Source organism: Mesorhizobium sp. M0808 (assembly GCF_040320025.1).
In the GTDB taxonomy this organism is placed as follows: domain Bacteria; phylum Pseudomonadota; class Alphaproteobacteria; order Rhizobiales; family Rhizobiaceae; genus Mesorhizobium.
Genome location: NZ_JAMYOX010000006.1, coordinates 57,672 through 114,421, shown reverse-complemented (window position 1 = coordinate 114,421; position 56,750 = coordinate 57,672). Strand labels below are relative to the sequence as shown.

The window sequence follows — 56,750 nt, the reverse complement described above, 5'->3', positions numbered from 1 at the left end:
GACGGGAACGGCCGCATGGCTTTGGTTCGAGGCGCAGGGCGTATCGCCCGGTTTTCTACAGCCTCAAGACAGATGCGCCACGCATCACTAATTGAATGCGCCGCATTTTAATATATGCTGCAAGACGTAGAGATAATATCTCAAAGCTGATCAAAAAGGGGGATGCGACCGTGATAACTGCTCCACAGTTGCGTGCCGCGAGGGCGCTCCTTGGCATCGACCAGCGCAGGCTTGCCGAATTGTCCGGTCTTTCCGTGCCGACAATTCAACGCATGGAAGCCAGCGAGTCGATTATTCGGGGTAACGTCGATTCTCTCATGAAGCTGATCGGGGCACTTGACCTCGCCGGCGTGGAATTGATCGCTGAAGGCGCCTCCAGCCAAATCGGCGGGCGCGGCGTGCGACTGAAAGCGGATTTTGACCCCGCCAAAATCCTTGGCGGGGTCGATACGGATGCCAAACTCCCCGTGAGGAGCGTGGCGTGATTTCGGGGGCCGCGGTCCTCCTGTGGGGCGTCGCTGCGCTCCTGGGGACTGCGGTGCTTGCGATTGCGGAAAGCCGCAGATCCGACTCGGGAACACGCCTGATCTACGGCTTGACGCTAGGTATATCGGCGGCCGTGCTCATGGTTCTCGCGAGCCGCATCGCCGACAATCCCGTCACCCCGTCGACTGTGGTGTTGCCTCTTGGATTGCCATGGATTGGCGCTCATTTCCGTTTGGATGCGCTCTCGACTTTCTTCCTCATCGTCGTCAACTTCGGCGGCTCCATGGCCAGCCTTTATGGCCTCGGCTACGGCAGGCATGAGTCTGCGCCGCATCGGGTGCTGCCGTTCTTCCCGGCTTTCCTAGCCGGAATGAACCTTGTCGTGGTGGCCGACGACGCCTTCACTTTCCTGCTTTCTTGGGAATTCATGTCGCTCGCCTCCTGGGCGCTCGTCATGGCGCACCATCGCGAGCAGGACAATGCGCGGGCGGGCTACATCTATCTCGTGATGGCGAGCTTCGGCACACTCGCGCTGCTGCTTGCGTTCGGCCTGCTCGCCGGATCCGATGGAACCTACACATTCGACGCGATGCGAGCCGCCGACCCGACCCCGTTCGCCGCTGCTTTCGTCCTGGTTCTCATGCTGCTGGGCGCCGGCTCCAAGGCTGGACTCGTCCCGCTTCACGTTTGGCTGCCACTCGCTCATCCGGCCGCGCCAAGCCACGTCTCGGCTCTCATGAGCGGCGTGATGACCAAGGTCGCAGTCTATGGCTTCATACGCGTTATTTTCGATCTGCTCGGTGAGCCGGCATGGTGGTCGGGCGTTGCCGTGCTTTTCCTTGGCGGCCTGACGGCGGTTCTCGGCATCCTCTACGCGCTGATGGAAAAGGACCTGAAGCGACTGCTTGCCTATAGCACCATTGAAAACATCGGCGTCATCTTCGTAAGCCTTGGTCTCGCGCTCGCTTTCAAGGCGAACGCCATGCCATCGGCTGCAGCGCTGGCCCTCACCGCCGCGCTGTTCCACGTCCTCAACCATTCCTTTTTCAAGAGCCTGCTGTTTTTCGGCGCGGGCGCCGTTCTGACGGCAACCGGAGAGCGGGATATGGAGAAGCTGGGCGGTCTCATCCACCGCATGCCCTTTACAAGTTTTGCCTTTCTCGTCGGTTGCGTCGCGATCTCGGCACTTCCACCCTTCAACGGCTTCGTCTCCGAATGGCTGGCCTTTCAGGCCATATTGCAGAGCCCCGATCTGCCACAATGGGGACTGAAGGTCATGGTGCCCGCCGTTGGCGGTCTGCTGGCGCTGTCAGCGGCACTGGCCGCGGCCTGCTTTGTAAAGGCGTTCGGGATTACATTCCTCGGCCGGCCACGCTCGGCCGCGGTGGAACTGGCGCATGAGGTCGACCGCTACTCGCTGGCGGCATTGTTCATTCTCGCTGCCCTTTGTCTCCTGGCCGGCATTCTGCCCGGTCTTGTGATAGACGGCCTCTCATCGGTGACACTGCCACTGATCGGCAGTCGGATGCCTGTGCAGATGGCCCAGCCCTGGCTGTCTATCGTGCCGATTGCAGCGAGCCGCAGTTCCTACAACGGCCTGTTGGTGTTCCTGTTCATCGCCTTTTCCGCATCCGCTGCGGCATATGTGATCCATCGCTTTGCATCACATGCACTCCGTCGGGGTCCCGCCTGGGGTTGTGGCTTCCCGGATGTGGTCCCGAGCTCGCAGTACACGGCCGTCAGCTTCGCGCAGCCTATCCGCCGCGTCTTCGGCACGTTCGTATTCCGTGCAAGGGAAACCGTCGAAATGCCGGCACCTGGCGAGACCGGTCCGGCTCGTCTGAATGTCGAAATGCATGATGTGATCTGGGAGACGCTGTACCTGCCTATCGGCCGGGCCCTCGACTTTGCGACCGACCACCTCAACCATCTGCAGTTCCTGACGATCAGGCGCTACCTGACCCTCGTCTTTCTCTTTCTCATTGTCCTGCTCCTGGTGCTCGCACTATGGCCGTGATTCTCGAGTTGGCCGTTCAAGGCGCGCAGATGGCGCTGGTGCTTTTGCTGGCGCCGCTCCTGACCGGATTCGTGCGCAAGGTGAAGGCACGGCTCTTGCGCCGCCAGGGTCCTTCCCTGATCCAACCTTACCGCGATCTCTTGCGGCTGATGCGCAAGGAAGTCGTTCTGGCGGACAACGCATCCTGGCTGTTTCGCGTGACGCCCTATCTGATCTTTGCCACCACCTGGGTCGGCGCGGCGCTCATCCCGACATTCGCCGCCGGCCTTACATTCAGTTGGACCGCCGATCTCATAGCCATTGTCGCACTGCTGGGAAGCGCCCGGTTCTTCCTGGCGCTGGCAGGCATGGACGTCGGCACGAGCTTCGGCGGCATCGGCTCGAGCCGCGAGGTGATGATCGCTTCGCTGGCCGAACCCGCCATGCTGCTCATCGTGTTCAGCCTGGCGCTCGTCGCGGGTGCTACGCAACTCTCAACGGTCGCCGCCTTCATGGGGTCACCGGAGGTTGGCTTGCGGGTGTCGCTCGGGATGTCGCTCATCGCCCTCGTGATGGTGGCGATCGCCGAAAACGCCCGCATACCCGTGGACAACCCATCGACCCATCTGGAACTCACCATGGTTCATGAGGCGATGGTGCTGGAATATTCCGGTCGCCATCTGGCGATGATCGAGTTTGCCGCCTTCCTCAAGCTTCTGCTCTATGTGTCGCTGATTTCCTGCGTCTTCCTACCTTGGGGCCTGGCGAGCGCCGGGGCAGGACTGGAATCCCTTGCTCCGGGTGTCGTCGCCTATTTTGGCAAGCTTGCCGTATGTGGCGTTCTCCTCGCCGTGTTTGAGACTGCCATCGCCAAGATGCGCGTCTTCCGCGTCCCGGATTTCCTCGGGGCAGCGCTGATGCTGGCCCTGCTTGGCACGCTCCTGCTGTTCGTCTCGCGGAGCCTCTGATGAACGGCCTCACCTTCGACATCGCTCACCTGCTCGCCGGCGGCCTAGTGCTGGTCAGTTTCATGATGCTGTATCAGGATCGCCTCTTTGCTCTGATCAACGTTTTTGCGCTTCATGCAATCGTGCTGGCCCTGTCCGTAGCTTGGCAGGCATACATTCAGGACGCGCATCATCTCTACGTCACGGCGGCGATCGCCCTCGTCTTCAAGGCGATCGTCATTCCTGTCGGGCTTCATCGCATCATTCAGCGGCTCGGCATCCATCGTGACGTCGAGACCGCCGTCGGCATCGGTACGACGATGCTTGCGGGGATAGGCCTGGTGACCCTGTCCATGGTCCTGATGCTGCGCGTCACTCCCGAGGCTGATCCCCTCGCCCGCGAGGACCTGGCTTTCGCGCTGTCCATCATTTTGCTGGGGCTGCTGGTGATGGTCACCCGCCGCAACGCCGTCAGCCAAGTTGTCGGATTCATGTCGCTCGAGAACGGTCTGGTCCTCGCCGCCACGGGGGCCAAGGGCATGCCTCTGGTCGTCGAGATCAGTGTCGCCTTCTCGATCCTTATCGCCTTCATCGTCATCGGAGTCTTCCTGTTCCGCATCCGCGAGAGGTTCGATTCGGTGGATGTCGGCGCGCTCGACGACTACAGGGGAGAACACCGTTGACCGCGTTTTCCCTCGATGCGGTGGCCGCCATTTTGCTGATACCGGTCTTCGCGGCCGCACTTCTGGCGGCGCTGCCGAAATACCGGATATCGGCGGGCGTCAATGTCGCTGCGAGCTTGCTGACCTTGCTCGCCGCCCTGTCGCTTCTTGTCACCGACCGCCCGCAGCCTGGGCAGTATCTGCTCGTCGACGATCTCAACATCGTCTTCATCGTGCTCAACACATTCGTCGGCTTCACCACCAGCGTCTTCAGCGCTTCCTACATTGCCCACGAACTGGAGAGCGGGCGGCTGACAGTCCCGAACTTGCGGTTTTATCACGCAATGTACCAGGTCATGATGTTCGGCATGAACCTGGCGTTCGTGTCGAACAATATTGGCTTGATGTGGGTGGCGGTGGAGCTTGCCACGCTGACCACCGTGCTCATGGTCGGCATCTACCGCACGCACGAAGCGCTGGAGGCAGCCTGGAAATATTTCATTCTGGGCAGCGTCGGCATCGCGCTCGCACTGTTCGGCACCATCCTCGTCTACATGGCTGCACAGCCGGTTGTTGGCGAGGGGACGAATGCGATGGTCTGGACGGTGCTCATCGCTCACGCCGCGCGCTTCGATCCGGCTCTGCTCAATGTCGCCTTCATCTTTCTGCTGCTCGGCTACGGGACGAAGGTCGGCCTTGCGCCCTTACATGCCTGGCTGCCAGACGCGCATGCTGAGGGTCCAACGCCGATTTCCGCAGTGCTGTCGGGCTTGCTGTTAAACGTCGCACTCTATGCCGTGCTGCGCTTCAAGCTGTTGCTCGCGGCAAGCCCGGAAGCGATCGCACCTGGGCCATTGATGATCACGATGGGACTGACGTCGCTTGTCTTCGCGGCCTTCATGCTCTACCGCCGCCGCGACATCAAACGCCTGTTCGCGTACTCCTCGATCGAGCACATGGGCATCATCGTGTTCGCCTTCGGCATAGGAGGCCCGCTCGCCAATTTTGCCGGGCTGCTGCACATGGTCATGCACAGCCTGACCAAGTCGGCGATCTTTTTCACGGTCGGCCACATTGCCCAGGTCAAGGGGACACAGAACATCGCCGAAATCCGGGGACTGACGGAAACACATCCTGCCCTTGGCTGGGCGCTCGTCATCGGCGTCGTTGCCATTGCCGGCCTCCCTCCGCTCGGTATCTTCATGAGCGAATTCCTGGTCGTGAGTTCGACATTTGCAAGACACCCTCTTTTGGCGATGCCGTTGGTTTTCGGGATTCTGCTCGCTTTCGGCGCCCTGCTGCTTCGACTGACCGGCGTCGCTTTCGGCGAACCGCGCGGCAGCACTGCACCCGCCGAGGCGTCCTACATTCCGATGTATTCCCACTTGGCGTTGGTGTTTGCCGCCGGCATCTATCTGCCGCCACCGCTGGTCACATGGTTCCAGCACGTCGCAAGTATCCTGGGGTGAGCAGAGGAGAGAAAGAGCATGCCCGCGCTGATCGACCTCATCCTTGCTGGCCAACGTGTCGAATATCATTTCCCGTGGTCGCGCGCCGTGGTGACTCCGAAAAAATGGGGCTTTGCCGTCGAGCAACTGGCCGAGGGCCACTGGAGCTTGCTCGGCCTATGGGGTGAGCCAGGCGCCGTCCACATGGCACTTCTCGATGAAAGCGCCGGGGACATCGGCGTCGTCAGCCTGGAATGCCCCAGTGGCCGCTACCCATCGGTCGGCCGGCTGCATCCGCCCGCACTGCGGCTCGAACGTGCGGCTGCTGACCTGTTCGGGCTCCTGCCACAAGGCGCGCCTGATACGAGACGGTGGCTTGATCATGGCCACTGGGGTGTCAGCTATCCGTTGAGTACCCGCGTCCGGACGTCTGCTGCGACTGCCTTCCCGTACAGTTTCCTGCCTGCAGAGGGGGAGAGCCTGCATCAGATCCCGGTCGGGCCCGTGCATGCCGGCATCATCGAGCCGGGCCATTTCCGGTTCACGGCGAGCGGTGAAACGGTCGTCCGGCTGGAGCAGCGCCTCGGATACGCGCACAAGGGTATAGAAGGCCTGATGGCGGGGTCCGACATCGACCGTGCAGCCAAATTGGCGGGCAGAACCTCTGGCGACAGTACCGTGGCATACTCCCTCGCTTTTGCCCGCGCGGTCGAGGCGGCGCTGGGTGTCCAGGTTCCCCCACGCGCGGTCTGGCTGCGAGCGCTCATGGCCGAGTTGGAGCGCCTGGCCAATCATCTGGGCGACATCGGCGCTATCTGCAATGATGCCGCCTTCGCGCTCATGCATGCCCACTGTGGGGTGCTGCGTGAGCGCGTATTGCGGGCAAGCGATGCTGCCTTCGGTCATCGTTTGATGCGCGACTGCATCGTGCCCGGAGGCGTGGCAAGCTTCCTGAGCGATGAGGGCACGACAGCGCTCAGGTCCCTGATCGCAGAGATCAGGCAGCGGTTTCCCGCGCTGGTCGAGCTTTACGACAACACGGCGTCGCTGCAGGATCGGACTGTCGCAACTGGCCGGCTGAAGGTGGAACTCGCTCGTCAATATCGCGCCGGAGGCTACGTTGGCCGGGCCTCCGGTCGGGACTTCGATGCCCGACGCAATCTCGCTTATCCACCCTATGGCGAACTCGCCTTCGATGTACCTCTCCTCCAGGAAGGCGATGTGAACGCCCGTGTATGGATTCGTATCCACGAGGTCGAACAGAGCCTGTCCCTGATCGAACAAGTCCTGCGACAACTGCCAGACGGGCCGATCCGCGTCGATTTCGCGCAGACAAACCGATCGCATGAAGGCATGGCGCTCGTCGAAGGTTTCCGCGGCGACATTCTGGCCTGGCTGCGCATTGGCAAGGGCGGCTTGGTCGAGCGCTGTCACCTCCGTGATCCGTCATGGTTTCAATGGCCGCTCCTTGAAGCGGCGATCGAAGGAAACATCGTTGCCGACTTTCCGCTGTGCAACAAATCGTTCAACTGCTCCTATTCGGGCCATGATCTCTGAAGGCACGCTATCATGCGCAAGCTTCTTTTTGAAAGCCTGATACGCCCCCCTCTCACCGAGCATCCGCCGTTGGCAAGCAGCACGGCAGTCGACGAACTCGCACGCGCGCTCGATGGGGCTGCTCACAAACGATTGGGGCGAAGCCTGTCGATCCGGGCGGTCGATGCCGGTTCCTGCAACGGCTGCGAACTTGAGATGCACGCGCTGAACAACGCCTTCTATGACATCGAGCGTTTTGGGATCCGGTTCGTCGCATCACCGCGCCATGCCGATGTACTGCTCGTCACCGGGCCGGTCACAAAAAACATGCGCGAGGCATTGAAGCGGACCTACGACGCAACACCCAACCCAAAATGGGTGGTCGCACTGGGAGATTGCGCAGGCAATGGCGGCTGTTTCTCCGGCAGCTATGCGGTGGTGCGCGGAGTGTCCGAGGCCTTGCCTGTCGATCTGCACATTCCAGGTTGTCCGCCGCCGCCAATCGAAATTCTGAAAGGCCTGCTCGCCTTGCTTGAGGGCGTGAATTCCAAGACTGGTGCTGCCCGAAGGTGACTATGTAGAGGCTTTGCCAAGGTTGGCCTTGTCGCTGCATAGATCCAACCAATGCGTAGCCGTGAGTTTAAGGGCATCAGCCAACCTCTGTCCCAAACTTGGAAGGCGCTCGGCGGCGAGAACGGCTAAAACGCCTGCTTTTTCGCCGGCAGCCCAGCGCTTTCGATCGAAGGGGAACCCGTTCCCTAGTCCGAAATGGTTACTTGCGCTGCAGCTAATGTAGTTACAATCTTGTGCAGTCGGAAGCTGCATGGGCCGGCCAGGCGCGAGTACCGTCTTCGCCGGCGTCTCAAGGCAGTCGACCACACGTTTGCGGTGCTCTAAGGGGGAAATCAATGAGATTGACGATTATTTGTGCGGCAATTGTGATGGCCGTATCCACCGCCGCCGTTGCACACGAGAAAAAGAGGGTGGTCAGTACAGCAGTAACGTCGTGCTGCGCCGACCTGTCGGGCAGCACGATCAAGAAAAACAGGGAAACAAAATTGGACTGCAGTTCAACCGGAACTGTCTCCAGCGCGATTTCGAAAGACAAATCGGAGCCGCGCCTGGGATATGAAACGGTTAATCCTGCAATCATATCGATCTATTAGCTGAGGAAATACCAGGCAGGTCTATCGGCGCTCAGGCTTCGGGAGCAGGGCCTGGACCGACTCGCGGCCATTGCCTGCGGACCATATTCAAGCATCGATCAAGTCGGACGCCGCCGCGAAATCAGCCGTTAATCGCTTGGTGGCGGCGCTCGGCCTCATTGCGCATGCCTGCGCTCAATGTTTGATGCGGTCACGCATTGCGTACCAAAGCATGCCGAGCACATAGAGCGGGCCGCGCAGCGCCGTGCCGCCGGGGAACGGCAGCGGGCTTAGGGTCGAAAACAGATCGAGCCGCGAAGCATCACCGGTGATCGCCTCAGCGAGCAGCTTGCCCGACAGCGTCGACAGGATCACCCCCTTGCCCGAATAGCCATGCGCAAAATAGACGTCGCCATAGCGACCGACATGCGGCAGGCGCGATGTCGTCACCGAGACCAGCCCGCCCCAGGCGTGATCGATGCGGCGGCCGCGCAATTGCGGAAAGGTGATTTCCATGTGCGGCCGCACGAAGCCGGCAATGTCGGCGGGCGGCGACGGCGTATAGCGCTCGCCGCCGCCGAACAGCAGGCGTCCATCCGCCGACAGCCGGTAGTAATTGACGACGAAGCGCGTGTCGGAGACGGCCACATTGCTTGGGATGACGTCGCTCGTGTCGCCCAGCGGCTCGGTGGCGATGATGTAGTTGCCGACCGGCATGATGCGGCTGTTGACGCGCGGCTCAAGCCCGTGGAGCAGCGCATCGCCGGCCAGTACGACATGCCTGGCCCGGACCGAGCCTTTGGCCGTCGAAACCCGGGGGGAAGGTTCCCGCTCCAGCCGCAGCGCCACCGAATTCTCGTGGATAGTGACGCCCGCCGCAGCCGCGGCGCGAGCAAGACCGAGCGTGTAGTTCAGCGGATGCATATGGCCACCGAGCTTCTCGTACATCGCGCCGTGATAAGGTGTGTTCACCATTCCGCGCGCCTGCGCTGCCGACAGCATCTCGACATCATGAAAGTTCATCACCGTAGAAAGGCACTCGGCCTCTTCTTCGAGGTCGCGCAGGTCGGAACCGTTGACCGCACCGGCCAGATGGCCGGTGAGCCTGAGGTCGCAATCGATGGCATGGCGCTCGATCAGACCGAGCACGAGGGCCCGCGCCTCGAAGGCGAGATCGAACAGCGCCCTCCCCCGTTCCGGCCCATATAGCTTGACCAGCCCCTTGGCGCCCTTGCGCAGGCCGGGGATCATCTGGCCGCCATTGCGCCCCGACGCCCCCCAGCCGATCTTGCCGCCTTCGAGCAGCACCACCTTCAGGCCGCGTTCGGCTGCATGAAAGGCTGCGGAGAGGCCGGTACAACCGCCGCCGACCACTACCAGATCGGCGTCGACGTCGCCCTGCAGCGCCGGATGGTCCGGAGCCGGATTGGCCGTCGCCACATAGTAGGATTTGCCGATATCCAGGCCGGAGTTGAAGCCCCCAGAATTGAAGCCCATCATCACACCTTGAGCAGCAGATGGTCGCGTTCCCAAGAGGTGACGACGCTCTGGAACAGGTCGAGCTCAACGCTCTTGACGCGCAAATAGGTCTGGAAGAAATCCTCGCCGAGCACCGCCCGAACCGGATCGCACGCAGCGAAGCGGTCGAGCGCCTCTTCCATGGTTTTGGGCAGCGTGCTCCTGCTGCGATAGGCATTGCCCGACGCTTCCGTCGAACGAGCGATCTTCTCCTCGACGCCGAGATAACCGCAAAGCAGCGAGCCGGCTATCGCCAGATAGGGATTGGCATCGGCGCCGGGCAGCCGATTTTCCACGCGCCGCGCGGTGCGCCCGCCGGCCGGCACACGCAGGCCGCAGGAGCGGTTGTCGTGCGACCACTCGATGTTGGCGGGTGCACTGTGGTTCGGCCGGATGCGGCGGAACGAATTCACGTTCGGCGCAAACAGCGGCATCACCTCGGGAATGTATTTCTGCAGGCCGCCGATGAAATGCCCGAACATCTCGGTGTCGGCGCCGTCACGCCCGGCAAACAGCGTGTTGCCGGCCTCGTCGACGACAGACATGTGGAGATGCATTGAGCTGCCGGCTTGTGCGGCTATCGGTTTGGCCATGAAGGTCGCCTGCATGCCACCTTCCTGCGCGGCCTGGCGCGTCATTCGCTTGAACAGCAACACCTTGTCTGCCAGCGGCAGCGCGTCGCCATGCAGGAAATTGATCTCCAGTTGGGCCGTGCCCGATTCATGGATGAGCGTGTCGAGCGGCAGTCCGGCTGCCGCAGCATAGTCATAGAGGCGCCGGATCACCGGCTCGAATTGCTCCAGTGCCGCCATGTCATAGGGATGCTGCACGCTTTCGGAGCGGCCATTGCGCCCGACCGGCGCCGTCACCGGCCTGTCGGGATCGGGATTGGGCGCGGTGAGATAAAATTCAAGCTCCGGCGCCACCACTGCCCGCCAGCCGCGCTGGCGATATAGATCGAGCACGGCCCGCAACACGTGCCGCGACGAAGCCATCCACGGCCGGTCGTCCATGTGGAACGCATCGGCGAAGACATAGGCCTTGCCTGGCCCGCCACCGGGCGCCAGACAGAGTGTTGCGACATCCGGCACCATCCGCATGTCGGGGTCCTGGTAGGCGAACCCCTCGTCGACGGAACCGGAATAGCGGCCGTCGATGCTGACCAGGAACGCGCTGCTCGGCAGATAGAGTGCTCGGTCCTCGATCGCCTTGAGGAACTTGGCCGCTGGCAGGGCCTTGCCGCGCAGCACGCCGTTCATGTCGGGCACCAGGCACTCGACCTCGCTGACAGCGTGAGCGGCCAACCAGTCTTTCGGGTCGTTGGTGCCGTTCATGGTCGAGGCATCAGTTGTTGTGGTGTCAAGCATCAGGTCGGGTCCTTGCGAGAGCGAGAATGGCTTCGGCAGCCACGTCCGTTCCGGGTGTCAGCGCCATATGCACTGCATTCTCCCGGAGGCGTGCGCGCATTGCAGCATCGGCCATCAGGCCAAGAATGCTTCGCTCCAATTCGTCTTCCGTCCAGCCATCGCGGCTGATGTGGCGCCCGACGCCGGTTTCCTCGGCACGTTGCGCATTGTCATGCCCGTCCCAGCAATAGGGCATGACCAGCGACGGCACGCCGAAACGCAGTGCTTCGCAAAAGCTGTTGTTGCCGCCATGATGAATGAAGAGGTCGCATTTCGCCACGACGGAAGGCTGTGGAAACCAGGCGTCGAGATAGACATTGTCCGGAACGGCGCGATAGCTGTCGCGCAGACCTCCGGCATTGACAATGAAGCGGGCCGGCAGCCTGTCGAAAACGGCGAGCATGCGCTGGATCAGGCCGACATCCATGGCGCCAAGACTACCGAAACTGACATAAACCAGCGGTCCGCCATTGCGCGGAAAGACCGGTACGTCGAACGGCCCTTCCGAGCGGACGCAGCCTTCGAGATAGACGAAGCTGGCAGGGTCGAGCGGCTCGGCGCGCTGCCTTCGCACAATCGTTGGGGTCAGCAGCAGATTGAGGGCGGGCGAAGGTTCCAGAAAAAGACCCGTTGGCAAGGGCGCAAGACCGGCGTCGGTCCGAAGCCGATTGAAGCGGTCATGGGCCGGAGCGACCGCTGCCAGGTAGCGCGCCTCGAAGACCGCGCGGCTCGGGTCGTCGGCGGCGAGACCGGACAGATAGGGTGGCACATTGGCATCGGGAAGCTCGGTTTCGGCGCAGGAGACGACGCGCACCCACGGGCAGCCGGCGGTCGCCAATGCCGGGAACATGACGACGTTGTCGAGCACCACGGCGTCCGGCTTCAGCCGCGCCAGCAATTGGCGCAGCGGCGCCTCGGCGTTGACCGCAGTGTCTACGATTGCTTGCCAGGTCGGGGCAACGTAGGTTTCGAGCTGATCGATGGGGCTCAGCCTGAAATGCGGCAGATGACGGCGCACGAAGGCCTGCCAGTAGCTCTGGCGTTCGCTGTCGGTCAACGGATCGTCAGTCGGCAACTGGTATTCCTGAAACCCATAGTCGGCGAACACGCCAGAAAAGCCGGCATGGCAGATGAACACTGGACGGGCGCCACGAGCGCGCAGGGCCTGCGCTATGCCAACGCAATTCAGCGCAGCGCCGAAGCTCGCTTCCGGAAACAGTGCGATGGTCGGGCTGCCTTTGCGCATGATCCTCGTTATTCCGGCCGGCTGATCATGCCGAACAGCGCGGGCGCCCCGCGACTAGCCGCCTGCGGTCGCTGGCTGCGGGAAAGCCGCAGATGGACCCGAAGCAGATCGGCTGCAACCTCGTACTGCTGGCTCTCCAGATGGTCGAGTATGGTCAGATGCTCGCGCAATGATTGCTTCAGCCGGAAGACATTGACGCCGGCATACGTTCCCGGCAGCCGGCGCAGCCTGAGATGATCGGCCAACGCCTCGGCGACGAAGCGGTTGGCGGAGCCACCGGCGATCATCCCGTGAAAATCGATGTCCAGCCGTTGGAACTCTCTGGAATCGAATGCCGCGTCGGGCAGAGCCAGCAGCATTTCCATGCCCTGTCGCAAGGCTGCCGCGCGCGTCCCATCCAGCCGGAACCCAGGCGCCAGAAGGGCGGCGGGTTCCAGCAACAGCCGGAATTCATAGCTCTCCCCTTGTGCGCCAGGATCGTCCGGCACTCTCCTGAAAAGCCAGGACTGCCCCGGCGCGCGGTCCAGAAGATTTTCCTCGGCCAGTTTCTTCAGCGATTTTAGTACCGTCCTGCGCTCGGCATTATACCGTCGCATCAGGGCGCCGACGGTGACCGTCTGGTCCAGCCGGCGCGCCGAGCGGTCTCGCAGGATCATGTCGGCAAGTTCATCCTCCTCGGCGCTCGGCAGGTCGGCGGCGACGGTCGCCTGGCTCGTGAGGTCTACGGCCAAGCGATAGCCGGACTCAGCCTCCCATTGAACTACGCCTTTTTCAGTGAGCAGACGCAGCGCGGCCCGCACCGGAGTTCGGGATACGTTGCAGAGCGAAGCGATCTGCTGCTCCGGGAGATGAGCGCCGGGTTCAAAGCCGCGTTTCCGGGCCACATCGAGAATGCGCTGTGCAAGGTCGAGATGGTTGGTGCGGGGACGTCGAGCTGCAACTTGCATGGCAATTCTCATGAAGGACTTGGCGGCTGAGGTTTGGCCGATTGCCCTTGCGGATGCGATCGGCCGGGATTCACCGTAGTTGACAAATTATGGATTGACGTACTTTTTTCTGCAATAGTACTGTGAGATCAATCGGCAATAAAAGACTGGGGAACAGGATCAAAGCGGCTACGGCTGCAAGCGCTGGTCCGACGACTAAGTTCGATGATCAACCAGAATGGGAGTCTGTCATGACCACCACCACCCTGCGGCACCGTCCGTTAAGGAAATCCTTGATCGCACTTGGCCTTGGCCTGGCGCTGTCAGCGCCGGCGGCTGCCTCCGACCTCGTTATCTCCAACTGGGACGGCTACATGGCGCCGGATGCCATGAAAGCTTTCAAGGCGGCGACCGGTGTCTCCGGTGAAGTCGTGGTTCACGCCACTAACGAGGAGATCATGGGCAAGCTCGTCGCGTCCGGCGGCAAGGGCTATGACGTGGTCTTCGTCTCCTCGCCCTTCGCCGAAGTGCTGAACAAGCTCGGCCTGATCGAGGCGATCGACCATGCCAATATCCCTAACCTCGCCAATCTCTATCCCGAGGCGGCGAAGCTGCCGCACGACGCCGGCAACAATTTTTCCGTGCCCTACACTTGGGGCACCACCGGCCTTTGCTACCGTTCGGATCTGGTGAAGGCGGAGCCGGTGAGCTGGAACGACCTTCTCGCCCCGTCCGATGCGCTCAAGGGCAAGACGACGATGCTGGCGACCGACCGCTGGCTGCTTGCCGCCGGCCAACTCGCCAAGGGCTATTCGGTGAACGAGACCGATCCGGCAAAGCTCGGCGAAGTCAAGGACCTGCTGATCTCGGCCAAGAAGACCTTGCTGGCCTATGACGACACGACCTTTTATTCAAAGCTGGTCTCGGGCGAGGCGCTGATGGTTCAGGCCTGGGATGGCTGGTGCAATTACGGGATCGCCGAGAATCCACAAATTAAATACACCATACCGAAAGAAGGCTCGGATCTCTGGGTCGATACGATGGTCGTGATGAAGGCATCGGCCAACAAGGACGCCGCCTTCCAGTTCATCAACTTCATGCTGGACGCCAAGAACCACGCCTGGGCGGCCCAGAACATCGACTACAAGGTACCGAACAAGCCGGCTATGGAAAGCCTGCCGGCGGATTTTCTCGCCAAATTTCCCAATATGAGCATGCCGGTGGCAGAGTTGGTCAAGTTCGAGCAGTTGCGCGATGTCGGCGATGCCCAACGCGACTACTCGAAGATCGTCAGCGAAATCAAGGCCGCGCAATAACCGACATCAAAATCAGAGATCCCGGTCGACGGCGGGGTTTTCGCCGCCGACCGTTGAATGCGGTACCGCAATCTTGTCCCAAACAAGACTTCGCTCATCCTTGCTGATGACGCCGGCGCTGGCCTGGCTCATCGCCTTGATGGTCGTGCCATGCGCGCTGGTGCTGGCGCTCGCCTTCTTCCGGCGCGGCATCTATGGCGGCATCGACTACACTTTCACGCTGGAGAATTTCGGGCTGGTGTTCGACCCGCTCTATGCCGGCATCTTCCTCAATTCGGCGCGCATTGCCGGCACGGCAACCCTGGTCGCGGTGGTGATCGGCTATGCCGCCGCCTATGCGATCGCGGCAGCACCCCGGCAACTGCAGCCGGTGTTTCTGTTCTTTGCCGTCTTGCCCTTCTGGTCCAACTACCTGATCCGTACCTATGCCTGGATCGTGCTGCTCAACCGCGAAGGGCTGATCACACAACTGCTGCGCTGGTTCGGCTACACCGGCGAGCCGCTGTCGATGCTTTATACCGAAGGCGCCGTCATCGCCGGTCTGGTCTACAACTATCTGCCCTTCGTCATCCTGGCCTGCTACGCGCCGCTGTCGCGGCTCAATCCGGAGCTCGCAGAGGCCTCGCGCGATCTCGGCGCGTCGGCCGTGACCACATTTCGCCGGGTCATCCTGCCGCTGACCATGCCGGGTATCGCCGCCGGGGCGGTTTTCGTCTTCGTGCTGTCGATCGGCAATTTCGTCACGCCGGCGCTGCTCGGCGGCGGCCGTTTCCAGATGATCGGCAATCTCGTCTACGACCAGTTCCTCACGGCTAATGACTGGCCCTTCGGTGCGGCACTGGCAATGGTGCTGATCGCCATCATGCTGCTGGTGCTGACGGCGCAGGCCCTGGCTGCTGATCGCGCCTCGGGCCGCACCGCCGAAGCGAGAGGAGGCGCCGATGGCTGAGCGCTCCCTCGCCACGAGGCGCGCGCTCTGGCTCGTGCTTTCACTGGTCCTGGCCTTCCTCTACATCCCGATCGCCGTGCTGGTGGCGCTGTCGTTCAACCAAGGCGGGCTGCCGACCGTCTGGTCGGGCTTTTCGCTGAAATGGTATGTCTCGCTAATCGGAAACGCCGCAATCCTTTCTGCCGCGCTCAACACACTGATCGTGGCGCTTGTCTCGACCGCCATCGCCACGCTGCTCGGCACGCTGCTGGCGATCGGCGTCGAAATACGCCGGCAACACGGCAAAGGTCTCGAGGCGCTGATCTTTGCGCCGATGATCATTCCCGACATCGTGCTGGCGATCGCGCTGCTCAGCTTCTTCTCGATGCTTGATCTCACCTTGGGCCTGCACACCATCATCCTCGCCCATGTCGTCTTCAATCTCGCCTTCGTCTGCTCCGTGGTGCGCGCGCGGCTGAAAAGCTTCGACTGGTCGATCGTCGAGGCCTCTGCCGATCTCGGTGCTTCCGCGCTCACGACATTTCGGCGGGTGACGTTGCCGGTGATCCTGCCTGCCGTCGTCGCCGGCGCGCTGCTCGCCTTCACCCTTTCGGTCGACGAATTCATCATCGCCTTCTTCACCGCCGGCGCCGGCCGCGCCTCGACCACGCTGCCGATGCAGATCTATTCGATGATTCGCTTCGGCATCACGCCGGAGATCAATGCATTGGCGACTATCGTCATGGCGGTCTCAATCACCGCGCTGACCCTGTCGCAGCGGCTCAACCGTGGAGTGATCGGCCAATGAACGAGCCCCGCACGCTGCTGGCGATCGACAACGTGTCGAAGAAGTTCGGCCGGGTGACGGCGGTCGACGGCATTTCGCTGGATATCCGCGAGAACGAGTTCTTCGCCTTGCTTGGACCTTCGGGCTGCGGCAAGACAACGCTGCTGCGCATGTTGGCCGGCTTTGAGACGCCCAATGACGGGCGCATCCTGCTCGACGGCCGCGACATCGCCAGGACCCCGCCCAATAAGCGGCCGGTCAATCTGATGTTCCAGTCCTATGCGCTGTTTCCGCATATGAGCGTCAGGGCGAATGTTTCCTACGGCCTCGAAATGGAACGCTTGCCTGCAAAGGAAATCCGCTCCCGTGTCGACGCCATTTTGGCGACGACCGAACTCGTTGCCTTCGCCGACCGCAAGCCGGAGCAATTGTCTGGCGGGCAGAAGCAGCGCGTCGCGCTTGCCCGAGCGCTGGTCAAGCGACCACGGCTGCTTCTGCTCGACGAACCTCTTGGTGCACTCGACAAGAAATTGCGCGGGGCCATGCAACTGGAGCTGAAGCGGCTGCAGCACGAGGTCGGCATCACCTTCGTCATCGTCACCCATGATCAGGAGGAATCGCTCGTCATGGCCGACCGTATGGCAGTGCTCAGGGACGGCAAGCTGCTGCAATGCGATACACCCCATGCGGTCTACGAGCACCCGGGGGACCGTTTCGTCGCCGACTTCATCGGCGTCATGAATTTCGTGCCGGGCAAAGCCGTCGGCGACGGCGTGCTGGCAAGCAACGGCGTGCGGATCGCCGGCGATGTTCCCGCAACACTTTCGCCCGGCGCTGCGGCGGTAGCTTCAGTGCGGCCCGAACGCATCCGGCTGTTCCCGTCGGCAGAAACGGCCAACCGTATCTTCGGCGCGGTCGAGGCGCTGGCCTATCAGGGACTCGATCTGCAGCTGCACGTCCGCACCGCCCTGTCGCCAAAGCCGTTCCTGGTGCGCGTCACCGCCGACGCCGCCGATCGCCGCCCGGTCTCGTCGGGCGATACAGTCGAGCTCGGCTGGGATGCGGCTGACGTCAGAATTTTCGCAGATTGATCGAAAGGAGAACCTCTCATGGCGCAGAAGACGATCGCGTTCTTTCCGGAGGCCGCCTATGGCCCCGCGCTCAATTCCGTCGGCATAGCCCAGGCCATCGAGGCGCGCGGCCACAGAGCGGTGTTCCTGTCGGACCCCGGCTTCGTCGACGTCTACAAGGGCTACGACTTCGAGGCTCATCCGGTGAACCTGTCCGAGCCGCTGCCGCCGGAACAGATGGCCAAGTTCTGGGAAGACTTCATCAACGGCCACATCCCGAACTTCCGCAAATCGCCCTACGACCAGGTCGACAATTACGTGAAGGATTGCTGGACGGCGATCGTCGACAGCGCCAAATGGGCTGAGAAGGATCTGCCTGGCGTGCTTGCGACGATCAAGCCTGATGTCATCTGCGTCGACAACGTCATCCTGTTCCCGGCAATCAAGCAGTATGGCAAGCCCTGGGTGCGCGTCATCTCCTGCTCGGAAAACGAGATCGAGGACGAGGACGTCCCGCCACATCTGTCCGGCTGCGGCGAGAACGACCACGCCTGCCATCGGCGTTACCGCGACCATTTCAACGCCGTCATCAAGCCGATCCATGACGACTTCAATGCGTTTTTGAAAGCGAACAACGAAGCGCCGTATCCGATCGGCCAGTTCTTCGAGGCCTCGCCGTACCTCAATCTGCTGCTCTATCCCGAGGCGGCGAAGTTCAAGCGCCGCTATCCGCTCGACCCGGCAAAATTCCAATATCTGGAAGGCTGCGTGCGGCAGGAGAAGCCCTACACCGTGCCGGTTTTTGCGAAGAATAATGACGGGCCGCTGCTCTATGTTTCCTTCGGCAGCCTTGGCGCCGGCGATGTCGATCTGCTGAAGCGCATCGTCGCAACGTTGGGCAAGACGCGCTACCGGGCGCTGGTCAATGTCGGCGGCTACAAGGAGCAGTACGCGCAAGTGCCCGAAAACGTCATCGTCGAGAGCTGGTTCCCGCAGCCCTCGGTCATCCCGCAGGTCGATGCGGTGATCCATCATGGCGGCAACAACTCGTTCACTGAGTGCCTGTATTTCGGCAAGCCGGCGATCATCATGCCCTACGTCTGGGACGGCCACGACAATGCGACGCGGGTCGAGGAGACCGGCCACGGCTTCGGCATGCCGCGCTACGACTGGAGCGACGCCGAGCTCATCGCCAGGATCGAAACCTGCCTGACCGACCCGGCAATCAAGGCCAAGCTGGCCAAGACGTCGGCCCAGATGCAGTCGCAGAACGGCCCGGAGAAAGCGGCGGTACTGCTGGAGAAATTGCTGTGATCTCAGCCCCACACCTCCACCAAGCCTCGACCCGCACCGACCTCGTCGACTGGGGCACCCAGCCCGATGCGCTGGAAGGCGCTTCGCATTCCACCGGCAGGCTGGTGCACAAAGGGCCGAACAACCAGCCGGAATCCGGCATCTGGGTCTGCACGCCCGGTCGCTGGCGGCTGGCGATTCCGCGCGACGAATTGTGCCGTTTCGTTGCCGGCCGCGCGACCTACAGATCGGACGACGGCGAGGTGATCGAGGTATCCGCCGCCACGGTTGTCATGTTCCCGGCCGGTTGGACCGGCGAATGCACCGTCCACGAGACCATCCGCAACTTTTACATGCTGGCCTAAAGCCGGCCACTGGAGCTCCCGACATGCCGACACCGATCATGAAATCGCCGCTCGCCCTCACCGACCTGGTCGACTGGGGCGTCATCCCCACCCTGATCGAGGGCGAATCCCGCACTTCCGGCAAGCTGCTGCACAAGGGGCCGGAGGGCCGCTCCGAATGCGGACTGTGGGTCTGCACGCCGGGCAAATGGCGCTGCCACGTCACCCGCGACGAGTTCTGCCATTTCCTCGAGGGACGCTGCACCTATGTCCACGAATCCGGCGAGGTGATCGAGATCGAACCGGACACCGCAGCGTTCTTTCCGCAGGACTGGAAGGGCGTCTGCACCGTCCACGAGACCATCAAGAAAGTTTACATGATCCGCTGAACCTTCTCGATAATTCTACCCTACCGGACACCTGACGCCGTTTCTTCCGATGCTCACGCACTTTAATGTCCGCTCCGCTTCGGTTCTCGAAAACCACGCCGCCTGTCTCGGCAGGGTGAATTCTCAAAAAGGTTCCGTGCACACGGGAGGACAGAATGGACTTTTCACCCGACCGGCCGACCTTCTTCGTCAATCCGGATTATCGGCCAATGACTGGTGCGGCAAAACCGGTGATCGATCCGGCGACGCTCGAAACCGTCGGCGCGATCACCGCAGCCAGCGACGGCGAGATCGACGCCGTGCTCACCGCAGCGACCAAGGCGCAAACGGCCTGGAAAAAGCTCGACGCCAAGAGCCGTGCCCGGCATCTGCACGCCGTCGCGAACGCCATCGAAGCGGCCGACTTCACGCGCTGCGCCGAGCTGATGGTGCACGAGATGGGCAAACCCTATCCGGAGGCGATCGGCGAGATCGCCAATTGCGCGCCGATCTTCCGCTATTACGCCGAAATGGCGCGTGACGACGCCGGCAAGATCGCCGGCACGACGCAGGCCGGTTCGTTCCAGTATGCCCGCTACGAGCCCTACGGCACGTCGGTGCACATCATGCCTTACAATTTTCCGATCCTGTTGATGTGCTGGACCGTCGCCGCCTCGCTTGCCGCCGGCAATGCCTGCGTGATCAAGCCCGCCGAAGCGACAACATTGTCGACGCTGGATTATATGACCGTGTTCCGCTCCCTGCCGGAGGGCCTGGTTTCCTGCATGCCAGGCGGAGCAGCAACGGCGCAGGCGCTGATCGCCTCGGACCGCACGCATGCGGTTGCTTTCACCGGTTCGGTCGCCGCCGGCAAGGCTGTCGCCGTCGCATGTGCAGAGCGCATGAAGCCTTGCGTCATCGAGGCCGGCGGCAGCGATCCCCTGATCATCAGCCAACACGCCCCCCTGGACGTGGCGGCTGCCGGCAGCGTCACGGCTGCCTTCCATCTCACTGGCCAGGTCTGCACTTCGGCCGAACGGTTCTTCGTGGTTGATGCCGTTCACGACCGCTTCGTCGATCTGTTTGCCGAGAAAACGCGCGCGCTGCGTATCGGCAACGGCCTCGACAAAACCGAGATCGGACCGCTGGTCAGCGAGGCCGCGCGTGCGAAGGTCATCCGGCTGGTCGACGATGCGATCCGCAGCGGTGCCAAAGCGATCACCGGCGGACGCATTCCGCCGGCACATAATGTAGGCTGGTTCTACGAGCCGACCATCCTGACCGGCATCACCGCCGATATGGCAATCGTGCGCGAAGAGTGTTTCGGGCCGGTCGCCGCAATCTGCCGGGTCAAGGATTTCAACGAGGCGATAGAGCTTGCCAACGACAGCCCCTTCGGTCTCGGCGCCTCGGTCTTCACCACCGATCTTGCCGAAGCGCATGAGGCCGCGGAGCGGCTCGAGGCCGGCATGGTCTGGGTCAACAATCCGCTGATAGACAATGACGCGTTGCCGTTCGGGGGCTGGAAGGCTTCGGGCCTCGGCCGCGAGCTCGGCCGCCAGGGTCTGGATGCATTCCGCCGCTCGAAGATGGTCATCATCGACCACAGACCGGAGATTCAGGGCTGGTGGTATCCCTATCCTGACAGCTGTTTCCGCGAGGCAGGCGGGCGCAAGCATGCTTGACACGACTATCTTCGGGCGTGCTGCTAGCTAATTGTTTAGGATATCCGTCTCCGCCGAATGCAGCCATATCGGGCGTGGCGCTGTAGCCGAAGGCTGGTGAGGTCGGAATCAGAAAGGCCACCTGCGCTCAACGGCCATTCGCCCGGCGGACCCGCCAGATGACATTACCGACGTCGTCGGCGACGAGCAGTGCGCCGGCCTGATCGATAACAACGCCGACCGGACGGCCCATCGCCGTGCCATTCCGCCCGATGAAGCCAGTGAGCACGTCCTTCGGGAGACCGCTCGGTTTGCCACCATGGAACGGCACGAAGATGACCTTGTAGCCGCTGTGCACGCTTCTATTCCACGAGCCGTGCTGGCCGACGAAGGCGCCGTTGCCGTAGGCCGGACCGAGCCGCGCGCCTTTGGAGAAGGTCAGTCCCAGCGAGGCGGTATGAGAGCCCAGGGCGTAATCGGGCTTGATCGCTGCCGCCACGAGATCGGGGCGCTGCGGCTTGGCACGTTCGTCGACGTTCTGTCCGTAGTAGCTGTAGGGCCAGCCGTAGAAAGCGCCGTCACGAACCGAGGTCATGTAATCCGGCACAAGGTCGTCGCCGATCTCGTCACGCTCGTTCACGGCGACCCAAAGCTGGCCAGTCTCAGGATTCCAGGAGAGCCCGTTCGGGTTGCGCAGGCCCGAGGCGAAGACCCGAGTGCGGCGGGTAGACCGATCCACTTCAAGGACAGCGGCGCGGTTCTTCTCCGCGGCTATGCCGTTTTCTCCAACGTTGCTGTTGGAACCAACGGTGACATAGAGCTTGCGTCCATCCGGAGTTGCGATCACGTCCTTGGTCCAATGATGGTTGAGGTCCCCGGCCGGCAAGTCGATGATCTTTTCCGGCGACGTGCTGACTCGGGTCTGGCCATTGGAGTAGGGCAAAGCGACCAGCGCGTCGGTATTCGCGACAAAGAGTTTGCCTTTGGACAGCGTCATGCCGAAGGGCGAATTGAGGCCTTCCGCGAACGTCGTGCGTACATCCGCAATGCCGTCGCCATCGGTGTCGCGCAGGAGCGTGATGCGGTTGGCGCTTTTGGTCGCGGCGCCAGCCCGCTTCATAGCCAGGTCCATGAAGACCTTTCTAAGACTGAAGCCTTCGTCATGCTTGGCAGGGGCATTGGTTTCAGCAACCAGCACGTCGCCGTTCGGAAGCACATGTAGCCAGCGCGGATGATCGAGGCCGGTGGCGAAGGCGTTCACTGTCAGCCCCTTCGCCGGGGTCGGCATACCTTCTTTCTGCCAGCCTTTCGCCTCGGCGATGTTAACAGTCGGGATCAGCGTCGGTCTTGGTTTCGGTAAAGTGGGGTTGGGGCCATAGCCGGTTATTGCACCAGTTTTTTGCGCCGGAATGCCAGCGCAGCTCGCCATGACGGTGCCCAACACCGCTACGAGTACGCTTCCTGGGAAGCCGGCATGCATCGGACGTCCTCCGCATGGATTTGTGTCGCGCTCTTTGTGCAAACGGAAGTCAGTGGCTTATTCTTCCAATTGCCTCGAAACAGCGGCGCTCGTGATCCCAGGGCCAGGAATTCGCGACAGATCTGCGCTCGGTAGAAATATGGCGCGAGAAGATTGTGGCAACCGCGCGAATATCTGTCGCGCAATATGAATCATGGGCCAACATGCGTTCGAATGGAAGGAGACCGTGAACGGCGGGACCCACAATGACCCACCGATTGCACCAGCTGGTGAAACAGCTGTTGTTGCTGCTTAGCAAGACGCTGCAAATCTGCTAAAGTCTGCGGTGGGAGGAGACGGATATCCAATCGCTGCCGATAGCACATCCAAGTGTAGCGAAGGCGACACCCGGCGCATCACTTCCGCTCGCCTATTCCCTCGCGACGCTCTGCTGGCTCCTGTCGGCCGGCGTCTATATCGCCGCCAAGTGGGTTGCCCCCGAGATGCCGCCTTGGGCGCTCTGCTTCTGGCGGCTGACGCTCGCGTGCGCGATCCTGCTGCCTATCGTCCATCGTCATCACGGGGCGATGCTCGTGCTGATCCAATCCCGGGTGATCGAGGTGCTGGTCATCGGCACTATCGGGCTAACCTTGTGTCAGGGCATGATCTACACGGGCCTCAACTACACCAACGCGACAACCGCCGGCATCATCATGGCGCTGTCGCCGATCATGACCATGGTGCTTGCCCGCTTCGTGCTCGGCGAGCCCCTCGGTGTCTGGAAAGCGCTTGGAGCGCTGGTCGCTCTGGCTGGGATGGTGGTGATCGTGGCGCGCGGCGACCTTGCCGCGCTGATGCAGCTGCAGTTCAATCCCGGCGAGTTGTGGATCGTCGGCAGCGCGTTTTGTTGGGGCCGCTACACCGTGCTGCTGCGTCGCGCCAAATTCGCTATCGAGCTTCTGCCGATGGTGGTCCTGCTGCTGGGAGCCGGCGCGCTGGCCGCACTGCCCTTCTATCTCTGGGAACTGTTTTCCGGGGATCGTTCAGCGCTGCATGCGAACGGCCTTCTGGCTCTCGCCTATGTTGCCGGCCCCGGCGGCGCTCTGATGTACTATCTCTACAACCGTAGCGTCGAGACGCTTGGTGCGGGGCGCGCCAGCATGCTGCTCTATCTCCAGACCGCCTTCGTCGCCGTTCTCGCTTATCTGGTCCTTGGCGAAAGCTTGCACGACTACGATCTCGCCGGCGCCGCCTTCATCATCGCCGGCCTGCTGCTCGCCACCGCGATCAAGCCGAGGCAGCGCACGGTGCGTGTCGCGTAGGCAAACATCAGTTCCGCTGCTTCGGCGAGCAGCTCGCAAAATCAGAGCGCAAGCCGGGTCACTGAAGCCGGCTGTTGTGGCGCAGCACGAGGCCGACCGCGCCGAGCAATGCATCGTTCTCCGTGTGCTTGCCAACGATTATCCGCGTGCGCAGCGCAGGCGCCACATCGCGGGACTTGATGAGCGTGTGGCGTTCATATGATGCGATCAGTGGCGCCAGGAGAATGTCGCCCGCCAAGGCCATGCGGCCGCCGATGATGATGAGCGGCGGATTGAGAACCGAACCGATCAGGCCAAGGCCACGGCCGGCAAACTCGGCGGTGTCCTCGATCATCCGCAGCGCCCTCACGTCGCCCTGCTCGGCCATCATGATCACGTCGTCCATCGTGACCGGCCGCCGCACGATGCGCGAAATCTGCTCGAGCGGTCGGGCAAAGCTGGCATAGAGCTCCAGGCATCCTCGATTGCCGCACCGGCAAAGGTCGCCGCCGGGATCGATGCTAATGTGCCCGAATTCGCCGGCGCCGCCGGCGATGCCGCTCACCAGCCGACCGTGCTGGACAATGGCCCCGCCGACGCCCAGATCGACCTTGAACAGCACGAAATCGTCCTGGCCGACGGCAGCACCCCACATCAGCTCGGCAATGGCCGAGCAGTTGCTCTCATTGTCGGCGAAGATCGGCTGTTCAAGGACCGGCCCGAACACATCGCGGATGTTGACCCCGGCCCAGGTCGGAACGATACTCGCGCGCAGCACCACTCCTTCGCGGCTGACTGGGCCCGAGACGGAGACCCCAACCCCCAGGAGCCCCGCCATCGGCAGACCGTTCTCTTCGTAGCATCGGGCAATTACTGACTTGGCGAGCTGGGCCGCCTGTTGCGGCTGGTAGTCCAGACCCATGGGGATAGTTTGTTCGGCAACGAAAGAATGCGAGACGTCAGCGACGACACACCGCATCTCGTCGAGGCCCAGATGGATGCCGACGCAGGTGCCCGCAGCGGGATTGAGCGTCAATGTCGTGGCAGGCCTGCCGATACCCCTCGCCGCGTCATGATGGGCCGAGGATTCGATCACCATCCCAGATTTTCTCAAGCCGTTGAGCGCGGTTGAAACCGTCGACCGCGCCAAACCGGTAATGCGGGTAATTTGCGACGCAGAAAGCACGCCGCGCTCGCGCAAGCATCGGACGATCAGGCTCTCCGGCGACGCGGACGGCCTGTCGATCAGCCAATTTCTAAGCGAAGGTTTGTTCATGATGGGCACAAAGCACGTTGACTGATAGCCCAAATATGTCATCTTGGAAAGAACGGAGATTACTGAATCTCGCCGGCCACGACCTCAAATCGCGGGCCACAAGCGGTCGATACGAACCGTGCATCACATATGGGAGTGAAACGATGAAATACCTGAGGACGGCCTTTGCGGCCGCTACCGCCTTCACCTTGATTACCGGAACAGCCCTCGCGGAGCCGAAGACCAACCTCTTGCATCAATGGGCCACCGGATCGGACGCCCAGGCTATCGCCAAGCTCGGCGAGATGTTTACCGCCAAGGGTGGCACCTGGCAGCAGACCTCCATCGCAGGCCATACGGCCAATACCCTGGCCAAACTGCGTGCTGATGTGATCGCCGGCAACGCACCTCCCGCTGTGCAGCTCAAAGGCCCCGAGATCGCCGAATGGAACGAGACGGGCATGACAGCCAACCTCGACGACCTGGCGAAGGCGGAAAATTGGGAGAAGGTCGTCGCTCCCGAATTGCTGCCGGTGATGAAGCCGACCGGGAATTGGGTGGCCGCGCCGATGAACATCCACCGCATCAACTGGCTGTGGGCATCGCCGAAGGTCATGAAGGACGCGGGCGTCACCGAGATGCCGAAGACATGGGCGGAATTCAACGCCGCCTGCGACAAGATCGTGGCCAGCGGCAAGATCTGCATTTCGCACTCGACCGCCGACTGGACCGACTCGACCGTCTTCGAAGTGGTCGTGTACGGTCAGGACCTCGATCTCTACAAGAAAGCTTTCGTCGAGGGCGACGTCGATGCCATGCGCAGCGACGGCATGGTCAAGGCCTTCGAGCAGTTTCGCACCATGACCTCGAAGTACATGGACCCCGGCATGAACGGGCGTGACTGGGATACCATGTCGCATCTCGTCGGCCGCGGCGAGGCCGCCTTCCACATCATGGGCGACTGGACGATCGGCCTGCTGACGGCCGGCGGCTTCAAGGAGGGCACCGACTATGTCTGCGCCCAGGCGCCGACCGATTGGGGCAAGCCCGGTTTCATCTTGAATTCAGACTCGGTCGTGTTCTTCAAGCAGAAGGATCCGGACTATATCGAGGGACAGAAGCTGCTTGCCAGCATCATCCTGTCGCCCGAATTCCAGACCATTTTCAATCAGACCAAAGGGTCCATTCCGGCCCGCCTCGACGTCGATCTTTCGAACGGCTTCAATCCCTGCCAGCAGCTCTCGCAAAAGGATCTGCAAGCCTCGATCGCCGCCGGCACGCTCGTGCGTTCGATGGCGCACAACATGACGGTTCCGCAAAAGGTCCGCGGCGCAATAATGGATAGCATCACGGAGTTTGTAGCAACGCCGGATATGAGTGCGCAGGACGCGGCCAATGCGATGGCGGATGCGGCCGAAGCGCAGAAGTGACGCTGCCGATGATGGCCGGGGGCGAAGCTCCCGGCCAGACCTCGCCGGAGCAGCCCGATGTCCACCCATGATCTGATTGTACCAGCCGCAGCTGCCGCGGCCCCTCCGTGGCGCGAGCGCCTGGGCACGATGGTGCCCATTCTGGTGCTGGCGCCGTCGATAGCGGCGAGTTTCATCTATGTTTTCGTCTTCACGCTCTGGACGCTCTACATCTCGCTGTCCAATTCGTCGCTGTTGCCGACCTATGGGTTCGTCGGCCTGGACAATTACGCTTCGCTCTGGGCAAACCGGCGCTGGAACATCGCCTATACCAATCTCTTCCTGTTCAGCGGCTTCTATATCGTTGGCTCGATGGCCGTTGGCCTGCTGCTCGCGATCGCGATCGACCAGCGCGTCCGCGGCGAGGCGGTTTGGCGCACCATCTTTCTCTACCCGTTGGCGGTGTCCTTCATCGTCACCGGTACGGTGTGGAGTTGGCTCTATAATCCTGTCGACGGTATCCAGGCCTTCGTTCGCGGGCTTGGCTGGACCGACTTCAGCTTCGCCCTGACGGCCAACCGCAACACTGCGATCTATGCGGTGATCATAACCGGTATCTGGCAGTCGTCCGGCTTCGCAATGGCACTTTTCCTGGCCGGTCTGCGGTCGGTCGATCCGGATCTCGTCAAAGCCGCGCAAATCGACGGCGCGTCGGTTTTCCGGACCTATCGGAGGGTCATCCTGCCAACCATCGCTCCGATATTCCTGGCGGTGGCGGTCATTCAGATACAATTCGCCATCAAGACCTTCGACCTGGTGGCGGCGTTGACGCGAGGCGGCCCAGGTGTGTCCACCACCTTCCCCGCCATCTATGTCTACGACCTGATGTTCCAGCGCGGCCAAATCGGCGAGGGTGCCGCCGCGGCGATGATGATGCTCGCGGCGGTCGCGGTGGTGCTGGTGCCGTACTCCTTGTGGATCGTCTGGCGCCGGCGGGCGGAGGGCCGCAATGGCTGAAATTGCCCCTAATGCCCGTTTTGATCCGGAAGAAGCCGCTGCCACGCGCCGGCATTTCTGGAGTCGCTTCCTTGTCTATGCCGTGCTGACGCTTTTCGCGGTCGTCTATCTCGTGCCATTGCTGGTGGTGATCTTCAACTCATTGCGCGAGCAGTCGGAGATTGCCCGCAACGGCCTCATCTCCGTACCGCGCAGCTTCCGGTTCGATGCGTGGGCGCAGGCCTGGGGATCCTACTGCGTCAGCGGTACCTGCGAGGGCATGAAGCGCAATTTCTTCAACTCGCTGGCGATGACGATCCCCGCCACCATCATCTCGACCATTCTCGGCGCCATGAACGGCTACATCCTCTCCAAATGGCGCTTCAGGGGTTCCGAACTGATCTTCAATCTGATGCTGCTCGGCGTATTCATGCCCGGCCAGATTTCGTTGATGCCGTGGGCGTTCCTGCTCGGCAAGCTCGGCCTGACCAATTCCACATACGGGCTGGTGTTGATCCACGTCGTCCAGGGCATCTCGTTCACCACCCTGTTCTGCCGCAATTTCTACGTCAGCATACCGGACGACCTGATCAAGGCGGCACGCATCGACGGCGCCGGCTTCTGGCGGATCTTCCGCAAGATCATCCTGCCCCTGTCGCCGCCGATTCTGATTGTCACCGTCATCTGGCAGTTCACCGGCATCTGGAACGAGTATTTGTTCGGCGTCGTCTTCACATCGGGCCAGCAGCAGCCGATTACGGCGGCGTTGGTCGCGCTCACGGCCGGCGGCACGACCGCGCGTGCTTACGATGTGATGAGCGCAGCCGTGCTGATCGGCGCGTTGCCTCCGCTGCTGATCTATCTGTTTGGTGGAAAATACTTCGTGCGCGGCCTCACCCAGGGCGCCATAAAATGAGGCGTCGCCGATGTCCGCGTTGATGATCCGCAACCTTCACAAGAGCTACGGCTCGCTCGAGATTCTTGCCGGCATCGATCTCGAGGCTAAGACCGGAGAATTCGTCGCCCTTGTCGGCCCGTCGGGTTGCGGCAAGTCAACCTTGCTCGCCATGATCGCCGGACTGGAAACCGTCACGTCGGGCGAGATATGGATCGGCGACCGGCTGGTGAACTCGGTGCAACCCAAGGACCGCGATATTGCGATGGTGTTCCAGTCATACGCCCTCTATCCCACCATGACGGTGCGCCAGAACATCACCTTCGGCATGGAGAGCCGCGGCGTGCCAAAAGCGGCGCAGGCGGAAGCTGTCCAGCGGGTTGCCGCACTCCTGCAGATCGAACAGCTGCTTAAACGCAAGCCCGGCCAGCTCTCGGGGGGCCAGCGGCAGCGCGTTGCGATGGGGCGTGCCCTCGTGCGCGACCCGAAGCTGTTTTTGTTCGACGAGCCCTTGTCCAACCTCGACGCCAAGCTGCGCGTCGACATGCGTACCGAAATCAAGAAGCTTCACCATCGCGTCGGCAAGACCACGGTGTATGTCACCCACGATCAGGTCGAGGCGATGACGCTTGCATCCCGCATTGCGGTGATGAACCAGGGCTCGGTACAGCAGTTCGACACGCCGAAGCGGATCTACGACCGGCCGACCAACATGTTCGTTGCCGGTTTCATGGGATCGCCGGCGATGAATTTCATTCCCGCCCGGCTTACGGGCTCGACCAGCATCTCGGTACGCGCCGCTGACGGCAGCGACGCCAGCCTCGCCCTTGCCGCGCCGATGCCCGCCGGTGCGCCACAGGACGTCGTGCTCGGTATCCGGCCGGAACACATCTACCGTTTCACGACCGATCTGAAGTCGCGCAAACCTGCTGTGGCGTCCATGCAGGCGCCGGTCGAATTGGTCGAGCCTACCGGGGCCGAGACGCTTGCCGTGCTCAGGCTGGGTGACCTGGAGATCACCGGCCGTTTCGAGCCGGATGACGCTCCCGTCATGGGCGAGACGATAACGCTAGGCATCGACATGTCGCGTGCCTGTCTGTTCGATCCAACAACCAAGGCGCTTCTGTAGTTTGATGTCCGTACAATTCGCGACTTATCCGAGCTTGACCGATCGGGTCGTGCTGATCTCCGGCGGCGCCTCCGGCATTGGCGCCGATATGGTCCGCGCCTTCGTGGCGAACGGCGCCCGGATAGCCTTTCTCGATGTGCAGGACGAACCAGCGGAGGCGTTGGTGCGCGAGCTCGCTGGTGCCGCCGGGCAGGCTCCGTTATATCTCCATTGCGATGTGACCGACGTCGATGCGCTAAAGGCGTCGGTAGCAGGCGTGCGCGCGCGGCTTGGTCCGGTCGCCGTCCTGGTGAATAACGCAGCCAATGATCAGCGCCATCCCATCGACGCGGTAACGGCCGACTATTGGGACCGCAGCTTCGACGTCAATCTGAGGCATCACTTCTTCGCCGCGCAGGCAGTGCATCCGCATATGAAGGAACTCGGCTTCGGCTCGATCATAAACTTCTCCTCCATTGCCTGGCGGTTCGGAGCGGACCAGATGGTGGCCTATGCCACCGCCAAGGGGGCCGTGGTGGCGCTGACGCGTGCGTTGGCGCGGTCGTTCGGACCGGATAACATCCGCGTCAATGCGATCGAACCCGGCGCCGTCATGACCGAGCGGCAGCGCGAGCTGTGGTTCAAGACGCAGGAGGCAGTCGACCAGACGGTGCAGCGGCAATTGATTCGCCGCGTCCTGCTGGGCGAGGAGATTGCACGCACCGTGCTCTTCCTGGCGGCCGACGACAGCCGCATGATCACCAAACAGTCCATAACCGTCGATGCCGGTCTGCGCTAGTGACGCCTCTCCGCTCTCCATTGGAACCGCCAAGCTGATGTTTCGTCTCGGCCTCAACCCTTACGGACTGACCTACTATCTCGGCCTGCAGGGCCGCGGCACGCCGCGGCACAATCCGGACGGCGTGGGGCTGGAAGGCTTCATCACGCTGGCGCAGGAACTGGGCGCACGCACGCTCGAGATCTACGAACCCTGGTTGACCGACTTGACTGACGCCGAAATCGTCGCCCTGCGCAGGCGTCTTGCCGCGCTGGACATCGTCCCGGTGGTGAGCGGCGGACTTCTAGTGGCAGGTCCGCTGGACAACGCCTTTCGGGCTGCGCGCCTGCTCGAGGCGACGACGATCCGTATCGCACTGACGCCTGTCCTGTGCGGCGACCGCAATGCGTGGGGTCCGAAATGGAGCGAGTTCAACGCAACGATTCGCGCTGCCTTGACGGAATGGGGGCCGCGTGCGGCGGCCGAGGGACGCGTGCTCGGCATCGAGAACCATCAGGACTTCGGCAGCGACGAACTGGTTGCGTTCTGCGAACTCGGCGGGCCGGGTGTCGGCATCACCTACGACACCGGCAACACCTTTCCTGTCGGCGAGGCGCCGCTTGCCTTCACGCGCCGGATCGCGCCCCATGTCCGCCACGTTCACCTCAAGGACTATCGCGTCCAGTTCACGGATGAGGGCTACCGCCTGGTCCGCTGCGCGATCGGCGACGGCGCCGTGCCTTTCGCCGAACTGGCAGCCATCCTTGGCGAGCACCACGACACGCTGACGGCGGTGCTTGAGCCCGGCGCGCTGGAGGCCCGTCACGTTCGCTGTCTCACCGACGACTGGTGGAACGGATATGCGCCGAAGACCGCCCGCGAATTCGCGGCCTGCCTGAGTGCTGCGCGCCTGAACCGCCTTGCGGACGACGCCGACTACCGCACGCCATGGGAGCGCGATGATGACGGTGCGCTCGTTTCGTACGAGCTCGACATGATCCGGCGCAGCGCCGCCAACATGATGAAATTCGATTTCATTGCAATGGAGAAATCAGCATGACTGCCCGAGAACTCAGCGGCCTGACCGCCTTCGTCACCGGCTCGGGACGCGGCCTCGGCCGCGTGATGGCCGACCGCTTGGCCGAACTTGGCGCAAACGTCGCGGTCCACGACCTCGATTGGGCCCGGCCATCTCAATATGGCGAATTCGCGGACCTCGGCGACTCTGCCAGGGGCTTGGAGAAGCATGGGACGCGCATCACCGCGGTCACCGGCAACATCGGCGACAAGCAAGCTGTCGCGGAAATGAAGAGGAAGATCGAGGCGGAGCTCGGCGACGTGCACGTCTTGGTAAACTGCGCCGGCGGCGACATCGGCGCCAAGGGCGTAAAGCCCAATCCCAACAACGCACTGGACATCGACTACGAAGACATCAAGGTTCTAACCGAGAACAACCTCATCGGCACGATGCTGGTCTGCCAGGCGTTCGTTCCGCCGATGGTCAAGCGTGGCTCAGGCTCGGTGATCAACATCGCCTCGGCGGCAGCGCATATCGGATGCTCGCCCGAGGTGGTCTACTCGACGCTCAAGGCGGCTGTCGTCCATTATACGCGCTGCCTCGCCAAGGAACTGATCGACGATGGCGTACGCGTCAATGCGGTGAGCCCCGGCGCCACCAAGACGGCACGGTTCCAGGCGAGCCGCGTGGTCGATCCGCAGCGCATGGATTCGAGCAAGAAATCGCTGAACCGGTATGCGGAGCCTGAAGAGATCGCCGAAGCGGTGGCCTTCCTCGCCGGTCCGCGCGCGCGCTTCATCAACGGGCAGGTAATCCGAGTCGATGGCGGTTTCACGATCTTTCCAGGTTAGGCCGCGACCATTGCCGGTTTCGGATGAGTATTTGATTGTGCCGTGACCCGATAAAGCTGTTATCGTGCCCTCGCATCGGGGGCGAAGCCATGCAGATCGCGGGGATGGGTTCAGGCAGCATCGGCCGCTGTTTGGCGGTTGTCCGCTGGCCAAGGCGTTACGCTGATGGCGTTGGTGCCGCCTCGAACCGCTGCTCCGGCGCTAGCACCCGGATCCGCGGCAAATGACGGATGACGCCAACATCCTTGATGCGGTGGTGGTCGGGGCCGGTTGGGCCGGCCTGGGCGTCAGCTATTCGCTGGCACGGCAAGGCTTGCGCCATGCCGTACTGGAGCGAGGCCGCATCGGAGAGACCTGGCGCACGCAGCGGTGGGATTCTTTCCGGATGAATACCCCAAACGTTCAGACCGTCATGCCAGGCGACTTCTATGACGGTTCAGATCCGTTCGGTGCCCTGACGCGCGACCAGTTCGTCGCCCTGCTTGAGGATTTCGCCAGGCGAAACGAACTACCGGTCGAACCGGACACTGTTGTGACCGAGCTCTCCGGTGGGAACGGGAATGGCGTCTATCGGTTGACCACCTCGCGCGGCACAGTTTTGGCACGCAACGTGGTGATCGCAAGCGGCGACTTGAATCGTCCGGTGCGCCCAGTGTTCGCCGCTGCCTTGCCGCCAGGCCTGCGCCAGTTCGATGCTTCTGATTACCGCAGCACCGCCGATCTTCCGGCTGGAGCGGTGCTGGTGGTCGGAAGCGGCCAGTCTGGTGTCCAGATCGCGGAGGACCTGGCAGAAGCAGGCCGAACAGTCTTCCTTGCCACCAGCCGCGTCGGGCGGCTCTCGCGGCGCTACCGAGGTCGCGACATCATGATCTGGCTCGTCGAAAGCGGGTTTCTCGACGTACGTCGAGACGAGATCATTCGACTTGCGGGGCGCATTCCACCTCGTGGTCTGCTTGGCGTGGAACACACGATAAGCCTGCAAGCGCTCGGCGCCCGAGGCATCGTGCTGCTAGGGCGGCTCGCGGGCGTCGAGGGCGACGGCCGTCTGTCGTCCGCCGAGGATCTCGAAGAGCATATTCGTTTTGCGGACGAAGCTTCCGCCAACGTTAAACGCTATATCGACGAATACATCAGCCGCTCTGGAATCGATGCTCCCGTGTCGGAGCCGGATCCAGCGGATACTGTCACAGCGCATCGGCCGGACCCGGCTATCGTTTCGCTTGACCTCGCCGGGTCCGGCATCACGACCGTGGTGTGGTGCACCGGCTTCAAGGGCGATTTCAGTTGGGTGAGGCTTTCCGGTCTGCTCGACCCGGAAGGACAGCCTGTTCACGAGGATGGCGTGGCCGCCCTGCCAGGCATTTACTTCGCTGGGTTGGACTTCGCCTCCACACGCAAGTCAGGCACAATATTGGCAGTCACCGAGGAGGCGCCCCGCCTTGTCGAACACATCGTGCGGCGTTCGTGACGACCTGGACACCGTCGGCGGGTTTCTAAACCCAAGGCCATTGATGACGACTAAGTCTCAGCTTGACAAAAACTGCGGTATAGCGGGTATATTAATCGAATAATATGACGCCATCCATTGTGAGGAAGGCGGGTGGCAAACCAGGGAGGAGACCAAGATGAGCCGCTACAAGTCAGTCGGATTCCTGCACGGCATGGTTTTGGGCGTGGCCCTGACGACCGCGACTGCGGCCCATGCCGAGACCTTGACGCTCTATTGGAACGCCGGCCACGCCTATCAAGCTTATGCCGATGCAATAGCGAAGTTCGAGGCCGATCATACCGGATGGTCGGTGCAGTGGGAGAAATTCCAGTGGCCGGATATGCGCACCAAGCTGGTGGCGGATTTTGCGGCGAAGAACGCGCCCGATCTCGTCGCCGAACCCGGCGGCTGGGTGCAGGAATTTGGCCAGCGGAATCTGCTGCGGCCGCTGAACGACTTCATCCAACAAGACGGCAAGGCGATCGGCTATCCCGACGACTGGCAAGCCTATTCCGTCGAGCGCAACAAACTCGGCGACAAGTACTATGGCGTCCAGATCCACCTCACCTGCGCCACCCTCGTGTACAACGTCGATATGCTTAAGCAGGCGGGCTTCGACGCGCCGCCTGCGACCTGGGAGGAGTTCCTGAAGGTTGCCAAGGCGACGACGACCGGCGCCCGCTTCGGCTTCGCTCCCAACCCCAGCATCGGATATTATTCGTCGTGGCTACTGCAGAACGGCGTAAGCTATTACGATCCCAAGACAAACAAGGTCAATCTCGACAGTCCTGAGGCGATCGAAGCGATCCAGTTCCTCGCCGACCTGATCCACAAGGAAAAAGCAGCGACCAAGCCGGCGGCGGGTGCTGACTATGAGGGTCCGCAAAAGCTGTTCACGGCCAACCGGGTCGCAATGATCATAACCGGTCCGTGGGACGTGAAGCCGATCCGCTCGGGCAACCCGAAGCTCAACTGGGCGGTTGCGCCATCACTCAAGCACAAGGTGCAGGCGACGTTCGCGGGCGGCGTCAGCGTGATGATCCCTAAGGACGCCAAGCACCCGAAGGAGGCCTGGGAGTTGTTGAAGCGGCTCGTCGCGCTCGACACGGAACTAGCGGCTACCAAGGAAGCGGGCATGACGATGCCGCGCAAATCCTGGGCCGAAAACGCCGAGGTTCAGGCCGATCCGGTCATCGGCAGCTTCAGCAAATGCCTGCCTTACGCGCAAGACGTCACCGCCGAGCTGCGCCTCACCGGCAAGCACGCGCGAATCGAGAAGCTTCTGCAAAGTGCGCTCGAGGATATCATCTACAATCAGAAGCCAGCAGCCGAGATCATGCCGAAATTCGCGGCCGAGGCCAACGTCATCCTGGCCAACAACTAGGCCGATGTTTATCAGCGGCAGCACCGATACGGCCGATACGGACATTCGCGTCGGCGCGATGCCGACCCGGCGAGCTGCCCGCTTCAGCCGGCGCACCAGACAAACGCTTCTCGCTTACCTGCTGCTGTCGCCAGCAATCCTCTATTTCTCGGTCTATCTCTTCTATCCGATAGGACTGGAGTTTTGGGCGAGCCTGTACAGCGGCCAGCCGCTGATCGGCGAGAGCCGATTCGCCGGACTGGACAACTACGTTGCTGCCCTCGGCGACGCGCGCGTTCGGCAGTCGCTCTTCGTGACGCTGGCCTTCGCGATAGGCGTCACCGCGGCCAGCATCGCCATTGGCCTCGGACTGGCGGTCGTGCTCAACCGGCCGATCCCGGGGCGCACTCTGATCCGCGCAATCATCTTCTTTCCCTACATCACCTCCTTCGTGATCGTCGCGTTGATGTGGCAGGCAATTCTCGATCCCTACACTGGCATCTTGAACAGCTTCCTTGCCGAGCTTGGGCTGCCGACCCAGAATTGGCTCGGCGACACCTCGACCGCGCTGCCGACCCTCATCGCCATCACGGTCTGGAAGGATGTCGGCTATGCCATGCTGATCTACCTCTCCGCGTTGCAGTCGATCCCGTCCGACTTCTATGATGCCGCATCCATCGACGGCGCCACGCCGACGCAGCAATTCCGCTATCTGACCTGGCCGTTGTTGACGCCGACCACACTGTTCATCGCGGTCGTCAGCACGATCAGCCAGCTGCAAGAGCTGGCGCCGGCCTACCTGATAACCAAGGGCGGACCGGCCGACGCGACGCGGTTCTTCAGCCTGCACGTGTTCGAGGCAGCCTTCTTCGAGCTCAACATCGGCTACGCCTCGGCGCTGTCTTTCCTGATGTTCCTGCTGATCCTGGCCATCACCTTCGTTCAGTTCCGGCTGCTCAACCGCGAAACCACCTATTGAGGTTGGCATGACATTCGCAAAAACGCTCCCGTCCTACCTACTGCTGCTCTTCTGCGTGGCGCTGTCGATCTTTCCGTTCCTCTACATGCTTTCGCTGTCGCTGCAGAGCGATGCCGACGTCTTCAGCGGCATTCCGATTCTGATCCCCGAGACGTGGCAATTCACGAATTACATCGACATCTGGCAGAAGGCGCCGTTCGCGCGTTTCACGCTCAACAGCTTCATCATCGCCGGCGGGATTACCTTCCTCCATCTGATCTTCGATCCGTTGATCGGCTACGTCTTCGCGAAGATGGAATTCGCCGGTAAGCGCGTCATGTTTGTCGCGGTGCTGTCGACGCTGATGATCCCATTCTTCATCCGCATGATCCCGCTCTATGTGCTCACCGCGCGGATGGGATGGCTCAACACCTATCAGGGCCTTATCCTTCCATTCGCCATGAGCGCCTACGGAATCTTCCTGATGCGGCAGTTCATCCGTCCGATTCCCGACGAGTTGCTTGACGCTGCACGGATGGACGGCTGCTCGGAACTCGGCCTTTACTGGCGCATCGTGCTGCCGCAGGTCCGGCCGGCACTGGCGACGCTGGCCCTCCTCACCTTCGTGTTCCAGTGGAACGAATTCCTCTGGCCGCTGGTCGCCGTCAACACCACCGAAATGCGGCCGATCACGACGGGACTGACGCTTTTCAACCAGGAATTCTTCACCCAGTGGAACCTGACGGCGACGGGCGGGATCATTCTCTTCATCCCGAGCCTGCTGCTGTTCCTCTTCACGCAGCGCTACTTCGTCCGCAGCGTGATGCTGGCAGGCATGAAATGACCATTCGGAGTTATTGCACCCTATGACGTCCCGCCGACCGAACGTGATCGTCTTCTTCACCGACCAGCAGCGTTGGGACACCGTTGGCGTCCATGGCAATCCGCTCCAGCTTACGCCAAATTTCGACCGCCTCGCCGGGACCGGCACGTTCGTGGCGAATTCGTTTACCTGCCAGCCCGTTTGCGGCCCCGCCCGCTCCGTCTTTCAGACGGGGCGGTACCCGACTACGACCGGCTGCTACCGTAACGATATCCCACTGCCTAAGAGCGAGCGCACGCTCGCGCATCATTTCGTCGCGGCAGGTTATGACACCGCCTACATCGGCAAGTGGCACCTGGGGTCCGCCGAGCCGGTCACCCAGGAAGAACGCGGCGGCTATCGCTACTGGCTGGCCTCCAACATCCTGGAGTTCACTTCCGGCCCCTTCGACACCGTCGTCCACGACAATGACGGCAAGGCGGTGAAGCTGCCGGGATACCGCGTCGATGCCCTAACCGACGCTGCAATCCGCTATGTCGCATCGAGGGAAGACGAGCCGTTCTTTCTATTCCTGTCCTTCCTCGAGCCGCATCACCAGAACCAGACGGACAACTACCCTGCCCCGCTCGGATACGAGGACAGGATCCGCAAGAAGCTCGCCATTCCCGGCGATCTCGCCGCACTTGGCGGCACGACAGCGGAACATTTCCCCGGCTATCTGGGCATGGTCGCACGCCTCGACGAGGCGTTTGGACGGCTGATCGAGGCGCTCTACAGCCTTGGCCGGCTTGACGACACGATCATCCTCTTCACCTCCGACCACGGATGTCACTTCAAGACCCGCAACAACGAATACAAGCGTTCCTGTCATGAGGCGTCGATCCGCGTGCCGACGCTATTCCACGGCCCCGGCTTCCAGCGCATCGGCACATATGAAGGCCTGGTCAGCCTCGTCGATCTCGCGCCGACCCTGCTCGCCGCGGCCGGCCTGAAAGTGCCCAATTCGATGCAGGGCGTCTCGCTGCTCGACGCGCTGCAGGGCGAACGGCCGCCGCGCGACGAGATATTCATTCAAATCAGCGAGCACCATGTCGGCCGCGCCTTGCGCACCAGACGGTGGAAATATGAGGTCGAGGCACCGGGAAAAGACGGCTGGCGGGATTCCGGCAGCGATTTCTATATCGAGGCGAGGCTCTACGACCTCGATGGCGATCCGAACGAGCTAACCAATCTCATAGCTTCGCCCGATCACGCAGAGACGCGTGCATGGCTGCGAGGCCGCATCGTTGCCCTGATGGAGGAGGCCGGCGAGGCAAGGCCCGAGATCCTTGCCGCCGGACATGGAAGCTGGAATGAAATCCGGCTGAGCGACAGCTGATCATGTCACGTCGCGCAGCGGATCCAACAATGCACGAGAGAAGTTCCGATCGCAGAAAGGCGCCGACCATGGCCGATGTCGCCCGGCGCGCCAATGTATCGACCGCTGCCGTGTCGTACCTGCTCAGCGGCGACAGCACGCGCCTGAAGTTCGTCGGCAAGGAGGCGCGGCAGCGCATCCTCGAGGCCGTCGCTGAGCTCAACTACGTGCAAAACCGCACCGCGCGGCAGCTGCGCCGCCAGCAGGCCGAGCGAATCTGCCTTGTACTGCCTCGTCTCGGCGTGCCGTTCAGCGACCGGATAGCGCAGGATATCCAATCTGCAGCGGCGCTGAGGGGATTTTCGACAATTATCACCGCGGGAGACACCTTCGAGCGAACCGACCGGATCGTGAGGGAAATCGAGAGCGGGCTGGCAGACGGCATTATCGCCGACTGGCAGCATCTCTCCGAGCCCGAGGTGATGCTCTTGGCCGCGCGCCTGGCGGCCGCGGGCCGGCCAGCGGTGATCTTCCATCCGACCATCGAGCCTGCAGGCTTCTCGGTTGTGCGCCAGCATACCGGCAGGGCCGTCTTCGAGGGACTCGACTACCTCTACCGAACCGGCCATCGCTGCATCGCCTATATGGTGCATGAGCAAGCGGTGGACGGGAGCCGTCTCGCCGCCTATCGCAGCTTCCTGCAAGCACGCGGCCTTCCGCTGCGAGACAACCTGGTGATCGGCGGTGCAGAGGGGCGCAAAGCTGCGTTTGCCAATGCTACGGCGCTGGCCGCCCGCAAGGATCGGCCGACCGCGCTTTTCGTCGAATCCGATCTTGCTGCCGTGACCGCCCTGCACGCATTCGAGGAGGCCGGCCTCTCCGTGCCCGGCGACATTGCAGTCATCGGCTGCGGCAATATCGACGAGGGCGAATTCAGTCATCCGGCATTGACGACAATCGGCCCCGAAACTGCCCACTACGACCATCTTGCCGATCATCTGATCTCATTGATCTCGGCAACGCCGGGCGCAATACCTACCCTTTTCAGCGTTTCGTGGCAGTTGGTCCGTCGCGCGTCCGCATGAGCAGGATCGCCGCTATTTGACGCCCACGCTTTCAGGCCAGAGGACCTGGATTTCCTTTGGCAGCGCATCCCGCACCTTTGCCGACTGGCCAAGGTCGATATGCCGTGCAAGCACACGCAGCACTGAGCGTGCCGCATCCTCGGGATCGACAGGGCGGGTCGATTTCAATTCATCGGCGATGTGTTGCAGGAACTTGTCGAGCGAGCGTGTCTTGTCGGGCATGTCGGCGGGCCGATAGCGATCATAGTAGGCGCCGCGCACGAGCAGCGGCAGTTCCGCTCCCAATTTGGCCGCCAGTCCGATCTGCAGCCTGTCGCGAAGGGTTCGCAGAACGGCGCCCAATGTATGCCAGGCGACGTGTCGATCCGGACCAAGATCCGCCATGATCTCGTCAAGCCAGATGTTTGTTATTTGCAGCGTTTTGTCAAAAGCGTCCAAGCCGGTTGCGCTCATCGTCGCCTCCTCGAAAGGTTCTGCGGGCGAAACGGCGACCGGAGATTATTGTTTCGTGGTCCTGTGAAAATCGTCCTGGCAAAGCGGCGGAAACCGGTTCGGTCGGAGAGCCTGTCGGCGTCAGGTCTGCTCGACCTCTGCATCTGCTGGATTTCGGCGATCTGTCGGAAGCGGCCGTTTTCCACCCCGTTGAGTGCAGTCACAGCGGCCAGATTGTCGCCCTTTTCATCCCACCGCACCGGCTCGCGATAGGCGTTTCCCCTGAAACGGATATCGCGCACCGCCGCCAGAACGTCGCGCCGGCTCGGATATCCCTTGGATACAGTGCTGGCGTCTTTGATCGCGGCAAGGAGAAGGCAGGCCGAATCGTAGGCATTCACGGCATAATTGCGCTTCGGCTTCGCCGTCCGACGATCTCGCCAGCTTCGGCGAGCGTCGCTTCCAAGCAATCCCTTCGCGCGTCAACGACGCCCGTTCAACCTTCCCACAGTTGTATTCGGCGCCCTGCGTTCCGATCATTAAAGTCGTCTTTGCTGATCCGAAAGGTGGTTGTCCTCCGTCTAACTGAGCTTGCGCTCATCGGTTCCGAACGCCGTCAGCAATGAGACCAGTCCTCACGTTGCCCGAGCCCGGGTATCTCTTGACTGACTGAGCGGCCCGCGCCGACAATGGCATTGGGAAGATGGCGGGATGGCGCCCACGGTGTTCGGCACCACTTGGCGATCAAGCTGCGAAAGGGCTGTCATGGATTGGAAGCTGGAACTGGTCCCGGTCCCCGTATCGGACGTCGATAGAGCAATTGCCTTTTATGTTGGGAAGGTCGGCTTTCATCTCGATCACGACCACACCGTAAGCGACGAGATACGTTTCGTGCAATTGACGCCGCCCGGTTCGGCCTGTTCGATTGCCATGGGCAAGGGCCTCGTCGACAGCCCCCCGGGATCCATAAGGGGCCTGCAACTGGTCGTGCCCGATGTCGATGAGGCACACCGGTACCTGGCCGCTCAAGGTATCGAGGTCAGCGATATCAAGGATTTTCCCTGGGGCAGATTTGTCTTCTTTGAGGATCCCGACGGCAACACCTGGTCTGTCCAGCAACTTCCACCTCGCAGCTGAGGTGGCGCGCTGCGGCACGGTCGTGCCCCGACACAGATAGCGCGGGATGCACGGTTCAATTCGAACGCATCCCGGCCTAACGCCTCTTCTCGTCGAAGGCGGCATTCCAATTGTGATAAGGCGCGCGATAGGTGGGGATGCGGTCCTCGACATCGGCAAGCGCTTCGAACGGTTTGTGCGGTTCGGCCTGATACCAGAAGGCGACCGACGAAATGTCGTCCGAGCGGCGATTGGCGTGACCGTGCTCGATGGTCACCCGGATGCGTTTGTGGAAGATGACCGGGTCCTCTATGTGCCAGCGATAGAGCGTAACCGGCTCGGTCCAGTTCGGCCCGCCGGCGGCGATGATGCCGTGATAGGGCGCGCTGTAGTCCTGTGTCGGGCACCATGCCGTATTGAAATAATCTTCCGTGCCGGTGCCGTGCAGCGTCGGCGGCCAGGCATCGTTGGCGCCGGGGCCGGTCTCGCCGCGATCGTCGATCAGTTCGGCCTTCGGTCCGATGCGCGGATCGGGCTTGCGCACTGTATCCGGCACGGAAATGCCCGGCTCGCCATCGACGAAGATCATGTCGTCGCCCTCGCCATACCAGTCCCATAGTGCGGAACGCCGCCGCGAATAGACGGAATAGAGCACGCCGACATAGTGGCCATGACCTTCCGCCTCCAGGATGGTGTAGTTGCCGTTCCCGTCGGTGTTTTCCCCGCCAAACAGGACCTGCTCGTTGGCCAGCCCCGTCTCGTCTATGCCATCAGGTCGCTGCTGCCTGTATTGGGCGTGGAAGCGGCCCAGGCCTTCCTCGAGTTCCTCATGCAGTTCGAGATCGACATAGTAATAGAGAAGCAGGTCGTCCTCAGCCTCATTGGTGACGGTGAAGCGCATGTGGCTGGCAAACGGCATCGGAAAGTAGCAGTTGAAGGCCTTGCCATCCTCTGGACTTGCCTGCACCGGCAGGCTGGCAAAATTGCGCGTGCGGGCGTGGCCCATGCCGAAGAAATCGCCGATCGGCGTTTCGATGCTCGGATATTCCTCGCCATCCCAGTAAGCGCGCAGCACGATCTTGCGCAGGAAGTCCTCACTCTTGCAGGCGAGCGTCGCCCAGATATGCGTGACGATGCCGGCACCGTCATGCTCGGCAATCACCACCGTCTGGCCGGGTTCAATATGCAGCCGGTCGTCATTGCCGCCGGTGCGGTCGTAGCTTGAGAACCGGCGGGTTTTGGCGTCGCGCAATTTGGCGAGCCCGCGAAGCGGCGACAGGCCGGCATTATCCATGTGTTTCTCCTCTTGCTTCAGCGGTTATTTCAGGCCGTTTGTCTTGATGGATTCCATGATCTGGCGCTGGAAGATCACGAAGAGGACCAGCATCGGCACGGCGACGATGGTCGAGGCGGCCATGACGTAATTCCAGGCGGCGGCGTACTGGCTCTTGAAATTTGCTATCGCAACCTGCACCACCCAGAGATCGAGGTCGGAGGTGATCGTCAGCGGCCACAGGAAAGCGTTCCAGTTGGCGAGGAAGAACAGGATCGCCAGCGCCGACAGGATCGGCCGGCTGAGCGGCAGGATGATGCTCCAATAGATGCGCCAGTAGCCGGCGCCGTCCATGATCGCGGCTTCTTCCAACTCCCTGGGCAGCGACAGGTAGTATTGCCTGAGCAGAAAGATGCCGAACGCGTTGAAGATCGCCGGAATGATCAGCCCGGCATAGCTGTCCAGCATATGCAGCGTCCGCGTCAAAATGAACAGCGGCACGATGATTACCGGCAGCGACACCAGGAAGGTCGAGAACATGGCGAGGAACAGAATGTCGCGGCCCGGAAAACGCAGCCGTGCGAGCGAATAGCCGGCCATCGAATGGAAGAACAGCGCAGCGACGGTTACTGTGGCCGACACAAAGAACGAATTGAAGAGATAGCGCAGGAACGGCACCTCGGTCAGTACGTAGAGGAAATTGCCGAGCGTCGGCCGTTCCGGAATGAGGCTCGGCGTGAAGACGTCGCTCGCCGGCTTGAGCGAGATGACCAGCATCCAGACAAGCGGGAATACCGTCATCAGGCCAAGTGCGGCGGTTGCCAGCATCCAGGCAAGTCTCGCCGCCCGTATCTGCGAACGGCCGGAAGGAGTTCGGCCGTCAGTCATGCTCGAAGCGTCCGCCGCGCGTCAGCACGAAGAAGAAGACCGTGACCAGCATCAGCGCCAGCACCAGCAGCGATGCCATTGCCGATGCATAGCCGAACGCGCCGAACTGGAATGCCTGCTTGTAGATGTAGATGATCAGCACCGAGGTCGAATTGACCGGACCGCCTTTGGTCATCACATAGATCAGGTCGAAGACCTGGCCGCCGGCGACAGCCGCGACGAGCGAGACCAGGAGGACGAAGAAGCTGGTCGGCTTGAGCAAGGGCAAAGTAATGTACCAGAAGCTTGTCACCGGCCCGGCACCGTCGATCTTTGCGGCTTCGTAGTACTCTGCCGGGATGTCCTGGAGCCCGCCGAGGAAGATCAGCATGTAGAAACCCATCAGGAACCAGACGCTGACCAGCACCAGCGTGAACAGCGCCAGATTTGGATCGCCGAGCAGCGAAATTCCGCCGAGGCCGACGAGCGGCGCCAGCCGGCTGACGATGCCGACCTTTTCGACCAGCATGAGCTGCCACACGAGCGCCACCACGACCAGGCTGACCATCTGCGGCGCAAAGAACATCGAGCGCATGACCGCGTTGAAGCGGTTGGTCTTCTGCACCAGAAGCGCCAGTCCCAGTCCGGCGACGTAGAGCGCCGGCACCAGCATGACGGCATAAGCTACCGTCACCTTCACGGACGACCAGAACAGCGGGTCGCCCCACATGCGCCTGTAATTGCCGAACCCGACGAACCTGTAGCCGCCGAAGCCGTTGACCTCGAAGAACCCGACTACGAGCGACAGCAGCATCGGCACGCCGACGAACACCAGCAGGCCAAGCGCATCGGGCAGGACGAACAGCCATGCGGCGCAGCGCTCCCTTTGCTTGGCGGTGAGGCCGCGGGCGGAATTCGCGCCCGCGGCTGGCGGTTTCATCTGATCCATGCTGGAAAGGGCCTAAAGGATCGGCGCGCCGGAATAGGAAGCGAGGAACGCATCGAGTTGCTGACTGGCCGTCGTCGCCGCCTGCTGGGCATCGACCCCGCCAAGCTGTGCCGACTGGATGGCGTCGGAGATGATCTTGTAGGCCTCCGGCGGAACCCGCGGCTCGGCGCGCGTCCCCGGATGGATCTCCTTGGCGAAGGTGCCGAACTTGCCGGTGCTGAAGACATCGGCGCCGGCCTTCAGCGCGCTGTTGCGCGGCGGCATGTCGCTCTTGGCGACAGTGCACCAGTTGACGACCCGGTCGATCGAGGCCTGGTCCATTGAGGCTAGCGCCCAGGCGCAGAACTGGGCGGAGGCATCTGGGTTCTTGCCTCCGGCATTGGCGACAAAGGCCCAGCCACCGCCGACGGTGACGTATTTGCCATTGGCCGGTGTCGGCAATTTGAAGATGCCGTAGGGCACGTCCTTGGCGTTGTTGTCCATCGCCGAAATGCCCCAGATGCCGCAGTTCTGCATGGCGCACAGCCCTGCCCCGAGATTGGCGACTATGTCGAAGCCGCCGCCGACCACCTGACGCGGCGCCACGCCGGTATTGATGGCATCCTGCCAGAGTTTCAGCGCCTGGACGGTGGCCGGCGAATCGAAGGCGCTCTTGCCGTCCTTGCCCTGGAATTCGCCGCCGCCCTGCCACAGGAACGGATACCAGGTGAAGTTCTGGTAATAGCCGGGAGTCGTTTCGAACAGCACGCCGTAGCGACTGGGCGTCGTCAGCTTTTTGGCGACCGCCAACAGCTCGTCCCAGGTCTTCGGCACGTCGTTCTCGTTGAGCTTTGCATCCTCGAACGCTTTGACCGAATAGTAGAAGGCCATCGGCTCGACTTCCATCGGCACACCGTAGATCTTGCCGTCCACCATGCGGTTGGCGATGACGCTTTCCGGGAAATCGGCTTTGGCGGCATCCTCGATATGCGGCGTCAGGTCGGCAAGCACGCCGCCATTGTAATAACGCAGGAAATCGCCGGGGCTGATGAGGAAGATGTCAGGGCCCTCGCCCGACGCGAAGGCCGTTGCCAGCTTGGAACCGGAGATGTATTCGCTGTTGACGACATATTCGAGCTCGACCTTCTGGTCGTGGCCGTCGTTCCAGTCGGCCACCAGCTTTTCGAACCACTGGACCTGCGGCTTCACGTCTCCGCCAGGCGCATAGAACTGCCAGAATTTCAGCGGCGCTTCCTGAGCGCGCACGGCCATCCTGTTGATGAACGGGAAGCCTGTGAGGCCGGCGGCAGCGAAAGTGGCGCCGCCCTGGATCAGCCGACGACGGTTCAGGCTGGCCAATGGCCGGTCGCGGGTCGTTTTGTCAGTCATCAATTCCTCCCTTGGATGTTGTTCGGTCGAACGTTGGCGAAGGGACCTCCGTTCCCTTTGCCGGCATCTGGCGTCACGCGCTGTCGAATGGGCTCAACGCGCATGGGATCACTTCGGTGCGCGGCGCGCTCTCGACTTTGCCACCCAGCCGTTCGAGCAGCATTTCCGTGGCGCGCTTGGCAAGCATTGTCGGACTGTTGCCGACACGGGTCAGCTTCGGCCTGACATATTCCAGTTGAGGCAGGTCATCGAAGACTGCGATGGCGATATCCTGAGGGATATTGATCCCATGGTCGTAGAATTCGGTCAGCGCACCGGAGGCCATCAGATAATTGGCGAAGAACATCGCCGACGGCAGGTTTCCGCCGTGCTTCTCCCTGAGCCAGGTGACCGCTTCCCGCCCTGACGGGGCAAGATAGCTTCCCTCGAACCGCAGATCGGCGGAGATTGGCACGCCATTGTCGGCGAGCCCTTTTTCGAAGCCGGCAGCACGCGCCATCGCCTCCTTGAAAAAGGATGGCCCGGTGACATGGGCGACGCGGCGATGGCCCCTCTTCGCCAGATACTCGCCCATCAGATAGCCGCCGCCGAAATCGTCCAGCTGGACGCTGTCGACAGCATGGTTCGGCAGATGGCCGATGAAGACGGCGGGCAGATCGAGGCTGAGCAGTTCGCTGTGCATGCCGTGCAGCGCGAAGTCGGCAACGATGACGCCGTCGACCCGCTTGCGCCCTATCTGGCGCAAATACTCGCGGCCGTGATCCTGTGAATGTCCGCCCGGCACGTCGGTGTTGAAGATCAGCATGTCGAGGCCGACCACTTCGAGCGTCGACTGCGCCGTTTTCACCAGCTCCGGATAGAACGGGTTGCGGATGTCCGGGATCAGCATCGCGACGATGTTGGTGCGGCCGGTGCGCAGACTTTGCGCCTGCGGGTTCGGCGTGTAGCCGAGTTCGTCGATCGCCGCTTGTACGCGTTCACGCAGCGATTTCGATACCCGGTCCGCATGGTTGATGACATGCGACACGGTCGTGCGCGACACGCCCGCTCGCGTGGCAACTTTGGAAATCGTGCTCATGATGACAGGTTATGAGCACATGAATGCATTTGCAAATCGATTTTACCGATGTCTCGCAAATTAGGGCCATCAGGCGGATTGCGCAAAATGCCAAAAGAAAAGGCCGGACTGTTAAGCCCGGCCAAGTGTGAAGGTCTATAACCTCCAGAGGGGAACGCGCCGGACGCAATGGGAGGAGACATCCGACGCAATTCGCATATGGGTCTGTATTGGTGCAGTTTCAACGATGCGGCAGTAGACCAACGGCGTTGCTGCCATAGAGCCAGAAACGCAAAGCATTCGAAGGGGGCGGTGGATCGCAGCTGCCAGTTGGACACAAAGGTCGCCGAATGCAGGGTGGCTCCTGGCATAGGGACTTCAGTCTGTAGGCCTATCGACCAAGGACCCGCACAGCCAAACTTTGGTCCGAGGCTGCTATCGCAAAAGCCCGAAATGCGAGAGTTTCAGGAACTGAGTTCCGAGGAGCCCCGTTGCGATGCCGACTGTTACAGGAGGCCGCCATGGACCCGAGCATTCACCAGGCACGTTGGCTGCTTTTTCCGTTATTTGGCCTGTGTTTCGGGATCGCGGCCATTGGATTTATTGTTGGCTGACAGTGGGAACTCGGCGCTATCGCGGAGAGACGCAACCACGGGAAGGCAAAAGACTTGCGCAGTAAATAGTCCCTTCCTGCGCTAGCGAGACCCACCAGTTACCATCGTGGGACTGGTGGGCCTTGACGTTCCGGACGCAAACCATTGTTTTAAGCATCACACGAATTCGAACAGGAGGCAGTACGACAAAGCCGTATGATTAAGGGGAGTTCCGACATGCGACTGACAAGTTCATTGATGACGACCCGGAAACGAAGGACCGGATCTTCACGAGGACGTCATGTCGGCATTTCTGTAGTCGTCTTGACCTTCATTCTCGTCGTGAGCCCCTATCGCGTCGTGGTCGATGGATCATCGCAGCCGCTCGGCCCGCAGGCTGCCTGGGCCAAAGATGGCGGGAACGGCAATGGCGGGAACGGGAAGGGGAATGGGAACGGCAATTCGGGCAATTCGGGTGGAAACTCCGGCAATTCGAACTCGAACGCTGGTGCCGGCAAGGGCAAAGCAAAGTCGCAGGACGACAATCTCCCTGATCCCGCCCCTGCGGTAAACCCCGATAGCAAGCCAAAACTCTTTGTCAACGCATCCACAGGAGACCGGGTCGAGGTGAGCGGCCCGAGCATTGGCGTGGTGCATTCGAACGGACTCAGTGAGCGCATCGACAGCGACCAATATGAAATGCGGGATGCCGAGGGCCGCATCATCATTCGGCGCCTGGCGACGCGTTCCGATCGGGACAGGTTGCTTGGAATGATCAACTGAGGCCCAGTTCACATGGCCGCGCAGTGCGGCAATTTCGGCTCAAGCATGATCGCGAACAGGCGGATGGCGGCGCTCAGTCGCGTCGCGCAAGGTCATGGCGGCTTCGGTCCTGTTGCTGACGTTGAGCTTGGCCAGGATTCGCGTCATGTGGTGCTTTATCGTCTTTTCATGCAGGTTCAGCCGAAGCCCGATCCGCTTGTTGCTCAGTCCCGCGGCAACCAGCGTCAGGATCTCCCTTTCGCGGCTGGTGAGGTCGGCAAGTCCTTCAGCTTTCGCCGGCTCTTTTGATTGAGCCGAGAGATCGGCCAACAGGCGCGCCGACAATTGTGGACAGACATATCGTTCGCCCGACGCTACCGTGCGCAGGATCGCAGCCAACGTCCTCGACCCGACCCCCTTCAGAACATAGCCCCTTGCCCCGCTCTGCAACGCGGTCATCACGTGCTGGTTTTCTTCCGAAACGGTCAGCATCACAATTTTCAGTGCCGGATGCCGCTCAAGGGCCGGTCCGATCACGCCAAGGCCACCTCCAGGAACCGAGATGTCCATCAGCAGAATGTCGGGCCGCTGGTCTTCGATTATCCGCAGGGCATCGTCTCTGCTGCTTCCTTCACCGACGATCTCGAACCCGCCGATCTGATCGAGCGTGCGCACAACGCCTTCCCTGAACAGCGGGTGGTCGTCGACGATGGCGAGCTTGATGGCTACTGTCATGTCTGCCCCATTTCAACGATGTTGAGGCCCATTCTTACGACTGTGCCACTCTGTGAGGAAGTCACGGTAAACTGACCCCCGAGGCTTTCCACCCGCTCGCGCAGCCCAACGAGTCCCAGCCTCTCGGGACGCACGATTTGCGGGTCAAAGCCAGCGCCGGCGTCGGCCACTTCGATACAAACGCGCTCGCCGTCGAAATGTTTCTCGACCGACTGACCTTCACCTCCGGCATGACGGAATCCATTGTTCAGCGCCTCCTGGACGAAGCGGAAGATGCAGATCTTGGCCGCCGGCGACAACGGCGCATGGCCGCCGGTCATCGATAATCTCACTTTGACGCCGGTTCGTTCTTCGTGCGCCTGTACGGCTAGCTGGAGAATTTCACCCAGTTCGGCATGCTCGATATGCGGCAGGACAAGGCCCTTGCTGATGCTCCTGATCTCGCGCATGGCATCGTCCAGATGTGCTTTGATGGCCAGCAATTCCTGTGCACGCTTCGATTGCGGCGTAGCGGGATCGGCAATGACGGGGCTGTCGATCCCCAGCGCCGCGAGAGCAACCAATTGCGCGGGGCCATCGTGCAAGTCCGCACCGATGCGCCTGAGATAGCGTTCGTTAAGTGCGGTGGCACGCTGCGAGGCACGCTGCACCCGCAGCCTCAACAGTCTGTTTTGCGCAAGCAGATCGGAAAGCTCGGCAATGCGCTGCTTCAACGAGCGGCTCTGCGAACTGATCATGCGGCTGCCACGGAACACGATTGCCGACAGCCCGAGAAAGAAGGCCGCTGTGACGGCGGCAACGTCCAGCCAGGTTCGAATGAGCGCCTGATGCAGGTTTCTTTCAAAATCAGTGGCGACCTCGTAGAATTCCGAAACGGCCACCACTTCCCCCGACCATGGCTGCAGCACCGGATTGTAGATCTCGAGGAGATGCAAGCCGCTGGCTCTTTCGGCCTCGCTGTCCGGATCGTCGAGCTTGTCGAACTCCGAAACCATTTGGCCTGCGAATGCCGTCCGGAGATTGTCGCTGGGTTCAAAGCGCTTGCCGATCAATGTCTTGTCGGTCGAATACAGGATGGTTCCGTCGCGACGCCAGAGCTTGAAGGATTCGAGCCTTGTGCCGAGTGCCCCTTGTCCCAGCGTTTCATCGAGCGCGTGGGCGACGCTCTCGTCGAGCACTTCGCTCTTGCGCATATCCGGAAGCAGCGGTGCGATAACGCTGTCCACGTAAAGAGCCGTTGCGGATGCCGAATTCTGCGTGACCACGGTTTCTATATGGTTCGTGACGGAAATCCCCACCACCACCATGGCTGACAGGGAAAATAGACCGCCCGCGAGCAGGAACTGCGTTGCCAGCGACAGCGCATTCCAACGGTCAACAAGGCTTGTCAGCCTGTGTGGCTTGGTGTTCCGAATGGCCCGCTCGACGGCACGCCGCACCAGTGGCGCGATTCTGGAGAGCCGGCTAATCCGTTGTCGAACGTCGCTGAAAGACGGCATCCTAGGTGTGTAACCGATCAATCGCGATGGAACTAGGGCCTGATGAGAGGGCGAACAGCGTATCCGGCGCTTTTTTGGGCAAACCGTCTCATTGCGTCGTTCGGTAAAGCTCGGACGCGGCCTGCTTCAGTGCCGCCCGTCCATCCGGCCTCAGATACATCATGTGCCCGCCCTCCAGCACCTCGGTGCGAATGGGCTTTGCGCCGGCAAGCGAAGGAATTTGACCAAGCAGGTAGCGCGAGCCCATGTACGGCGTCACCAGGTCGCTGTAGCCGTTGACGATCAGCACGCCGAGGCTGGGGTTTAGCACGCGCGCCTGTTGAAGGTCGTCCATGACACCCGCATAGCCCTGACGCGTCGCGCTCGTCCCATAGTCCCAATTGCCGCTGACTTCACGGTTGAGAAGCCGATAGCTGATATCCGTGCGGAAGTTCAATTCATCACGCACATAGCCGACGAAAGCGGAGGTGAGCGCCGGCACGCTTCGGTCGAGCACCGGATCGGGACCCTCGACTCCCAGGCTCTCTGGCGCCACGTCCGCTGTCGCGATGTTGCCGTCATAGGCGCTGAGAACATTGCCCTTTGCCCGTGCAAACTCCTTGGCGAACAGCCCTATGGGAATGCGTGCAAAGTGCCGCTGGACGAGATCGAGCGGCAGACCGGTGATTGCGGCGACACGCTGGCTCGCCAGGCGTCCACCCTGCTCCAGCCCACCTGCCAGCGCGGCCAGATAATCGCCGAGCGCATAGCGTTCGACTTCCGCCAGCCGCTCCTGCAGGGCCGGGCCGGAAACGCCTTCGCTGTGTAGGCGCACTGCCGCCAGCGACGGCAGTTCCAGCGCCCAGTGGAGCGGCTGGAACTCGTCCGGGCGCACCAGCGTGAATTCGAGCGCCGGCGAAATCAGCACGACGCCACTCGGGCTGATGCCGATGTCTTCCTGAAGCTTCCTGGCGAGCAATGCTGCTCGAAAGCCGCCATAGCTTTCGCCAGCCAGGAAGACAGGCGATGCCGTACGGTTCGTCTGCGCCAGATAGAGCCGGATAAACGCGCCTATCGACGCGGCGTCCTGGCTGACGCCCCAGAAGCTGTGTGCTTCCGTGCCGGGCGCTTCACGGCTGTAGCCGGTTCCAACAGGGTCCACAAAGACCAAGTCGGTCATGTCGAGCCAAGTGTCGGGGTTGTCGAACAGCCTCTGCGGCGGCGGCAGGAAACTTCCATCGGCCGCCGTCGCCAGGACCCGCGGACCGAGCGCGCCGAGATGAAGATAAGCGGAAGCTGCTCCCGGACCGCCATTGAACACGAAGGTGATCGGGCGCCGCGGATCCGGTCCCGTTTCTTTCCCGGAATGCAGTGCATAGGCGACGTAGAAAATCTCGGCGGTGATATCGCCTTTGCCGGACGGCAATGACAGCGTGCCGGCCTTGGCCTCGTAATCGAGTGTGCGTCCGGCAATGACGGTCGAATGATCGGAAGTCTGCGGCGGTGGCAGGAGCGAGAGAACCCCGCCTGTGGGCGGCGGCCGCTGGGCCGTCTCGGCGTGACCCACCCCAACTCCGGCAACCAACAGCAGAAGAGCGACGGCGATTTCTTGCAGCTTGATAGGCATGATGTCTCCGGAGCAATTGGCTGGAAACTAGCACACCGTCGGCCGAACCAAAGTCACAGCACCGTGCGCCAGTACATCTGACAAGAAGAGGGGTCGGATTTGGAAATCCGATGCCCAGGCGGAAGATAGGGCGCGAGGGTCACGGCGGCAGCCTCAACCTCTTCCAGCAGATGCGTGCGGCGGAATGGCGGACCAAACGACTTCGTGAATTTTCTGCCGGTTGACTCGATTGGCCCACTTCCTAGGTTGGCATTCGGGGCTCCCGTGCAATCCGAAGTTGGTATGACATCTTTCCACACCCGAAAGCTTGCCCTTCTCCTTCTATCGGCAAGCGCCGCCATCCTGTCTTCCTGCGTCATGCCCGACGACACGTCGAGCACTGCAAAGGAGGACACCACGGCGGCGGCAGCCCGCAGGGAGATGGTCGGCCTTAGCGAGGCGGACGTTCGAATGTGCGCCGGCTTTCCGACCGCCACTGCCGAGGTCGGCAAATCCGGCCAGATCTGGACCTATCAGCGCGTCGTTCAACGCGGCAATCTCAACATTGTGGTTCCGACGGTGGCCATTGGCCCGGTCCCGGCGCTCGGAGGTTCCGTCAACGTCGCCCCCGGCGGCTATTGCGACACACAAATTCGAATGGTTGACGGTCATGTTGCCGAGGTTGCCTACGCCGGCGACAATAACCTGCCGAACAACCGCGATGCGCTCTGTGTCAGCACGGTGGACGCCTGTGTCGCCTACGCCCGTCAGTATCATCCAGGCAGGGCAATGGGCAGATAGCGGGATGAGTGGCATTGCCGCTGATCTGAACGCCTGAGATTTCTGGTTTGCCGGCTAGTGACTATCCTCGATCCCGATCGAGCATCACCGATTTGACCTGATATTCCCCGCTCTCAACCGCCGACCCCATCGCGAATAGTGGAGAAATAGCGGTCGGTTCCGACCTGCCCGCCCTTGAGGGCAATTTCCAGCCCATCGATCGCCTTAATGCTTGAATGCGCCACACAAAGTGGCGAGCCCGGCGATGCCGGCAGCGGCATTCGCACAGTCAGCGCGTCGACGCCCATCTGGCCAAGTGCATGGCTCGACGTGTCGCCGCCGGCGATGACCACGCGCAGTAGCTTCTCTTGAAGCGTCAGTTCGCGGAGAACCTCGCCAAGGCCGCGGCCGAGCTTATGGCGGGCGCCTTCCCGGAGATCGATTTCTGCACCGCGGTCGGCCGCAGGTCCGAGCGCGGTGTAGAGGATGACGCTGCGCCCGGCCCGTAGGCTGGAGCGGCCGGTTGCCACCGCGCGCGCAATCGCGTCGTTCGAAGCCTCAGAAACCAGTTCGACCGGGTCGAGCTCGATCCCGTCGAAGCCGTCGGCCAGAGAATGACGGATCTGTCGTTCCGTCGTCGGCGAGCAGCTCCCCGAGACCACGGCGATCCTGTCGGCAGCGCCCGGCGGCGAAAAGGCGGATTTGGTATCCACGATCCGGTTCGATGCCCATTCGACCAGCAAGGCATATTCGATGCCTGAAGAGCCGACGACGAAATAACCGCCCGGCTTGCGAGCGCGCCAAATCTCCTTGCCGGCAAGTGCCTGGGTTTCCAGGCTATCGACATCGACAAGCACGATACCTGAGCCATTCTCCACAAGCCGGTCGAATGCTTTCGACCGCGACGCAGACTGCAGCGTCGCCAGGTCGACCAGGCCCGAGGCGAGGCTGGTCTGGCGCGACAGATGGATCAGCAGGTCGGATTCGTCCATCGGCGTGGTCGGATGGCGGCTCATCACGGGATGGCGGTCGATGCGGAAATATTTTTCGCGATAGGCCGCGAACAGATGACCGAAGGCGGTGTAGCGCTTCAGCTGCGGCGCGCCGACCACCAGCGGCACGCCGTCTTGCCGGAAAACCGAGCGGCCGATTTCGATCGCCCGGCCGATGCTGCCGATTGCCGGGCTGGAATCGAAGGTCGAGCAAACCTTGTAGTGGCAGATCTCGGCGTTGACGGTCTTCAGCCAGGCGAAGGCATCTCGCAGATGCGTGTCCATCCACTGCGGCGTCTCGCTGCGGCTGGTGCCGGCCAGCCCGAGGGCGCGGCAATGCGCAAATTGCGAAAGCAGCGCCTCGTCCGGCTGGCGCATGAACAGGACGGTCGGCACGCCGCCGAGCTCGAGCGCCTCCATAACGTCGGTCGAGCCGGTCAGGTCGTCGCCATAGTAACTCAGAAGGAGGTTTTGCATGGCGTCAGGCCGCCTCGCCGCCGCCGAACTTCTCGATCGACCGCGCCAGCTCGACATGGCTCAAGGCATAATCCGCCATCGGAATGTCTTGGACCGCCGCCTGCCAGGCCTGCTGCACGGCGCGCACGCCGGCGCCCGGCCCGTCCGGGTGGCTGACGATGCCACCGCCGCAGAGATAGAGAAGATCGACCGTTCGGCCGGTTCGCTGGAAGGTTTCAGGCGCCTGCCCGCCCCACTGGCCGGAGCCGGCGACCGGCAATGCGCAATCGGCCGGCGAAAAGATCGGCGTGGTCACCGCCTTGAAGGATTCGACGAAGGACCAGTCGGGTTCCCAGTATTTCGAGGCGATGCCGTTGATCTGGAACTGGTCGACGCCGAGCAACCGCCAGAACTGCTGCCAGACCTTGAAATCCATGCCGAGGCCGGGATGGCGGGTGAGAATGTCCCAGCCATTGCGGTGGGCATGGAGCACCAGGCTAGAGCGCTTTCGGAGGTAAGCCATGCCACCAAAGCCGATCGAATTGATGTTGACCACCGCGCAATTGCCACCGGCCTTTGCCACCAGATCGTGGTTTCGCATCATCTCGTCGGGATCGGCATGTGAAATGCCGAAGGCATACATGACCTTCTTACCGCTCTTCTGCTCGTGGTCGAGGATCAGCGGCATGATTGCCCTCACTCGCTCCGACAGCGGTGAATAGGCCGGGCTCATCAGCTTCTCGTCGTCCTTGATGAAGTCGACGCCAGCGGCAATCAGCTCTTGCACCATTGCGGCCGTCTCGTACGGGCGGAGTCCCAGCGCCGGCTTGACGATGGTCCCGATGATCGGACGATCCGCGACACCGGTCAGCCTGCGGCTGCCCGTGACGCCGAATTGCGGGCCCGGATGCGCGCCCCGGTACTCCTCGGGTAGCTTCATGTCGACGACACGGATGCCGGACAGGCCCTTGATCGAAAAGGCGCCGCCGATGGCGATGGTCATCAGCGCCGACAGGTCGGTGCCGATGGCGTCCAGCGGAAAGGCGATATCGATGTCGGCGCGCTTGACCGGGCCGTTGCGTGCTTCGGGGCTTGCTCCCGAACCGGTTTCGGGAAGGGACGGCCGGTCCGCGTCCGGCAGATGCCGTATCGCCAGGACTCGCGCTGCGACCCTGGCCTTGAGCTCTTCCGTCTCGCCGGCCAGCGCGACGAAGGTCCCGGTCGACTGGTCGCTTGCAATCTTGGCCGCCAGCGCCTCGATATTGCCGGGCGTTTCGATGCGATAGGTAAGAACAATCATATTCGCGCGGCCTGCCGGGGTGGTTCGAAAAAGGTTCCTTGGCCCTTGAAATCTGGTATAATGAGTACATAAGCTTTGCAAGCCCTATCCGGCTGGGCAGGGCCGGGCGAGCCGGCAGCAGGCGTTCCGGATCACGCCGGAAATGCTAGATAGGGGGCCGGCCAAAGGAGTGATTCGCGACGATGAACCGTTCGGAGCCGATCGTCCGGCGCAAGCTTTCCGACGAAGTATTCTTGAGACTGAAGCGCCTGATCACCGGCGGCGAATTGCTGCCGGGTGACGACATGCCGTCGGAGCGCGAATTGATGGAGCGTTTCGAGGTCGGCAGGCCGGCGATCCGGGAGGCGATGCAGGCATTGAGCAATATGGGGCTGGTCGCGATCTCGCATGGCGAGCGTGCCAAGGTGCTGCAGCTCACCGCCAAGTCGATCATCAAGCAGGTCGACGGCGCAGCCAAGATCATCCTGTCGTCATCGAAAGACACGCTCGAGCACCTCAAGAACGCGCGCATCTTCTTCGAGCGCGGAATGGTCAAGGAAGCTGCAGAAAAGGCCACAGCCGAGGACGTGCAGCGGCTGCGGGAAACGGTCGCCGAGCAGCGCAGCCATCGTGGCAACTCGGAAGCCTTCATATCCGCCGACATGAAATTCCACACACAGATCGCGGCAATATCCGGTAACCCGATCTATGTCGCCGTCAGCGAGGCAATGCTAGGCTGGCTAAAGGAATACCACACCGAAATGCTGATCTGGACCGGCAAGGAAAAGTTCACGCTAACCGAGCACGAAGAGATCGTCGGACGCATCGAAGTCAAGGATGCGGATGGCGCCGAGAAGGCGATGATCAAGCACCTCGAACGCTCGCGCGCGCTCTACGTGATGAATTCCGGCAACTGAAAATCAAGTGCAGGTCCCGACCGGCGTCGCGGTCGGACCTTGCTCTCGGCCTACTGGCTGACCACAGATCAGCCTGAGCCCGGACCGACGCAGTTTTATGTTGCCGTCTGAATCCGGTGTATGTGCCGCGTTGTTTTCATTCAGCGATTTCAGCATTTGCATCTTCCCAGCCGTGGATTTCCGCCGCCCGCTTTCGTCAGCAGGCCCGCATAGGCCCGTCTTGGAGGCGCCTGGCTTCTTCTTGAATTGGCAATTCTTGCAAAGACTATGCTAGATTTGCCAATCGGCGAGAACGACACCCGGAGAACCGCAATGGCTGACAGGAGCCTCCACGTCGTGATCTGGCTGCCGACGAATTTCTATTCGGCCGTCGTCTCGACGCTCGTGGAAATGTTTCAGCTTGTGAATGACGTCTGCCGGTCACAGGTTCTCTCCTGTGAGTTCGTTTCAAGGGGCGCGCCGTCGACATCAAGTACAGGAATTTCCTTCCCGACGAAGGCTCAACCATCCCGGAAAATGGATGTCCTGATTCTCATTGCGATGCCGGGCGTCGAGATTCCGGAGCTTCTGCGCTCGCTCGACGAGGAGAGTGAACATTCAAAACCGCTGATCGCGCTCGCGCAACAGCAGGACGCAATCATCGCAGCACATTGCGGCGCGTGTTATCTGCTCGCCAATTCGGGATTATTGGACGGTAAACGCGCAACGATATCCTGGTGGCTGAAAGCCGAGGCAAGCCGCCGGTTTCCGCAAGTGCGATGGGACGCTTCCCGCCTGCTCATTCGCCAGGACCGCCTTTACACATGCGGAGGCGGGTTTTCCGGACTCGAACTCGCCAGGGCTTTGCTGATCGATCTGG

Annotated in this window: 54 protein-coding genes (1 of these 54 only partly in view); 36 read left to right on the top strand and 18 right to left on the bottom strand. The window is 61.8% G+C overall.

Annotated features, from left to right (window positions below; all coding sequences use genetic code 11):
- The first annotated feature begins 170 nt into the window (after window positions 1-170).
- The 8 genes from NKI25_RS10675 (at window position 171) to NKI25_RS10640 (ending at window position 8,241) form a co-directional block, all read left to right on the top strand.
- Entirely contained in the window at window positions 171-485 is a 315-nt protein-coding gene (locus tag NKI25_RS10675; protein WP_023675522.1) for a helix-turn-helix domain-containing protein, read from the top strand.
- Window positions 482-2,503, top strand: coding sequence for a hydrogenase 4 subunit B (hyfB, locus tag NKI25_RS10670; protein WP_502896717.1), 2,022 nt, complete (start codon window positions 482-484; stop codon window positions 2,501-2,503). The genes NKI25_RS10675 and hyfB overlap by 4 nt, the downstream gene beginning before the upstream one ends.
- Window positions 2,494-3,450, top strand: a complete 957-nt coding sequence (locus NKI25_RS10665) for a respiratory chain complex I subunit 1 family protein (RefSeq protein ID WP_352568057.1) — start codon at window positions 2,494-2,496, stop codon at window positions 3,448-3,450. Before hyfB ends, NKI25_RS10665 begins: the two co-directional genes overlap by 10 nt.
- Window positions 3,450-4,112 carry a hydrogenase-4 component E gene (locus NKI25_RS10660; RefSeq protein ID WP_023675519.1) on the top strand — a complete coding sequence of 221 codons (663 nt, stop codon included), beginning with the start codon at window positions 3,450-3,452 and terminating at the stop codon, window positions 4,110-4,112. Before NKI25_RS10665 ends, NKI25_RS10660 begins: the two co-directional genes overlap by 1 nt.
- A complete protein-coding gene (locus NKI25_RS10655; protein ID WP_023675518.1) occupies window positions 4,109-5,560 on the top strand; it encodes a hydrogenase 4 subunit F in 1,452 nt (483 codons plus the stop codon). The genes NKI25_RS10660 and NKI25_RS10655 overlap by 4 nt, the downstream gene beginning before the upstream one ends.
- Window positions 5,561-5,578: 18 nt before the next feature.
- Window positions 5,579-7,096: a hydrogenase large subunit gene (locus NKI25_RS10650; RefSeq protein WP_352690536.1), complete on the top strand. Its 1,518-nt coding sequence runs from the start codon at window positions 5,579-5,581 to the stop codon at window positions 7,094-7,096.
- A 12-nt stretch (window positions 7,097-7,108) separates the two neighbouring features.
- Window positions 7,109-7,648, top strand: a complete 540-nt coding sequence (locus NKI25_RS10645) for an NADH-quinone oxidoreductase subunit B family protein (protein ID WP_352586695.1) — start codon at window positions 7,109-7,111, stop codon at window positions 7,646-7,648.
- Between the two features lie 335 nt (window positions 7,649-7,983).
- The gene (locus NKI25_RS10640) at window positions 7,984-8,241 is read left to right on the top strand and encodes a hypothetical protein (RefSeq protein WP_352586693.1); all 258 of its coding nucleotides are present in this window, start codon (window positions 7,984-7,986) and stop codon (window positions 8,239-8,241) included.
- 174 nt (window positions 8,242-8,415) lie between these two features.
- Here the strand turns inward: NKI25_RS10640 and NKI25_RS10635 are convergent, their stop codons facing one another.
- From NKI25_RS10635 to NKI25_RS10620, 4 genes are read right to left on the bottom strand one after another with little or no spacing between them, the layout of a single operon-like run.
- Window positions 8,416-9,720: an NAD(P)/FAD-dependent oxidoreductase gene (locus tag NKI25_RS10635; protein WP_352586691.1), complete on the bottom strand. Its 1,305-nt coding sequence runs from the start codon at window positions 9,718-9,720 to the stop codon at window positions 8,416-8,418.
- Window positions 9,720-11,105 (bottom strand): glutamine synthetase family protein, encoded by a 1,386-nt coding sequence (locus NKI25_RS10630; protein ID WP_352586689.1) that lies wholly within the window; start codon window positions 11,103-11,105, stop codon window positions 9,720-9,722. Before NKI25_RS10630 ends, NKI25_RS10635 begins: the two co-directional genes overlap by 1 nt.
- On the bottom strand, window positions 11,098-12,393 hold the full coding sequence (locus tag NKI25_RS10625) for a glycosyltransferase (protein WP_352452939.1): 1,296 nt from the start codon (window positions 12,391-12,393) through the stop codon (window positions 11,098-11,100). The genes NKI25_RS10630 and NKI25_RS10625 overlap by 8 nt, the downstream gene beginning before the upstream one ends.
- A 5-nt stretch (window positions 12,394-12,398) precedes the next feature.
- The gene (locus NKI25_RS10620) at window positions 12,399-13,337 is read right to left on the bottom strand and encodes a GntR family transcriptional regulator (RefSeq protein WP_352586687.1); all 939 of its coding nucleotides are present in this window, start codon (window positions 13,335-13,337) and stop codon (window positions 12,399-12,401) included.
- A gap of 230 nt (window positions 13,338-13,567) precedes the next feature.
- Between NKI25_RS10620 and NKI25_RS10615 the strand changes: the two genes are divergently transcribed.
- The 8 genes from NKI25_RS10615 (at window position 13,568) to NKI25_RS10580 (ending at window position 21,107) form a co-directional block, all read left to right on the top strand.
- Entirely contained in the window at window positions 13,568-14,632 is a 1,065-nt protein-coding gene (locus tag NKI25_RS10615; protein ID WP_352644203.1) for a polyamine ABC transporter substrate-binding protein, read from the top strand.
- A gap of 106 nt (window positions 14,633-14,738) precedes the next feature.
- Entirely contained in the window at window positions 14,739-15,581 is an 843-nt protein-coding gene (locus NKI25_RS10610) for an ABC transporter permease (RefSeq protein ID WP_352644258.1), read from the top strand.
- Window positions 15,574-16,368: an ABC transporter permease gene (locus NKI25_RS10605; RefSeq protein ID WP_352586683.1), complete on the top strand. Its 795-nt coding sequence runs from the start codon at window positions 15,574-15,576 to the stop codon at window positions 16,366-16,368. The genes NKI25_RS10610 and NKI25_RS10605 overlap by 8 nt, the downstream gene beginning before the upstream one ends.
- Window positions 16,365-17,438 (top strand): ABC transporter ATP-binding protein, encoded by a 1,074-nt coding sequence (locus NKI25_RS10600; protein WP_352586681.1) that lies wholly within the window; start codon window positions 16,365-16,367, stop codon window positions 17,436-17,438. Before NKI25_RS10605 ends, NKI25_RS10600 begins: the two co-directional genes overlap by 4 nt.
- 18 nt (window positions 17,439-17,456) lie before the next feature.
- Window positions 17,457-18,731: a glycosyltransferase gene (locus tag NKI25_RS10595; RefSeq protein ID WP_352586679.1), complete on the top strand. Its 1,275-nt coding sequence runs from the start codon at window positions 17,457-17,459 to the stop codon at window positions 18,729-18,731.
- Window positions 18,728-19,075: a cupin domain-containing protein gene (locus tag NKI25_RS10590; RefSeq protein WP_352586677.1), complete on the top strand. Its 348-nt coding sequence runs from the start codon at window positions 18,728-18,730 to the stop codon at window positions 19,073-19,075. Before NKI25_RS10595 ends, NKI25_RS10590 begins: the two co-directional genes overlap by 4 nt.
- Before the next feature lie 23 nt (window positions 19,076-19,098).
- Window positions 19,099-19,443 carry a cupin domain-containing protein gene (locus NKI25_RS10585; protein WP_352452935.1) on the top strand — a complete coding sequence of 115 codons (345 nt, stop codon included), beginning with the start codon at window positions 19,099-19,101 and terminating at the stop codon, window positions 19,441-19,443.
- Between the two features lie 155 nt (window positions 19,444-19,598).
- The gene (locus tag NKI25_RS10580; protein ID WP_352586675.1) at window positions 19,599-21,107 is read left to right on the top strand and encodes an aldehyde dehydrogenase family protein; all 1,509 of its coding nucleotides are present in this window, start codon (window positions 19,599-19,601) and stop codon (window positions 21,105-21,107) included.
- A 127-nt stretch (window positions 21,108-21,234) separates the two neighbouring features.
- Here NKI25_RS10580 and NKI25_RS10575 read toward each other — a convergent pair whose 3' ends face one another.
- Entirely contained in the window at window positions 21,235-22,566 is a 1,332-nt protein-coding gene (locus tag NKI25_RS10575) for a PQQ-dependent sugar dehydrogenase (protein ID WP_352998418.1), read from the bottom strand.
- Window positions 22,567-22,907: 341 nt separating this feature from the next.
- Between NKI25_RS10575 and NKI25_RS10570 the strand changes: the two genes are divergently transcribed.
- The gene (locus tag NKI25_RS10570; RefSeq protein WP_352998478.1) at window positions 22,908-23,867 is read left to right on the top strand and encodes a DMT family transporter; all 960 of its coding nucleotides are present in this window, start codon (window positions 22,908-22,910) and stop codon (window positions 23,865-23,867) included.
- Between the two features lie 58 nt (window positions 23,868-23,925).
- Here NKI25_RS10570 and NKI25_RS10565 read toward each other — a convergent pair whose 3' ends face one another.
- On the bottom strand, window positions 23,926-25,032 hold the full coding sequence (locus tag NKI25_RS10565) for an ROK family protein (RefSeq protein ID WP_352998477.1): 1,107 nt from the start codon (window positions 25,030-25,032) through the stop codon (window positions 23,926-23,928).
- On the opposite strand from NKI25_RS10565, the gene NKI25_RS10560 reads away from it, so the two are divergent.
- The 14 genes from NKI25_RS10560 (at window position 24,965) to NKI25_RS10495 (ending at window position 39,231) form a co-directional block, all read left to right on the top strand.
- On the top strand, window positions 24,965-25,147 hold the full coding sequence (locus NKI25_RS10560; protein ID WP_352827413.1) for a hypothetical protein: 183 nt from the start codon (window positions 24,965-24,967) through the stop codon (window positions 25,145-25,147). The genes NKI25_RS10565 and NKI25_RS10560 overlap by 68 nt on opposite strands.
- Window positions 25,148-25,265: 118 nt before the next feature.
- Window positions 25,266-26,531, top strand: coding sequence for an ABC transporter substrate-binding protein (locus tag NKI25_RS10555; RefSeq protein WP_023675509.1), 1,266 nt, complete (start codon window positions 25,266-25,268; stop codon window positions 26,529-26,531).
- 57 nt (window positions 26,532-26,588) lie between these two features.
- Window positions 26,589-27,527 (top strand): carbohydrate ABC transporter permease, encoded by a 939-nt coding sequence (locus NKI25_RS10550; protein ID WP_352586669.1) that lies wholly within the window; start codon window positions 26,589-26,591, stop codon window positions 27,525-27,527.
- Window positions 27,520-28,422 (top strand): carbohydrate ABC transporter permease, encoded by a 903-nt coding sequence (locus NKI25_RS10545; protein ID WP_292660005.1) that lies wholly within the window; start codon window positions 27,520-27,522, stop codon window positions 28,420-28,422. The genes NKI25_RS10550 and NKI25_RS10545 overlap by 8 nt, the downstream gene beginning before the upstream one ends.
- Window positions 28,423-28,432: 10 nt before the next feature.
- Entirely contained in the window at window positions 28,433-29,530 is a 1,098-nt protein-coding gene (locus NKI25_RS10540; RefSeq protein WP_352454145.1) for an ABC transporter ATP-binding protein, read from the top strand.
- Window positions 29,531-29,534: 4 nt separating this feature from the next.
- Complete coding sequence (locus NKI25_RS10535) at window positions 29,535-30,308, top strand: SDR family NAD(P)-dependent oxidoreductase (protein WP_352454144.1); 774 nt, start codon at window positions 29,535-29,537, stop codon at window positions 30,306-30,308.
- 37 nt (window positions 30,309-30,345) lie between these two features.
- Window positions 30,346-31,347 carry a sugar phosphate isomerase/epimerase family protein gene (locus tag NKI25_RS10530; RefSeq protein ID WP_352448127.1) on the top strand — a complete coding sequence of 334 codons (1,002 nt, stop codon included), beginning with the start codon at window positions 30,346-30,348 and terminating at the stop codon, window positions 31,345-31,347.
- The gene (locus NKI25_RS10525; RefSeq protein ID WP_352448128.1) at window positions 31,344-32,156 is read left to right on the top strand and encodes an SDR family NAD(P)-dependent oxidoreductase; all 813 of its coding nucleotides are present in this window, start codon (window positions 31,344-31,346) and stop codon (window positions 32,154-32,156) included. Before NKI25_RS10530 ends, NKI25_RS10525 begins: the two co-directional genes overlap by 4 nt.
- A gap of 223 nt (window positions 32,157-32,379) precedes the next feature.
- On the top strand, window positions 32,380-33,624 hold the full coding sequence (locus NKI25_RS10520) for a flavin-containing monooxygenase (protein WP_352998417.1): 1,245 nt from the start codon (window positions 32,380-32,382) through the stop codon (window positions 33,622-33,624).
- A gap of 157 nt (window positions 33,625-33,781) precedes the next feature.
- A complete protein-coding gene (locus NKI25_RS10515; RefSeq protein ID WP_352586664.1) occupies window positions 33,782-35,029 on the top strand; it encodes an ABC transporter substrate-binding protein in 1,248 nt (415 codons plus the stop codon).
- A gap of 4 nt (window positions 35,030-35,033) precedes the next feature.
- A complete protein-coding gene (locus NKI25_RS10510; protein ID WP_352586662.1) occupies window positions 35,034-35,987 on the top strand; it encodes a carbohydrate ABC transporter permease in 954 nt (317 codons plus the stop codon).
- A gap of 7 nt (window positions 35,988-35,994) precedes the next feature.
- Complete coding sequence (locus tag NKI25_RS10505) at window positions 35,995-36,810, top strand: carbohydrate ABC transporter permease (RefSeq protein WP_023675500.1); 816 nt, start codon at window positions 35,995-35,997, stop codon at window positions 36,808-36,810.
- Between the two features lie 22 nt (window positions 36,811-36,832).
- Window positions 36,833-38,167, top strand: coding sequence for a sulfatase family protein (locus tag NKI25_RS10500; protein ID WP_352586660.1), 1,335 nt, complete (start codon window positions 36,833-36,835; stop codon window positions 38,165-38,167).
- A gap of 68 nt (window positions 38,168-38,235) precedes the next feature.
- Window positions 38,236-39,231: a LacI family DNA-binding transcriptional regulator gene (locus NKI25_RS10495; RefSeq protein WP_352586658.1), complete on the top strand. Its 996-nt coding sequence runs from the start codon at window positions 38,236-38,238 to the stop codon at window positions 39,229-39,231.
- Window positions 39,232-39,243: 12 nt separating this feature from the next.
- Here NKI25_RS10495 and NKI25_RS10490 read toward each other — a convergent pair whose 3' ends face one another.
- Entirely contained in the window at window positions 39,244-39,684 is a 441-nt protein-coding gene (locus tag NKI25_RS10490; protein WP_352998416.1) for a DUF2267 domain-containing protein, read from the bottom strand.
- The gene (locus NKI25_RS10485) at window positions 39,681-40,064 is read right to left on the bottom strand and encodes a hypothetical protein (protein WP_023675496.1); all 384 of its coding nucleotides are present in this window, start codon (window positions 40,062-40,064) and stop codon (window positions 39,681-39,683) included. Before NKI25_RS10485 ends, NKI25_RS10490 begins: the two co-directional genes overlap by 4 nt.
- Before the next feature lie 310 nt (window positions 40,065-40,374).
- On the opposite strand from NKI25_RS10485, the gene NKI25_RS10480 reads away from it, so the two are divergent.
- On the top strand, window positions 40,375-40,800 hold the full coding sequence (locus NKI25_RS10480; RefSeq protein WP_245274639.1) for a VOC family protein: 426 nt from the start codon (window positions 40,375-40,377) through the stop codon (window positions 40,798-40,800).
- A gap of 76 nt (window positions 40,801-40,876) precedes the next feature.
- Here the strand turns inward: NKI25_RS10480 and NKI25_RS10475 are convergent, their stop codons facing one another.
- The 5 genes from NKI25_RS10475 to NKI25_RS10455 form a co-directional block, all read right to left on the bottom strand.
- On the bottom strand, window positions 40,877-42,073 hold the full coding sequence (locus tag NKI25_RS10475; RefSeq protein WP_352998415.1) for a glycoside hydrolase family 172 protein: 1,197 nt from the start codon (window positions 42,071-42,073) through the stop codon (window positions 40,877-40,879).
- A 24-nt stretch (window positions 42,074-42,097) separates the two neighbouring features.
- Window positions 42,098-42,940, bottom strand: coding sequence for a carbohydrate ABC transporter permease (locus tag NKI25_RS10470; protein WP_023675493.1), 843 nt, complete (start codon window positions 42,938-42,940; stop codon window positions 42,098-42,100).
- Complete coding sequence (locus tag NKI25_RS10465) at window positions 42,933-43,859, bottom strand: carbohydrate ABC transporter permease (protein ID WP_031211400.1); 927 nt, start codon at window positions 43,857-43,859, stop codon at window positions 42,933-42,935. Before NKI25_RS10465 ends, NKI25_RS10470 begins: the two co-directional genes overlap by 8 nt.
- Before the next feature lie 21 nt (window positions 43,860-43,880).
- Entirely contained in the window at window positions 43,881-45,236 is a 1,356-nt protein-coding gene (locus NKI25_RS10460) for an ABC transporter substrate-binding protein (RefSeq protein WP_023675491.1), read from the bottom strand.
- Between the two features lie 73 nt (window positions 45,237-45,309).
- Complete coding sequence (locus NKI25_RS10455) at window positions 45,310-46,314, bottom strand: LacI family DNA-binding transcriptional regulator (protein WP_352586654.1); 1,005 nt, start codon at window positions 46,312-46,314, stop codon at window positions 45,310-45,312.
- An 896-nt stretch (window positions 46,315-47,210) separates the two neighbouring features.
- Here NKI25_RS10455 and NKI25_RS10450 point away from each other — a divergent pair.
- Window positions 47,211-47,669: a hypothetical protein gene (locus tag NKI25_RS10450; protein ID WP_352998414.1), complete on the top strand. Its 459-nt coding sequence runs from the start codon at window positions 47,211-47,213 to the stop codon at window positions 47,667-47,669.
- A 39-nt stretch (window positions 47,670-47,708) separates the two neighbouring features.
- Here the strand turns inward: NKI25_RS10450 and NKI25_RS10445 are convergent, their stop codons facing one another.
- The 3 genes from NKI25_RS10445 to NKI25_RS10435 form a co-directional block, all read right to left on the bottom strand.
- Entirely contained in the window at window positions 47,709-48,383 is a 675-nt protein-coding gene (locus NKI25_RS10445) for a LuxR C-terminal-related transcriptional regulator (RefSeq protein WP_023675488.1), read from the bottom strand.
- The gene (locus NKI25_RS10440; protein ID WP_502897361.1) at window positions 48,380-49,825 is read right to left on the bottom strand and encodes a sensor histidine kinase; all 1,446 of its coding nucleotides are present in this window, start codon (window positions 49,823-49,825) and stop codon (window positions 48,380-48,382) included. The genes NKI25_RS10445 and NKI25_RS10440 overlap by 4 nt, the downstream gene beginning before the upstream one ends.
- Before the next feature lie 145 nt (window positions 49,826-49,970).
- Window positions 49,971-51,488, bottom strand: coding sequence for a S10 family peptidase (locus tag NKI25_RS10435; RefSeq protein ID WP_352586648.1), 1,518 nt, complete (start codon window positions 51,486-51,488; stop codon window positions 49,971-49,973).
- Between the two features lie 282 nt (window positions 51,489-51,770).
- On the opposite strand from NKI25_RS10435, the gene NKI25_RS10430 reads away from it, so the two are divergent.
- Entirely contained in the window at window positions 51,771-52,268 is a 498-nt protein-coding gene (locus tag NKI25_RS10430) for a hypothetical protein (RefSeq protein WP_352998413.1), read from the top strand.
- Between the two features lie 113 nt (window positions 52,269-52,381).
- Here the strand turns inward: NKI25_RS10430 and NKI25_RS10425 are convergent, their stop codons facing one another.
- Both NKI25_RS10425 and oiaX read right to left on the bottom strand, forming a co-directional pair.
- A complete protein-coding gene (locus tag NKI25_RS10425) occupies window positions 52,382-53,716 on the bottom strand; it encodes a four-carbon acid sugar kinase family protein (protein WP_352586644.1) in 1,335 nt (444 codons plus the stop codon).
- Window positions 53,717-53,720: 4 nt separating this feature from the next.
- Window positions 53,721-54,995 carry a 3-oxo-isoapionate-4-phosphate decarboxylase OiaX gene (gene oiaX, locus NKI25_RS10420; protein WP_352998412.1) on the bottom strand — a complete coding sequence of 425 codons (1,275 nt, stop codon included), beginning with the start codon at window positions 54,993-54,995 and terminating at the stop codon, window positions 53,721-53,723.
- Window positions 54,996-55,177: 182 nt separating this feature from the next.
- On the opposite strand from oiaX, the gene NKI25_RS10415 reads away from it, so the two are divergent.
- Window positions 55,178-55,891 (top strand): transcriptional regulator NanR, encoded by a 714-nt coding sequence (locus NKI25_RS10415; RefSeq protein ID WP_023675482.1) that lies wholly within the window; start codon window positions 55,178-55,180, stop codon window positions 55,889-55,891.
- Window positions 55,892-56,203: 312 nt separating this feature from the next.
- Window positions 56,204-56,750, top strand: the 5' portion of a protein-coding gene (locus NKI25_RS10410; protein ID WP_352998411.1) for a GlxA family transcriptional regulator. 422 nt of this gene lie beyond the right edge of the window; the window shows 547 of its 969 coding nt (coding positions 1-547); the start codon lies at window positions 56,204-56,206; its stop codon lies off the right edge, out of view.

Excerpts from the sequence above, each read along its gene's own strand:
- NKI25_RS10460 (WP_023675491.1), bottom strand. The coding sequence starts at position 45,236 with ATGACTGACAAAACGACCCGCGACCGGCCATTGGCCAGCCTGAACCGT.
- NKI25_RS10510 (WP_352586662.1), top strand. The coding sequence starts at position 35,034 with ATGTTTATCAGCGGCAGCACCGATACGGCCGATACGGACATTCGCGTC.
- NKI25_RS10430 (WP_352998413.1), top strand. The coding sequence starts at position 51,771 with ATGACATCTTTCCACACCCGAAAGCTTGCCCTTCTCCTTCTATCGGCA.
- NKI25_RS10550 (WP_352586669.1), top strand. The coding sequence starts at position 26,589 with ATGTCCACCCATGATCTGATTGTACCAGCCGCAGCTGCCGCGGCCCCT.
- NKI25_RS10540 (WP_352454145.1), top strand. The coding sequence starts at position 28,433 with ATGTCCGCGTTGATGATCCGCAACCTTCACAAGAGCTACGGCTCGCTC.
- NKI25_RS10500 (WP_352586660.1), top strand. The coding sequence starts at position 36,833 with ATGACGTCCCGCCGACCGAACGTGATCGTCTTCTTCACCGACCAGCAG.
- NKI25_RS10580 (WP_352586675.1), top strand. The coding sequence starts at position 19,599 with ATGGACTTTTCACCCGACCGGCCGACCTTCTTCGTCAATCCGGATTAT.
- NKI25_RS10575 (WP_352998418.1), bottom strand. The coding sequence starts at position 22,566 with ATGCATGCCGGCTTCCCAGGAAGCGTACTCGTAGCGGTGTTGGGCACC.
- NKI25_RS10480 (WP_245274639.1), top strand. The coding sequence starts at position 40,375 with ATGGCGCCCACGGTGTTCGGCACCACTTGGCGATCAAGCTGCGAAAGG.
- NKI25_RS10515 (WP_352586664.1), top strand. The coding sequence starts at position 33,782 with ATGAGCCGCTACAAGTCAGTCGGATTCCTGCACGGCATGGTTTTGGGC.
- NKI25_RS10505 (WP_023675500.1), top strand. The coding sequence starts at position 35,995 with ATGACATTCGCAAAAACGCTCCCGTCCTACCTACTGCTGCTCTTCTGC.
- NKI25_RS10495 (WP_352586658.1), top strand. The coding sequence starts at position 38,236 with ATGGCCGATGTCGCCCGGCGCGCCAATGTATCGACCGCTGCCGTGTCG.
- NKI25_RS10610 (WP_352644258.1), top strand. The coding sequence starts at position 14,739 with ATGACGCCGGCGCTGGCCTGGCTCATCGCCTTGATGGTCGTGCCATGC.
- NKI25_RS10640 (WP_352586693.1), top strand. The coding sequence starts at position 7,984 with ATGAGATTGACGATTATTTGTGCGGCAATTGTGATGGCCGTATCCACC.
- oiaX (WP_352998412.1), bottom strand. The coding sequence starts at position 54,995 with ATGATTGTTCTTACCTATCGCATCGAAACGCCCGGCAATATCGAGGCG.
- NKI25_RS10520 (WP_352998417.1), top strand. The coding sequence starts at position 32,380 with ATGACGGATGACGCCAACATCCTTGATGCGGTGGTGGTCGGGGCCGGT.
- NKI25_RS10595 (WP_352586679.1), top strand. The coding sequence starts at position 17,457 with ATGGCGCAGAAGACGATCGCGTTCTTTCCGGAGGCCGCCTATGGCCCC.
- NKI25_RS10635 (WP_352586691.1), bottom strand. The coding sequence starts at position 9,720 with ATGATGGGCTTCAATTCTGGGGGCTTCAACTCCGGCCTGGATATCGGC.
- NKI25_RS10555 (WP_023675509.1), top strand. The coding sequence starts at position 25,266 with ATGAAATACCTGAGGACGGCCTTTGCGGCCGCTACCGCCTTCACCTTG.
- NKI25_RS10425 (WP_352586644.1), bottom strand. The coding sequence starts at position 53,716 with ATGCAAAACCTCCTTCTGAGTTACTATGGCGACGACCTGACCGGCTCG.
- NKI25_RS10620 (WP_352586687.1), bottom strand. The coding sequence starts at position 13,337 with ATGCAAGTTGCAGCTCGACGTCCCCGCACCAACCATCTCGACCTTGCA.
- NKI25_RS10445 (WP_023675488.1), bottom strand. The coding sequence starts at position 48,383 with ATGACAGTAGCCATCAAGCTCGCCATCGTCGACGACCACCCGCTGTTC.
- NKI25_RS10585 (WP_352452935.1), top strand. The coding sequence starts at position 19,099 with ATGCCGACACCGATCATGAAATCGCCGCTCGCCCTCACCGACCTGGTC.
- NKI25_RS10605 (WP_352586683.1), top strand. The coding sequence starts at position 15,574 with ATGGCTGAGCGCTCCCTCGCCACGAGGCGCGCGCTCTGGCTCGTGCTT.
- NKI25_RS10535 (WP_352454144.1), top strand. The coding sequence starts at position 29,535 with ATGTCCGTACAATTCGCGACTTATCCGAGCTTGACCGATCGGGTCGTG.
- NKI25_RS10530 (WP_352448127.1), top strand. The coding sequence starts at position 30,346 with ATGTTTCGTCTCGGCCTCAACCCTTACGGACTGACCTACTATCTCGGC.
- NKI25_RS10455 (WP_352586654.1), bottom strand. The coding sequence starts at position 46,314 with ATGAGCACGATTTCCAAAGTTGCCACGCGAGCGGGCGTGTCGCGCACG.
- NKI25_RS10415 (WP_023675482.1), top strand. The coding sequence starts at position 55,178 with ATGAACCGTTCGGAGCCGATCGTCCGGCGCAAGCTTTCCGACGAAGTA.
- NKI25_RS10660 (WP_023675519.1), top strand. The coding sequence starts at position 3,450 with ATGAACGGCCTCACCTTCGACATCGCTCACCTGCTCGCCGGCGGCCTA.
- NKI25_RS10545 (WP_292660005.1), top strand. The coding sequence starts at position 27,520 with ATGGCTGAAATTGCCCCTAATGCCCGTTTTGATCCGGAAGAAGCCGCT.
- NKI25_RS10475 (WP_352998415.1), bottom strand. The coding sequence starts at position 42,073 with ATGGATAATGCCGGCCTGTCGCCGCTTCGCGGGCTCGCCAAATTGCGC.
- NKI25_RS10490 (WP_352998416.1), bottom strand. The coding sequence starts at position 39,684 with ATGAGCGCAACCGGCTTGGACGCTTTTGACAAAACGCTGCAAATAACA.
- NKI25_RS10645 (WP_352586695.1), top strand. The coding sequence starts at position 7,109 with ATGCGCAAGCTTCTTTTTGAAAGCCTGATACGCCCCCCTCTCACCGAG.
- NKI25_RS10600 (WP_352586681.1), top strand. The coding sequence starts at position 16,365 with ATGAACGAGCCCCGCACGCTGCTGGCGATCGACAACGTGTCGAAGAAG.
- NKI25_RS10435 (WP_352586648.1), bottom strand. The coding sequence starts at position 51,488 with ATGCCTATCAAGCTGCAAGAAATCGCCGTCGCTCTTCTGCTGTTGGTT.
- NKI25_RS10615 (WP_352644203.1), top strand. The coding sequence starts at position 13,568 with ATGACCACCACCACCCTGCGGCACCGTCCGTTAAGGAAATCCTTGATC.
- NKI25_RS10525 (WP_352448128.1), top strand. The coding sequence starts at position 31,344 with ATGACTGCCCGAGAACTCAGCGGCCTGACCGCCTTCGTCACCGGCTCG.
- NKI25_RS10650 (WP_352690536.1), top strand. The coding sequence starts at position 5,579 with ATGCCCGCGCTGATCGACCTCATCCTTGCTGGCCAACGTGTCGAATAT.
- NKI25_RS10470 (WP_023675493.1), bottom strand. The coding sequence starts at position 42,940 with ATGACTGACGGCCGAACTCCTTCCGGCCGTTCGCAGATACGGGCGGCG.
- NKI25_RS10465 (WP_031211400.1), bottom strand. The coding sequence starts at position 43,859 with ATGAAACCGCCAGCCGCGGGCGCGAATTCCGCCCGCGGCCTCACCGCC.
- NKI25_RS10665 (WP_352568057.1), top strand. The coding sequence starts at position 2,494 with ATGGCCGTGATTCTCGAGTTGGCCGTTCAAGGCGCGCAGATGGCGCTG.
- NKI25_RS10630 (WP_352586689.1), bottom strand. The coding sequence starts at position 11,105 with ATGCTTGACACCACAACAACTGATGCCTCGACCATGAACGGCACCAAC.